At 72.2% G+C, this 57671-nt stretch carries 47 protein-coding genes and 2 tRNA genes (2 of these 49 cut by a window edge); 36 read left to right on the plus strand and 13 right to left on the minus strand.

Going from position 1 to position 57671, the window contains the following annotated elements:
- The 11 genes from O3X23_RS11980 to moeZ all read left to right on the plus strand — a co-directional run.
- On the plus strand, nucleotides 1–184 hold the final stretch of the coding sequence (locus tag O3X23_RS11980) for a DUF3152 domain-containing protein (protein WP_269271283.1). Its footprint begins 1259 nt before the window's first position; only the last 184 of its 1443 coding nucleotides appear in the window; the start codon falls outside the window, past its left edge; it ends in the stop codon at nucleotides 182–184.
- Nucleotides 185–272: 88 nt separating this feature from the next.
- Entirely contained in the window at nucleotides 273–365 is a 93-nt protein-coding gene (locus tag O3X23_RS44140; RefSeq protein WP_443047829.1) for an Ms4533A family Cys-rich leader peptide, read from the plus strand.
- Between the two features lie 175 nt (nucleotides 366–540).
- Complete coding sequence (locus tag O3X23_RS11985; RefSeq protein ID WP_269271284.1) at nucleotides 541–2256, plus strand: ABC transporter substrate-binding protein; 1716 nt, start codon at nucleotides 541–543, stop codon at nucleotides 2254–2256.
- Nucleotides 2253–3251 carry an ABC transporter permease gene (locus O3X23_RS11990; protein ID WP_443047830.1) on the plus strand — a complete coding sequence of 333 codons (999 nt, stop codon included), beginning with the start codon at nucleotides 2253–2255 and terminating at the stop codon, nucleotides 3249–3251. Before O3X23_RS11985 ends, O3X23_RS11990 begins: the two co-directional genes overlap by 4 nt.
- Complete coding sequence (locus tag O3X23_RS11995) at nucleotides 3248–4237, plus strand: ABC transporter permease (protein WP_269271285.1); 990 nt, start codon at nucleotides 3248–3250, stop codon at nucleotides 4235–4237. The genes O3X23_RS11990 and O3X23_RS11995 overlap by 4 nt, the downstream gene beginning before the upstream one ends.
- Nucleotides 4234–5958: an ABC transporter ATP-binding protein gene (locus O3X23_RS12000; RefSeq protein ID WP_269271286.1), complete on the plus strand. Its 1725-nt coding sequence runs from the start codon at nucleotides 4234–4236 to the stop codon at nucleotides 5956–5958. Before O3X23_RS11995 ends, O3X23_RS12000 begins: the two co-directional genes overlap by 4 nt.
- Nucleotides 5959–6182: 224 nt before the next feature.
- The gene (locus tag O3X23_RS12005) at nucleotides 6183–7976 is read left to right on the plus strand and encodes a DUF3492 domain-containing protein (protein ID WP_269271287.1); all 1794 of its coding nucleotides are present in this window, start codon (nucleotides 6183–6185) and stop codon (nucleotides 7974–7976) included.
- Nucleotides 7973–9625 (plus strand): hypothetical protein, encoded by a 1653-nt coding sequence (locus tag O3X23_RS12010; protein ID WP_269271288.1) that lies wholly within the window; start codon nucleotides 7973–7975, stop codon nucleotides 9623–9625. Before O3X23_RS12005 ends, O3X23_RS12010 begins: the two co-directional genes overlap by 4 nt.
- A 79-nt stretch (nucleotides 9626–9704) precedes the next feature.
- On the plus strand, nucleotides 9705–10616 hold the full coding sequence (locus O3X23_RS12015; protein ID WP_269271289.1) for an NAD-dependent epimerase/dehydratase family protein: 912 nt from the start codon (nucleotides 9705–9707) through the stop codon (nucleotides 10614–10616).
- Complete coding sequence (locus O3X23_RS12020; protein WP_269271290.1) at nucleotides 10604–11431, plus strand: spherulation-specific family 4 protein; 828 nt, start codon at nucleotides 10604–10606, stop codon at nucleotides 11429–11431. Before O3X23_RS12015 ends, O3X23_RS12020 begins: the two co-directional genes overlap by 13 nt.
- A gap of 110 nt (nucleotides 11432–11541) precedes the next feature.
- The gene (gene moeZ / locus O3X23_RS12025) at nucleotides 11542–12720 is read left to right on the plus strand and encodes an adenylyltransferase/sulfurtransferase MoeZ (RefSeq protein ID WP_269271291.1); all 1179 of its coding nucleotides are present in this window, start codon (nucleotides 11542–11544) and stop codon (nucleotides 12718–12720) included.
- A 79-nt stretch (nucleotides 12721–12799) separates the two neighbouring features.
- On the opposite strand, the gene O3X23_RS12030 is transcribed toward moeZ, so the two are convergent.
- From O3X23_RS12030 to O3X23_RS12060, 7 genes are all read right to left on the minus strand, one after another.
- Nucleotides 12800–14407 carry an alpha/beta hydrolase gene (locus O3X23_RS12030; RefSeq protein WP_269271292.1) on the minus strand — a complete coding sequence of 536 codons (1608 nt, stop codon included), beginning with the start codon at nucleotides 14405–14407 and terminating at the stop codon, nucleotides 12800–12802.
- A 127-nt stretch (nucleotides 14408–14534) separates the two neighbouring features.
- The gene (locus O3X23_RS12035) at nucleotides 14535–15599 is read right to left on the minus strand and encodes a hypothetical protein (RefSeq protein ID WP_269271293.1); all 1065 of its coding nucleotides are present in this window, start codon (nucleotides 15597–15599) and stop codon (nucleotides 14535–14537) included.
- Nucleotides 15587–16252 (minus strand): hypothetical protein, encoded by a 666-nt coding sequence (locus tag O3X23_RS12040; protein ID WP_269271294.1) that lies wholly within the window; start codon nucleotides 16250–16252, stop codon nucleotides 15587–15589. The genes O3X23_RS12035 and O3X23_RS12040 overlap by 13 nt, the downstream gene beginning before the upstream one ends.
- 242 nt (nucleotides 16253–16494) lie before the next feature.
- Nucleotides 16495–17613: a phosphotransferase family protein gene (locus O3X23_RS12045; protein ID WP_269271295.1), complete on the minus strand. Its 1119-nt coding sequence runs from the start codon at nucleotides 17611–17613 to the stop codon at nucleotides 16495–16497.
- Nucleotides 17614–17759: 146 nt separating this feature from the next.
- The gene (locus tag O3X23_RS12050; RefSeq protein ID WP_269271296.1) at nucleotides 17760–18905 is read right to left on the minus strand and encodes a hypothetical protein; all 1146 of its coding nucleotides are present in this window, start codon (nucleotides 18903–18905) and stop codon (nucleotides 17760–17762) included.
- Between the two features lie 77 nt (nucleotides 18906–18982).
- A complete protein-coding gene (locus O3X23_RS12055) occupies nucleotides 18983–19714 on the minus strand; it encodes a VC0807 family protein (RefSeq protein WP_269271297.1) in 732 nt (243 codons plus the stop codon).
- A 131-nt stretch (nucleotides 19715–19845) separates the two neighbouring features.
- A complete protein-coding gene (locus O3X23_RS12060) occupies nucleotides 19846–22695 on the minus strand; it encodes a lysylphosphatidylglycerol synthase transmembrane domain-containing protein (RefSeq protein ID WP_269271298.1) in 2850 nt (949 codons plus the stop codon).
- Nucleotides 22696–22775: 80 nt separating this feature from the next.
- Here O3X23_RS12060 and O3X23_RS12065 point away from each other — a divergent pair, with 80 nt between their 5' ends.
- The 7 genes from O3X23_RS12065 (at nucleotide 22776) to nudC (ending at nucleotide 34866) form a co-directional block, all read left to right on the plus strand.
- Entirely contained in the window at nucleotides 22776–23141 is a 366-nt protein-coding gene (locus tag O3X23_RS12065; RefSeq protein WP_331283904.1) for an MGMT family protein, read from the plus strand.
- A 339-nt stretch (nucleotides 23142–23480) separates the two neighbouring features.
- On the plus strand, nucleotides 23481–26918 hold the full coding sequence (locus tag O3X23_RS12070) for an ATP-dependent helicase (protein ID WP_443047831.1): 3438 nt from the start codon (nucleotides 23481–23483) through the stop codon (nucleotides 26916–26918).
- A 167-nt stretch (nucleotides 26919–27085) separates the two neighbouring features.
- Nucleotides 27086–27844 (plus strand): hypothetical protein, encoded by a 759-nt coding sequence (locus O3X23_RS12075; RefSeq protein WP_269271300.1) that lies wholly within the window; start codon nucleotides 27086–27088, stop codon nucleotides 27842–27844.
- Nucleotides 27845–27930: 86 nt separating this feature from the next.
- Nucleotides 27931–28737 (plus strand): hypothetical protein, encoded by an 807-nt coding sequence (locus O3X23_RS12080; RefSeq protein ID WP_269271301.1) that lies wholly within the window; start codon nucleotides 27931–27933, stop codon nucleotides 28735–28737.
- A gap of 97 nt (nucleotides 28738–28834) precedes the next feature.
- Nucleotides 28835–32299 (plus strand): UvrD-helicase domain-containing protein, encoded by a 3465-nt coding sequence (locus tag O3X23_RS12085; RefSeq protein WP_269271302.1) that lies wholly within the window; start codon nucleotides 28835–28837, stop codon nucleotides 32297–32299.
- A 133-nt stretch (nucleotides 32300–32432) separates the two neighbouring features.
- Complete coding sequence (locus tag O3X23_RS12090) at nucleotides 32433–33851, plus strand: M20/M25/M40 family metallo-hydrolase (protein WP_269271303.1); 1419 nt, start codon at nucleotides 32433–32435, stop codon at nucleotides 33849–33851.
- 76 nt (nucleotides 33852–33927) lie between these two features.
- Nucleotides 33928–34866 carry an NAD(+) diphosphatase gene (gene nudC, locus O3X23_RS12095; RefSeq protein ID WP_269271304.1) on the plus strand — a complete coding sequence of 313 codons (939 nt, stop codon included), beginning with the start codon at nucleotides 33928–33930 and terminating at the stop codon, nucleotides 34864–34866.
- A gap of 73 nt (nucleotides 34867–34939) precedes the next feature.
- Here nudC and O3X23_RS12100 read toward each other — a convergent pair whose 3' ends face one another.
- The gene (locus O3X23_RS12100) at nucleotides 34940–35182 is read right to left on the minus strand and encodes a mycoredoxin (protein ID WP_269271305.1); all 243 of its coding nucleotides are present in this window, start codon (nucleotides 35180–35182) and stop codon (nucleotides 34940–34942) included.
- A 174-nt stretch (nucleotides 35183–35356) separates the two neighbouring features.
- On the opposite strand from O3X23_RS12100, the gene O3X23_RS12105 reads away from it, so the two are divergent.
- From O3X23_RS12105 to O3X23_RS12125, 5 genes are all read left to right on the plus strand, one after another.
- Nucleotides 35357–37570, plus strand: coding sequence for an ATP-dependent DNA helicase UvrD2 (locus O3X23_RS12105; RefSeq protein WP_269271306.1), 2214 nt, complete (start codon nucleotides 35357–35359; stop codon nucleotides 37568–37570).
- Nucleotides 37571–37703: 133 nt separating this feature from the next.
- The gene (locus tag O3X23_RS12110; RefSeq protein WP_269271307.1) at nucleotides 37704–38012 is read left to right on the plus strand and encodes a hypothetical protein; all 309 of its coding nucleotides are present in this window, start codon (nucleotides 37704–37706) and stop codon (nucleotides 38010–38012) included.
- Between the two features lie 125 nt (nucleotides 38013–38137).
- Nucleotides 38138–38497, plus strand: a complete 360-nt coding sequence (locus O3X23_RS12115) for a WhiB family transcriptional regulator (RefSeq protein WP_269271308.1) — start codon at nucleotides 38138–38140, stop codon at nucleotides 38495–38497.
- Between the two features lie 62 nt (nucleotides 38498–38559).
- Nucleotides 38560–38823 carry a hypothetical protein gene (locus tag O3X23_RS12120; RefSeq protein WP_269271377.1) on the plus strand — a complete coding sequence of 88 codons (264 nt, stop codon included), beginning with the start codon at nucleotides 38560–38562 and terminating at the stop codon, nucleotides 38821–38823.
- A gap of 150 nt (nucleotides 38824–38973) precedes the next feature.
- On the plus strand, nucleotides 38974–39171 hold the full coding sequence (locus O3X23_RS12125; protein WP_138350955.1) for a hypothetical protein: 198 nt from the start codon (nucleotides 38974–38976) through the stop codon (nucleotides 39169–39171).
- A 15-nt stretch (nucleotides 39172–39186) separates the two neighbouring features.
- Here O3X23_RS12125 and O3X23_RS12130 read toward each other — a convergent pair whose 3' ends face one another.
- Together O3X23_RS12130 and O3X23_RS12135 are read right to left on the minus strand one after the other, a co-directional pair.
- Complete coding sequence (locus O3X23_RS12130) at nucleotides 39187–40536, minus strand: ABC1 kinase family protein (protein WP_269271309.1); 1350 nt, start codon at nucleotides 40534–40536, stop codon at nucleotides 39187–39189.
- A 20-nt stretch (nucleotides 40537–40556) separates the two neighbouring features.
- On the minus strand, nucleotides 40557–41732 hold the full coding sequence (locus tag O3X23_RS12135) for a TOMM precursor leader peptide-binding protein (RefSeq protein ID WP_269271310.1): 1176 nt from the start codon (nucleotides 41730–41732) through the stop codon (nucleotides 40557–40559).
- Between the two features lie 231 nt (nucleotides 41733–41963).
- Between O3X23_RS12135 and O3X23_RS12140 the strand changes: the two genes are divergently transcribed.
- The 4 genes from O3X23_RS12140 to O3X23_RS12155 all read left to right on the plus strand — a co-directional run bounded on the left by O3X23_RS12140 (nucleotide 41964) and on the right by O3X23_RS12155 (nucleotide 45696).
- Nucleotides 41964–42539 (plus strand): M48 metallopeptidase family protein, encoded by a 576-nt coding sequence (locus tag O3X23_RS12140; RefSeq protein WP_269271311.1) that lies wholly within the window; start codon nucleotides 41964–41966, stop codon nucleotides 42537–42539.
- A 70-nt stretch (nucleotides 42540–42609) separates the two neighbouring features.
- Nucleotides 42610–44220: a TerD family protein gene (locus O3X23_RS12145; RefSeq protein WP_269271312.1), complete on the plus strand. Its 1611-nt coding sequence runs from the start codon at nucleotides 42610–42612 to the stop codon at nucleotides 44218–44220.
- Nucleotides 44221–44226: 6 nt separating this feature from the next.
- Nucleotides 44227–44910 carry an AIM24 family protein gene (locus O3X23_RS12150; protein ID WP_269271313.1) on the plus strand — a complete coding sequence of 228 codons (684 nt, stop codon included), beginning with the start codon at nucleotides 44227–44229 and terminating at the stop codon, nucleotides 44908–44910.
- Nucleotides 44911–44925: 15 nt separating this feature from the next.
- The gene (locus O3X23_RS12155; protein WP_269271314.1) at nucleotides 44926–45696 is read left to right on the plus strand and encodes an AIM24 family protein; all 771 of its coding nucleotides are present in this window, start codon (nucleotides 44926–44928) and stop codon (nucleotides 45694–45696) included.
- 36 nt (nucleotides 45697–45732) lie between these two features.
- Here the strand turns inward: O3X23_RS12155 and O3X23_RS12160 are convergent, their stop codons facing one another.
- Both O3X23_RS12160 and O3X23_RS12165 read right to left on the minus strand, forming a co-directional pair.
- Nucleotides 45733–46260 carry an NUDIX hydrolase gene (locus O3X23_RS12160; protein ID WP_269271315.1) on the minus strand — a complete coding sequence of 176 codons (528 nt, stop codon included), beginning with the start codon at nucleotides 46258–46260 and terminating at the stop codon, nucleotides 45733–45735.
- Nucleotides 46257–47705 carry a zinc-dependent metalloprotease gene (locus O3X23_RS12165; protein ID WP_269271316.1) on the minus strand — a complete coding sequence of 483 codons (1449 nt, stop codon included), beginning with the start codon at nucleotides 47703–47705 and terminating at the stop codon, nucleotides 46257–46259. The genes O3X23_RS12160 and O3X23_RS12165 overlap by 4 nt, the downstream gene beginning before the upstream one ends.
- A 140-nt stretch (nucleotides 47706–47845) precedes the next feature.
- Here O3X23_RS12165 and O3X23_RS12170 point away from each other — a divergent pair, with 140 nt between their 5' ends.
- From O3X23_RS12170 to O3X23_RS12185, 4 genes are all read left to right on the plus strand, one after another.
- Complete coding sequence (locus O3X23_RS12170) at nucleotides 47846–48949, plus strand: SDR family oxidoreductase (RefSeq protein ID WP_269271317.1); 1104 nt, start codon at nucleotides 47846–47848, stop codon at nucleotides 48947–48949.
- Nucleotides 48950–49033: 84 nt separating this feature from the next.
- Nucleotides 49034–49492 carry a molybdenum cofactor biosynthesis protein MoaE gene (locus O3X23_RS12175; RefSeq protein ID WP_269271318.1) on the plus strand — a complete coding sequence of 153 codons (459 nt, stop codon included), beginning with the start codon at nucleotides 49034–49036 and terminating at the stop codon, nucleotides 49490–49492.
- 193 nt (nucleotides 49493–49685) lie between these two features.
- Entirely contained in the window at nucleotides 49686–49844 is a 159-nt protein-coding gene (locus O3X23_RS12180; protein ID WP_269271319.1) for a hypothetical protein, read from the plus strand.
- A 76-nt stretch (nucleotides 49845–49920) separates the two neighbouring features.
- Complete coding sequence (locus O3X23_RS12185; RefSeq protein ID WP_269271320.1) at nucleotides 49921–50997, plus strand: YlbL family protein; 1077 nt, start codon at nucleotides 49921–49923, stop codon at nucleotides 50995–50997.
- A gap of 60 nt (nucleotides 50998–51057) precedes the next feature.
- Here O3X23_RS12185 and O3X23_RS12190 read toward each other — a convergent pair whose 3' ends face one another.
- Nucleotides 51058–51612 carry a PPA1309 family protein gene (locus O3X23_RS12190; RefSeq protein WP_203675294.1) on the minus strand — a complete coding sequence of 185 codons (555 nt, stop codon included), beginning with the start codon at nucleotides 51610–51612 and terminating at the stop codon, nucleotides 51058–51060.
- 131 nt (nucleotides 51613–51743) lie between these two features.
- On the opposite strand from O3X23_RS12190, the gene O3X23_RS12195 reads away from it, so the two are divergent.
- The 5 genes from O3X23_RS12195 to O3X23_RS12215 form a co-directional block, all read left to right on the plus strand.
- On the plus strand, nucleotides 51744–54605 hold the full coding sequence (locus O3X23_RS12195; RefSeq protein WP_269271321.1) for a UPF0182 family membrane protein: 2862 nt from the start codon (nucleotides 51744–51746) through the stop codon (nucleotides 54603–54605).
- A gap of 41 nt (nucleotides 54606–54646) precedes the next feature.
- Nucleotides 54647–54720 (plus strand) — tRNA-Met (locus O3X23_RS12200).
- Nucleotides 54721–54896: 176 nt separating this feature from the next.
- Complete coding sequence (locus O3X23_RS12205) at nucleotides 54897–56783, plus strand: tetratricopeptide repeat protein (RefSeq protein WP_269271322.1); 1887 nt, start codon at nucleotides 54897–54899, stop codon at nucleotides 56781–56783.
- A gap of 98 nt (nucleotides 56784–56881) precedes the next feature.
- Nucleotides 56882–56955, plus strand: a tRNA-Met gene (locus O3X23_RS12210).
- Between the two features lie 178 nt (nucleotides 56956–57133).
- Nucleotides 57134–57671, plus strand: the beginning of a protein-coding gene (locus O3X23_RS12215; protein WP_269271323.1) for a hypothetical protein. 824 nt of this gene lie beyond the right edge of the window; the window shows 538 of its 1362 coding nt (coding positions 1–538); its start codon is at nucleotides 57134–57136; its stop codon lies off the right edge, out of view.

The following is a 57671-nucleotide window of genomic DNA, read 5'->3' on the forward strand; positions in this document are numbered from 1 at the left end:
CCCCGCCCGGATGCACGAGTACCGGCAGATGCTCATCAACCACGAGGTCGGCCACCGGCTCGGCCGCGGCCACGTCGGCTGCCCGAAGGCGGGCGAGCTCGCGCCGGTGATGATGCAGCAGACGAAGTTCCTGTCGCTCGACGGCGGCCCCACCTGCAAGCCGAACGCCTGGCCGTTCCCGTAGACCCGGCCGGTCCGGGGCACCCCCAGCCACTGGTGGGGGTGCCCGGGGCTTTTTGACATCGGCGGGATCTTCGTTCACTCTTCTGGACATGTCATTCCGCCACGCCTCCAAGGACGCCAGCATCAAGCTGGTGCTCATTGGCGTGGCCGAAATCTGCGTAGCCGACATCCTCTGTCGGTGACCCACGGTTCGGTCGCGTAGAGGCTCCTGCCTCCGCCCCGAGCTGTCCATCCGTGGGCAGACGCACCCCCCTGAGTTCGAGCCAATTCCCCGTTGAGGGGGAGCGGCCGCTGCTGCCCGCGGGTATTCGTTGAATCCTGCCGTCCCGTCCCGCAGCCGTGAAAGGCCGAACTCTCATGCGTCAACTGTCCCTCATATCCCGCCGCGTGGCAGCGGTAGCCGTTGGTCTGGCCCTCGCCGGAGGGGCCGCCGCCTGCGGCCCGAAGGACAGCGCCGCCAAGGACTCCTCCGACGCCAAACCCGCCAAGGGCGGCACCCTCTACGTGCTGAACAACCAGGCACAGGAGGACTTCGACCCGGCCCGCCTGTACACCTCGGGCGGCGGCAACGTCCCCTCGCTGGTCTACCGCACGCTGACCACCCGCACCCGGGCCAACGGCGCCGAGGGCTCGAAGGTCGCCGCGGACCTGGCCACCAACACCGGCGAGCCGAGCAAGGACGCCACCGTCTGGACGTACCACCTCAAGGACGGCCTGAAGTACGAGGACGGCACGGCCATCACGACCGCCGACATCAAGTACGGCATCGAGCGCTCCTTCGCGGCCGAGCTGTCCGGCGGTGCGCCCTACCTGCGCGACTGGCTGGTCGGCGGCGCCGCGTACCAGGGTCCGTACAAGGACACGAAGGGCCTGGCCTCGGTGGAGACGCCCGACGCCAAGACGATCGTGTTCCACCTGAACAAGCCCGAGGGCGAGTTCCCGTTCCTGGCCACGCAGACCTCGTTCGCCCCGGTGCCCAAGGCGAAGGACACCGGCACCAAGTACGCCGAGCACCCGGTCTCCTCGGGCCCGTACAAGGTGATCAAGAACGAGAACAACGGCGAGCACCTGGTGCTGGAGCGCAACCCGAACTGGTCCGAGGCCACCGACGACCAGCGCAAGGCGTACCCGGACAGCATCGACGTCCAGGCGGGTCTCGACCAGGCCGTGATCAACCAGCGGCTGTCCACGGGGTCCGGCAAGGACGCGGCGGCCGTCACCACCGACACCAACCTCGGCCCGGCCGAGCTGGCCAAGGTCACCGGCGACAAGGCGCTCGCGAGCCGGGTCGGCACCGGCCACTTCGGCTACACCGACTACATCGCCTTCAACCCGAAGGTGAAGCCGTTCGACAACCCGAAGGTGCGCCAGGCCATCGCGTACGCGGTCAACCGCACCACTGTGGTCAACGCGGTCGGCGGCTCCTCGCTCGCCGACCAGGCCACCACGTACCTGCCGGAGCAGGCGTCCTTCGGCTACACGCCCTACGACCCGTTCCCGGCGGGCAAGACCGGCGACCCCACCAAGGCCAAGCAGGTGCTGGCGGAGGCCGGCTACCCGAACGGGATCACCGTCTCGCTCACCCATGACGTCACCAAGGCCGACGAGCAGGGTCCCGAGGTCGCCACGGCCGTCCAGGACGCGCTGAAGGCGGCGGGCATCACCGTCAAGCTCGACGGCCAGGAGCACAAGGCGTTCGGCGACAAGATCCACAACGTCTCGGCCGAGCCGGGCTTCTTCCTCACCGGCTGGGGCGCGGACTGGCCGTCCGGCGGCCCGTTCCTCGGCCCGATCTTCGACGGCCGGCAGATCGTCAAGGACGGCTACAACTTCAACATCGCGCAGCTCGACGACCCGGCGGTCAACCAGGAGATCGACGAGATCAACAAGCTGACCGACCTCAAGGCCGCGGCGACCCGCTGGGGTGCGCTGGACAAGAAGATCGGTGAGCAGGCCGTGACCGTGCCGCTCTTCCACCCGGTCTACAAGCGGCTGTTCGGCAAGGACATCAAGAACGTCGTGATCAGCGACTGGACCGGCGTCCTGGACATCTCGCAGGTCTCGGTCAAGTGACCACCCAGGACCTGACGGCCGTCGAGGCGGGGGCGGTCGGCAACCCCGGCGCCCCCGCCCCGGGGGCCCGGCAGGTCTGGCGACGGCTGCGCGCCCAGCGCGCGGCCGTCCCCGGCTCCGCCGTCATCGCACTCCTCGTCCTGGTGGCGCTCGCCGCACCCCTGCTGAGCGCCATCGAGGGGCAGAACACCACCTCCTACCACCCCGAGCTGGTCGACTCCGCCTCCGGCGGCGTACCGATCGGCTCCTTCGGCGGGATCAGCGGCGACCACTGGCTCGGTGTCGAACCCGGCACCGGGCGCGACATGTTCTCCCGGCTCGTGCACGGCGCCCAGATATCGCTGGCCGTCGCGCTCGGCGCCACCGCCGTCCAGATCCTCGTCGGCGTCGGCACCGGCCTCGCCGCCGGGCTCGGCAACCGCTTCGTGGACAACCTGCTCAGCCGCGTCACCGACGTCATGATCACGATGCCCGCGCTGGTCTTCGCCATCGCGCTGATGGCCGTGGTCCCCGACGGCTTCCCGCGCCCGCTGCTGCTGGCGCTCATCATCGGCTTCGTCGCCTGGGGAAGCATCTCCAAACTCGTCAGGGCGCAGGTGCTCAGCCTCAAGTCGCTGGACTACGTGGCCGCCTCCCGGCTCGCCGGCTCCGGCACCTGGCGCATCGCCCGCCGTGAACTGCTGCCGTCGCTCGTCGCGCCCGTCATCACGTACGCCGCGCTCCTCATCCCGGCGAACATGGTCATCGAGTCGGGCCTGTCGTTCCTCGGCATCGGCGTGAAGCCGCCCACCCCGTCCTGGGGCCAGATGCTCTCCAGCGCCAACACCTGGTACGAGGCCGATCCCGCGTACGTGCTGCTGCCCGCCGCGATGCTCTTCATCAGCGTGCTCGCCTTCACCGTCCTCGCCGACGGCATCAGGACCGCGCTCGACCCGCGCGCCGCCAGCCGGCTCCGCGTCGGCACCGGCCGCAAGCGTGAGGGGGCCGCGTCATGATCCGCTTCCTGCTGCGCCGCACGGTCTCGGCCGTCGTGGTCCTGCTGGTGCTGGCCGTCGTGCTGTACGCCGTGTTCTACCTGGCGCCGGGCGACCCCGCGCAACTCTCCTGCGGGCCCAAGTGCTCGCCCGCCCAACTCGTGCAGATCCGTGAGCAGATGGGTCTGAACGACTCGGTGTACGTACAGTTCTGGCACTTCCTGCAGGGCATCGTCGCCGGTCACGACTACAGCACCGGTACCGGCACGGAGCACTGCTCCGCGCCCTGCTTCGGCCGGTCCTACCGCACCGGCGAACTCGTCTCCGACATCCTGGTCGCCAAGCTGCCCGCCACCGCCTCCCTCGCGCTCGGCGCGATGGTGCTGTGGCTGATCCTCGGCGTCGGCACCGGCGTGCTCTCCGCGCTGCGCCGCGGCCGGCCCACCGAACGGCTGCTCACCGGGCTCACCCTCACGGGCACCGCCACCCCGGTGTTCATCATCGGCATCCTGCTGCTGATGCTCTTCTGCTCGGTGCTGCAGTGGCTGCCCTACCCCACCTACGTGCCGTTCACCGACGACCCGCAGGAGTGGGCCTGGAACCTGCTGCTGCCCTGGCTGGCGCTCGCGCTCGTCGAGTCCGCCAAGTACGCGCGGCTGACCCGCAGTTCCATGCTGGAGACGCTCGCGGAGGACCACATCCGCACCTTCCGCGCCTACGGCGTGAGCGAGCGGGCGATCATCGGGCGGCACGCGCTGCGCGCGGCCCTCACCCCGGTGATCGCGCTGTCGGCGCTCGACCTGGGCTCGATGTTCGGCGGCGCCCTGCTGACCGAGTCGCTGTTCAACGTGCCGGGGCTCGGCCAGAAGCTCGTGCAGTCCGTCGAGCTCAAGGACCTGCCCGTCGTGGTCGGCATCGTGCTCGTCATGGGCTTCGCCGTCGTCATCGCCAACGCCGCCGCGGACGTGCTCTACGCGCTGGCCGACCGAAGGGTGGTACTGGCATGAGCGCGGCCATCGACTCCGCTGTGGACACCGCCGCCCCGGCCGGCCTCGCCGAGCCGCTGGTGGAGGTGCGGGACCTCGTCATCGACTTTCCGACCGCGTCCGGCACCGTACGGGCCGTCGACGGCCTCAGTTTCCGGCTCGAAGCGGGCGGAGCGCTGGGCATCGTCGGCGAGTCCGGCTCGGGCAAGAGCGCCACCGCGTACGCCCTGCTGGACCTGCACCGGGGAACCGGCGCGAGGACCGCCGGCACGGTGCGCGTCGCCGGGACGGACGTGCTCGCCGCCGACGACGCCGAGCTGCGGCGGCTGCGGGGCGGCCGGGCGGCGATGGTCTTCCAGGACCCGCTCTCCTCGCTCGACCCGTACTACGCGATCGGCGACCAGATCGCCGAGGTATACCGGGTCCATGTGAAGGCCACCCGGCGGGCCGCCCGCGAGCGGGCCGTCCAGGTCCTCGACCGGGTCGGCATCCCGGACGCGGCCCGGCGCTCGCGTGCCCGGCCGCACGAGTTCAGCGGCGGCATGCGGCAGCGCGCGCTCATCGCCATGGCGCTGGCCTGCGAACCGCGGCTGCTGATCGCCGACGAACCGACCACCGCGCTCGACGTCACCGTCCAGGCGCAGATCCTCGACCTGCTGCACGAACTGCGCGCCGAGACCGGCATGGGGCTGCTGCTCGTCACCCACGACCTGGGAGTGGTGGCCGGCAGCGTCGACGACATCCTCGTCATGCGGAACGGCACCGCCGTCGAACGCGGAGCGGTCGGCGCCGTACTGGACGCCCCGCGCGAGCCCTACACCCGGGCGCTGCTCGCCGCGGTGCCGCAGGTGGACGCGGCGCGGCCGGTGGCCCTGGTGAAGCAGCGGACGGCGCCGGAGGCGGAAGAAGCGCCGCCGGCGAACGAGGCACCGCTGCTCGAAGCGGTCGGCCTGCGGCGGGAGTTCGGGAAGCGCCGCGACACCGTGACCGCCGTGGACGGCGTCTCGCTGACCGTCCGGCGCGGCGAAACGCTCGGCATCGTCGGTGAGAGCGGCAGCGGGAAGACCACCCTCGGCCGGATGCTGGTGCGGCTGCTCGACCCCACGGACGGTGAACTCCGTTACGACGGACGGGACATCGGCTCACTCGGCGACAAGGCGCTGCGCCCGCTCCGCCGCGACCTGCAGATGGTCTTCCAGGATCCGGTCTCCTCGCTGAACCCGCGGCGCAGCATCGGCGAGTCGATCGCCGACCCGCTGCGGGCGACGGGCGGGATGAGCGACAAGGCGATCGTCGAGCGGGTCAGGGAGCTGCTGGAGCGGGTCGGGCTGGAACCGGACTGGTACCACCGGTACCCGCACGAGTTCAGCGGCGGCCAGCGGCAGCGGGTCGGCATCGCGCGGGCGCTCGCTCCGTCCCCGAAGCTGATCGTCTGCGACGAGCCGGTCTCGGCGCTGGACGTGACGACACAGGCCCAGGTCGTGGCGCTGCTCGGGGAGTTGCAGCGCGACCTGGGGCTCTCGCTGGTCTTCATCGCGCACGACCTGGCGGTGGTGCGGCAGGTCAGCGACCGGGTCGCGGTCATGCGCGCCGGGAAGATCGTCGAGGAGGGCCCGGCGGACGCGGTCTACGACGCGCCCCAGCACGCCTACACCAAGGGTCTGCTGGCGGCCGTGCCGGTGCTCGATCCGGTCGAGTCGGCAGCCCGGCGCGCGGGCCGCAAGGGGCTCACCGGGGTCTGAGAACGGTGGCCCGCAGCTGAGTGAAGTGTGGTGCTTCGCGCACTTTAAGCGACGCCAACGCATTGTGGTGCGAGAAGTTACGACCGTTCACCCCTTCCGGTGGCGCGGCGGACAACCGTCCGTCGCGCCACTGTCGTACCGGCATACCGTCATCGCGCCGGGCAGACGCATCCGCCCTCCCGGCCGGGACTCCTGGCGGATCGGCGAAGGAAGGGGGCGTACAGATGCGCGTCGCGTTGCTCACCGAGGGTGGTTACCCGTACGCACGTGGTGAAGGCGGCGCCTGGTGCGACCGGCTCGTGCGCGGGCTTCCGGGCCACGACTTCGAGGTGTACGCGCTCAGCAGGTCCGAGCGGACGGAGGCCGGCGGGCGGGTCGAACTGCCCGCACAGGTACGGCGGGTACGCAGCGAGCGCCTGTGGGGGGCGCCGCCGCGGGACGACGGCCGGTGCGCCCGTGCGGGCCGCCGGGCGCGCCGCCGCCGTTTCCTGCACCACTACCGGGAGCTGGCCGCCGCGCTGGCGGGCGGCGACGAATCCGCCGCGGGCGGTGCGGGCAGCGCAGCCGGCGTCGGCGTTGGTGTTGGTGTTGGCGTCCTCGGGATATCCGACGCGGGAGCCGATGGTTACGGGGGCGCTCGGGCGGACCGTTTCGCCTCCGGTCTGTACGGGCTGGCCGAACTCGCCCGCGAGGAGGGCGGACTGCCGGGGCTGCTCCGGTCCGAGCACGCCCTGCGCGTCCTGGAGGACGTCTGCCGCACGCCCGGAGCACGACCCCTGCTGACGGGCATCGGCGTGGTGGACCTGCTCACCGCCGCCGAACTCCTGGAGCGCGCCCTGCGGCCGCTCTCCGCGCCCTGGTACGAACCGGACGGGCTCGGCTCCGCCGATCTGTGCCACGCCGTCTCCGGAGGTCCCGCGACCCTTCCCGGACTGCTGGCCAAACGGTTCTTCGGAACGCCGCTCCTGGTCACCGAGTACGGCGTCCGACTGCGCGAGGCGCTCCTCGCGCACCGCGCCTCCGGTCTCTCCGCCGAGGTCCGCGTCCTGCTCACCGCGTTCCACCGGCTGCTCGCCGGCGAGTCGTACCGCGAGGCCGCCCTGATCACCCCGGGCAGCACCCACGCCCGCCGCTGGCAGGAACGGTGCGGCGCCGACCGCTCCCGGCTGCGGACCGTCTACCCGGGCATGGAGGCCGCCCGCTTCGCCCGCGCCGGCGAAGCCGCGGAAGCGGCCGGCGCGGACGCCCCCACCGGGCACTCCGACCCCACCCTCACCTGGGTCGGCCGCCCGGACCCCGCCAAGGACCTCATCGCGCTCCTGCACGCCTTCGACGCGATACGCACGGCGGAACCGGGCGCACGGCTCCGGATCCTGCATGTCCGCGGCGGCGACGACGCGTACCTGGCGGGCTGCCGCACGCTGGCCGCCCAGCTCTTCCCCGACGAGGCACGGGACGCGGTGACCGTCGGCGAGAGCCCCGTCACCTTCGAGGAGATCGGCTCGCCCGGCGCCCCGCAGCTCGCCGACGCGTACGCCTCCGGTGACGTCGTCGTGCTGTCCAGCATCGTCGAGGGCTTCCCGCTGAGCCTCGTCGAGGCGATGTTCTGCGGCCGGGCGACGGTCTCCACCGACGTGGGCGCCGTCCGCGAGGTCATCGGCGGCACGGGGCTCGTCGTACCGCCCCGCAATCCCAAGGCGCTCGCCGACGCGTGCCTCGCGCTGCTGCGCGAGCCCGAGCGTGCCGCCCGGCTCGGCGCGGCGGCGCGCGAGCGGGCGCTCGAACTCTTCACCGTCGAGCGGTGCGAGGGCGCGTTCCGCGAGATCTACCTGGAACTTGTCGCGCACTGGCCCGTGCGCCGCGAGCCGCTGCGCGACACCGACGGCGTGCCGCGCCCCTTCGCCGAACCCGCCGAGGCCCACGTCCCCGGCCGCCTCACCCCGGTGCTGCCCGCGCCCACCTGGGCCCGCCGCCCGCAACCCGCGGGCCTCCCCTTCCACGGCGGTGACCGCACATGACCACCCCCCACGGCTCCGCCCAGGCCGCCCTCCTCGCCCGCATCGTCGCCTCCGGCCTGGTGAATGAGCCGACAATGGAACGGGACACCGCCGAAGCCGAAGCCGAAGCGGCGGCCGAGGGCCTGAGCGACTGCGTCGAGCGGCCCGCCTCCGGCGGGGCCGGTGACGCAGGGCCGGAGGCGGCCGACGACGCGGCGAGGGCCGAGGCCGAGGCCGAGAACGTGAGCGACTGCGTCGAGTCCCTGGCCTCCGGCGGGGTCGGTGGCGCTGCCCCGGAGGCGGCCGACGACGCGGCGACGGCCGAGGCCGAGGCCGGGCATCCGGCCTCCCGTCGGGCCGCGGACCCGGACGCGGCCGAGAGCGTGGTCCCGGGGCCGGTCCTCCTCCCGGGGGGCGATACGGAGCCGCTCGACGGGGCTGCCACGGACGAGATCGCGGTCGTCGACCGACCCGCCCGTGACGTCGGGGGTCCGGCGGACGTGGCACTGCAGGCTGCTGGGGCGGGCGAAGCCGGGGCCGGGCATCCGGCGGCACGGCGGGTCGCGGGGTCGGCCGGGTCCGATACCCGGCTCGCCGCCACGGCGGCCCGGCGGCGGGGGCCCGCCGATCCGGTGCGGAGCATGATGCATCGGCACGAGGAGCTGTGTGCCGGGGCGGTGGACGTCCTGGAGATTGCCGCCGGGCTGGAGGCGCACGGGGTCACGGACCGGGTGGCGGGACGCTTCCGGCACCGGGACGTGTTCTCGCTCGCGGACGAGCTGTACGGGCGCGTCCCGCACAGCACCGCGGGCGGGCGCGCCGTGCCGGGCCGCGTCGGCCCGGTACGTGTCGGGGTGCTGCACGTGGTGCCCGGCGCGGGCTGCGCGGCCGCGGCCGCGTTCGTGGTGCGGTCGCCGGCCGTCGGCGCGGTGGTCGCGCTGCTCGTCGCGCTGGCCACCTGGGCGGCGCTGCGACGCGGCCCGCTGCGTACCGGGAACGCCGGCGGGGCGCCGGCGGCCGGGTGGCTGCTGGCGTTCGCGCTGTGCGGCGGCCCGCTGCTGGCGGGACTGCTCGACGCCCCGTTCGATCCGCCCGCCACCGCCCCGTTCGTGGCACTGGTCCTCACCCGGGCGCCCGCCGCCTGGTGCGCGCACCGCTTCGCGCTGCGGGCGCGGGCCGAGCTGACGCCCAGCCGCGGGCTCGGGGAGTTCGCCGCCCGGGTGCGCCCGCTGCTCGCCGGCACCCTCGCGCTGTACCTCGTGGTGCTGTGCGCGTTCCTGTGGGCGGCTGCCGCACTGGCCGGGCCGGCCGGCGTCGCCGGGGCGGGTGCCCTGGGGGCGCTGCTGTTCACGGCCCGGCTGCTCGCCGTGCACGGCTTCACCAGGGCGGCGGCCTGGGGGACCGGCGTGGCGGCCGCCGCCGAGGCGGCCGCGCTCGGCGCGGCCGCACTGCACCACGTGCCGGGCCTGGCGGCCCTCTCTGCCCCGGTCGAACGGGTCGGCCCGGCCGCGATCCCCGTTCTGGCCTGCGGCTGCGCCGCCGCGGTCCTCGTCGCGCACGCCTTCCGGGTCCTCACCCGGGCCTCGGCGCACGCCACCGCCACCCGCACCGGACCGCCCGCCCGCCCCCGTCCGACAGACCTCCGCAACCCCAACCAGGAGCAACGTTGATCACGCATCGAACCACCTCGCCGCGCCGACCGCGCGGGACAGAGCACCGGCAGGGACACCGGCTGGGAGGTGTCCAGCGATGAGGGTGCTGCTGCTCGGAGCCGATGGCTTCCTCGGACGGCACGTGGCCGAACGGCTGCTCGCCGACCCCGCCGTACAGCTGACCGCCCTGGGGCGCAGCGATGACGCCGATGTGCGGTTCGACCTGGCGAGCGGGGCGCCGGGGGCGCTGGCGCGGTTCCTGGACGCCGTGCACCCGGGCGTCGTCGTCAACTGCGCGGGTGCCACCCGCGGCGGGGCCCGGGAGCTGACCCGGCACAACACGGTGGCCGTGGCGACCGTGTGCGAGGCGATGCGGCGCAGCAGTACCGGCGCGCGCCTCGTGCAGGTGGGGTGCGCCGCCGAGTACGGGCCCTCGCCCGTCGGCGCCTCCACCGCCGAGGACGCGGTGCCGCGGCCGGGCGGCCCGTACGGGGTGAGCAAGCTCGCCGCGTCCGAGCTGGTGCTGGGCTCGGGTCTCGATGCCGTGGTGCTGCGGGTGTTCAGCCCGGTCGGCCCCGGCACGCCGACGAATTCACCGCTCGGACGGGTCGCCGAGGCGCTGCGCCGGGCGATGCAGAGCGGTGACGGCGAGTTGAAGCTCGGCGGGCTGGCCGTGCAGCGCGACTTCATCGACGTCCGTGACGTTTCGCGGGCGGTGCACGCGGCCTCGCTGTCCGCCGCGCAGGGCCTGGTGAACATCGGGTCGGGACGGGCGGTCCGCATGCGTGACATGGCCGCCGGGCTCGCGCACGTCGCGGGTTACGACGGCACGCTGCACGAACTGGACGAGCCGCAGGTGTCGCCCGGCCCGCCCCCGTACCCCGACGGCTGCGGCAGCTGGCAGCAGGCGGATGTGCGGACGGCCCGCGACCGGTTGGGCTGGCGGCCCCGCATCGGCCTCGAGGAATCGCTGGCCGACGTCTGGATGGAGGCCGCATGTCGCGTCTGACACCTCCGCACTTCTGGGGCGCGGGGCTGCGCGACCGCTCCGGCGGGCAGGACCGTTCGGACCGGCTCGGCTTCGGCGTCCCGGTGAACGCGCATCCGCTGGTGGCCCCGGCCGAGTGGGGTGAACTCGCCCGCCCGGGGACGCCGTTGCACTGGGTGGTGCTGAACGTGGCGGGCGGTCCCGGTACCCGTCCCGACCCGCTGTACACGGAGGCGGTGGCGCGGCTCCGGGAGAGGGGGGTGCCGGTCCTCGGCCATCTGGACGCCGCGCGCGGCGAGCGGCCGTTCGGCGCGCTGGTCCAGGACGCCTCCCACTACCTGGACTGGTACCGGGTGGACGGCTTCTACCTGGACCGCGCGCCGACGGAGCGGACCGCGCTGAACGAGTGCCGGCGGGTCACGACGACGCTGCGGGCGCTGCTGGCGGGGGACGACGGTGACGCCGGGAACAGCGACGCCGGTGAGGGCGGTGGTGACGGGCACATCGTGCTGGGGCACGGCACACACCCGTTCCCCGGCTACGCCGAGATCGCCGACCAGCTGGTGACGTTCTCCGGGCCCTGGACCCGTTACCGCTGGTCCGAGGCGCCGCAGTGGACGGCCGCGTACCCGCCGGAGCGCTTCGCGCACCTCGTTCACGGGGTGCCGCAGTCGCACCTGGTGACGGCGATGCGGATCGCCCGCTGGCAGGGCGCGGCCACCGTCTGCTTCACGGACCGCACGGACCGGAACGGCACCGACCCGTGGGAAGGGCTGGCCGGGTACTGGGACGAATCGGTGCGAACGTTGCGAAAGCAGCCGCCGCCCAGTATCTGAGCCCATTCGGTCTCGCTCCTCGGACCGGGTGTCTCGGAATGAAGACCGGCGTGGCAGTGTTACGGAGAGAACCACCCGTACACCCGTATGCCTACCGATCCGGAGTCCCCGTGTCGCTGCCACCCCTGGTCGAGCCGGCTGCCGAGCTCACCGTCGACGAGGTCCGCAGGTACTCGCGCCACCTGATCATCCCCGATGTGGGGATGGACGGACAGAAGCGGCTGAAGAACGCCAAGGTGCTGTGTGTCGGCGCCGGCGGCCTCGGCTCGCCGGCCCTCATGTACCTGGCCGCCGCCGGCGTCGGCACGCTCGGCATCGTGGAGTTCGACGAGGTCGACGAGTCGAACCTGCAGCGCCAGATCATCCACAGCCAGGCAGACATCGGCCGTTCCAAGGCCCAGTCCGCGCGCGATTCCGTCCTCGGCATCAACCCGTACGTGAATGTCGTTCTCCACGAGGAGCGCCTCGAGGCCGAGAACGTCATGGAGATCTTCTCCCAGTACGACCTGATCGTCGACGGCACGGACAACTTCGCGACCCGCTACCTGGTCAACGACGCGTGCGTGCTGCTGGACAAGCCCTACGTCTGGGGCTCGATCTACCGCTTCGACGGGCAGGCGTCCGTCTTCTGGAGCGAGCACGGTCCGTGCTACCGCTGCCTGTACCCGGAGCCCCCGCCCCCCGGCATGGTCCCCTCCTGCGCCGAGGGCGGCGTGCTGGGCGTGCTCTGCGCGTCCATCGGGGCGATCCAGGTCACCGAGGCGATCAAGCTGCTCGCCGGCATCGGCGACCCGCTGGTCGGCCGTCTGATGATCTACGACGCCCTGGAGATGACCTACCGCCAGGTCAAGGTCCGCAAGGACCCGGAGTGCGCGGTCTGCGGTGAGAACCCGACCGTCACCGAGCTGATCGACTACGAGGCCTTCTGCGGCGTCGTCTCGGAGGAGGCCCAGGAGGCCGCCGCGGGTTCGACGATCACGCCGAAGCAGCTCAAGGAGTGGATCGACGAGGGCGAGAACATCGAGATCATCGATGTCCGCGAGCCGAACGAGTACGAGATCGTCTCCATCCCGGGCGCCAAGCTCATCCCCAAGGGCGAGTTCCTGATGGGCACCGCCCTGCAGAACCTGCCCCAGGACAAGCGCATCGTCCTGCACTGCAAGACGGGTGTCCGTTCCGCGGAAGTCCTCGCCGTCCTGAAGTCCGCGGGCTTCGCGGACGCGGTGCACGTCGGCGGCGGCGTCATCGGCTGGGTGCACACGATCGAGCCCCACAAGCCGGTCTACTAGTCGCGCACGCGAAGGGGCCCGCACACCGTCCTCGGTGTGCGGGCCCCTTCGCGTCAACGGGATACAGGCGCTACGAGCGCTACGAGCAGACGGTGCCCTTGGCCGGCACCTTCCCGTCCAGCAGATAGGCGTTGACGGTCTTCGTCATGCAGGCGTTGCCGCTGTTGTACGCGCCGTGCCCCTCGCCCTGGTACGTGATCTCGATCCCGACGTCCGGACCGAGCCCCGTCGCCATCTTGCGGGCGCCCTCGTACGGTGTGGCGGGGTCGCCGGTGTTGCCGACGACGAGCATCGGCGCCGCGCCCGCGGCACTCACGTCCGGCGTCTGCCAGTTCCCCGGCACCGGCCATCCGGTGCACGCCGGGAGGCTCCAGGCCAGGAACTCACCGAAGACGGACGAGGCCCGACGGAACGCCGGCAGCTTCTCCCGCACCTGCGTCTGGGTGTAACGCTGCTTGGCGTCGGCGCAGTTGACCGCGGTGTTGGCCGGCATCAGGTTGTTGTAGCGGCCCTTCTGGTCCCGGCCGGCGAACGAGTCGGCGAAGGCGAGCAGCAGATTGCCCTGACCGGTCTCCTTGGCCTCGTTGAGCGCCATGGTCAGGTACTTCCAGTCGTCCTTCGAGTACAGCGTGGCGGCGATCCCGTTGGTCGCGATGGTCTGGGTGACCTCGCGGCCGTCGTTGGTCGGGAGCGGCTTTCCGTCGAGCTTCGCCAGGAACGCGGCGATCCACTGGTCACCGGCCTGCCGGCTGCGGCCGGTCGGGCAGTCGGCGGTGTTCTTCGCGCAGTCCCTCATGTAGTTGTCGAGCGCGAGCTGGAAGCCCTTCGCCTGGCCGAGGCCGGCCTGCTCCGGGTCGAGCGTCGGGTCGACCACACCGTCGAGGACCGCGCGGCCCACCTTGCCCGGGAACAGATGGGCGTAGACGCCGCCGAGCTCCGTCCCGTACGAGATGCCGAAGTAGTGCAGCTTCTCGTCACCCAGGACCTGGCGCATCAGATCCATGTCGCGGGCCGCGCTGATCGTGTCCACGTGCGGCAGCACCGCACCGGAGTTCTTCACGCACGCCGCCACGAGCTTCGCCAGATCGGCCTGCTGCGCCCGCACCTCGCCGGGCGTGTCGGGCGTCCCGTCGATCGACCGCGAGGCGTCCGTGGACCGGTCGTCCAGGCACTTCACGCCCTGGCTCTCACCGACGCCGCGCGGATCGAAGCTCACCAGGTCGTAGCGCGAACGCAGCTTCGCGTAGTCCTTGCTGAACGACGGCAGCGCGGCCACCCCGGACCCGCCGGGGCCACCGAAGTTGAAGACCAGTGACCCGATCCGGCCGCCGCCCGTCGCCTTGGCGCGGATCATGGCGAGACCGATGGTCGGGCCGTCCGGCTGCGCGTAGTCCAGCGGCGCCTTGAGCGTCGAGCACTGCCACTCGCTCCCCGGCGCCTTGCTGTCCGCCCCCTGCGCCACACTCGGCGCCGGGCACCGCCGCCAGCTCAGCTTCTGCCCGGTCAGCGAGCCGGGCAGCGCGCCCGGCCCGCCGGCCGGCGGCGTCCTGCTCCCCGTCACCGACGCCGTCGCCGAGGGCTTGTCGTCCGCGGCCCTGGAATCCCCGCCCGTACACCCCGCCGCCCCCAGCGCAATGACCAACGCGACACCGACCACCGCGTCCCGCCGCACCCATACGTTGCTCATGGCGTTGCTCATGGATCTCCCACCCGTTGTTCCCAATGCGCGGATGATCCCATACGGGCGGATAGTTCCGCGCGCGGCCGACGCGGGTCGCCGGGTGGGCACGCGTGCCTGTTCGAGCTCCGGACGATCAGCGGACCACACTCTGGATTTCGCGGACGGTGACGGGATTCGGGGCCCCGAAGACGCCGTCCGGGAGGGCGTGCGTCGCCGGGCCGTCGGAGCCGCGCCAGCTGACCTTCCACGTCACGGTCACGGTGAGCTGGTACGAGGCGCCGTTCGGGGTCGACCGGAGGTAGGTCACGCCGCACGGCGGACTGCCCGTGGACCCCTTGGTGTAGGGCGTGCCGACATGGCCGTCCGCACCGATCGGGCAGTTCCCGCCGGCGGGGAAGACGTTCGCGTCCGGCGTGCCGGGATCGATGCGCACGCTGACCGGCGTGGCCGTGGTCTCCGCCCAGATGGTGCCGCCCGCGACGGATGCCCTGACGGTGACGGGCGCGTACTCGGCACCGCTCAGCCAGACCCAGGTGGGGAGGTTGACGGTCTGGTTGGTCTGCGGACTCAGGGAGACGTTGGTGCCGGGAACGCGCATCCGCTGGTAGGCGAGCTGTGACAACAGCTCGGGAGAGATCGCGTTCTTGATGGGCGGGGTCTTGCCGTTCTCGACCCAGAAGGGGATCTCGGAGCAGGAGCCACGAGCGAGAGTGTCGGTCGATTCGGGATTCTCCACGCCTCCCCAGAACATGCCTTTCCCGTCCTCGGCCACGTTGAAGTCCTTGTAGCCGGGGTGATCGGGCCAGGAGAGGCCGTCCGTGTAGTGGTCACGCACCTGGGCCATCGCGCTGCCCGCCGTACCGTGCCATTTGCCGGAGTCCTCGGCCCAGCCCTTCTCGAACTTCTCCTTGTACTCCTTCGCGCCGTACATCGGCGCGTACCAGCAGGCCGGGGGGCTCCAGCTCACGTCGGTGGACTTGAGCGGGCCGCGGCCCGGGCCGTCGTGGCCGTTGGCGGGAGTGAAGGAGACCTTGGCGTAGATCTCGCCGTGTTTCTGGCCGCCCCCGTCCGCGGGCGGAGGCTGGGTGGTGTTGTCGTCGGGTCCGCCCGCGAAGGCGGGACCTCCCGACAGCAGCACCGCGGCCGCGGATATCGCCAGGCCGCGTCGTACCAGCCGGCCCGAAGTCACTGCTTGCATTGCGTCGCCTTCCCCTTGACGTCAATGGACTTGGCCTGCCACAGTTCCGGGCTCGTCGGCAGCTTGGTCATGATGACGGAGTAGTACGAGAGGTCCTTGTCGCTCGGCTGGGTGTAGAGGACCTTGCCGGTCTTGACCTCACGGCCGTACATCTTGGTCTGGTCATTGCAGAACGCCACCTCGGCGGTCTGTCCATCGGCGGCGACCCTGATCTGCGGACGGTAGAAGCGATTGGTCCCGGTGAGGGTCCAGCCGTGCGTCAGGTGGTTCTTGACGTGGAACTTCCCGTACGTCAGAGCGGCGTCCCGCGAATAGGTCGTGAGCCCCGGGTCGTTGGCGTTCCGCTTGACGACGCCGTGCGCGATGCTCTGCACGAAATGGGCGGCATCGGCCAGCGCGACGGCCTTGGCATGATCGGACGGGGCCGTCCACGCGAACTCCAGCTTCAGATCCGCGGGCAGCGTGAGGTCCGGGCCGGTCGCCGTGGGCGGCGCGGATGCCGATGGCGTCGCCGGCGCGGACGGTGCCGTGGTCTGGGCTCCGTCGATCGTGCCGGACTTGCCGCTCGACCCGCCGCTTCCGCCGCAGGCGGTGAGCAGAAGGGCGGACGCGGTCGCGAGGGCGGCGGCGGTGAGCGCTGTGGGGGCTCGCATAGAGGTGAGGGGCTCCCGGTCGGTGAGTGGGCACCGACGGGTCAGCTCTGTGTACGTCCCCGTGGTCCCCGTACGTAGGACCTACGACGTTACCCAAGCCACGCGGGAGGAAGCGAGGGAGGGTCGGTGCCTAACGCGTCACGTTCATGTCACCGACGGCACACGGGACTCGGGGCGCGGGGGCCGGGGAGAGGCGGTGCTCTCCCCGGCGTCGTCGCCCCGCGCCGGAGGCCGGCGCGGCGTCACCAGTAGCGGCCTTCGATCATCGCTTCCAGGGTGGCGCGGTGCATGATCAGGTCATCCGGGTCGGCGGGGAGGGCGCGTTCGCCGAAGTGGATCTGGCGGTAGCCGATGCGGAGCATCACGGTGGCGTGCCGGAGGGCCGCGTACAGGGTGTGGAAGTCCAGGTCGCCGGCGGTGTGGCCGGTCGCGTCGCGGTAGCGGCCGGCGATGGCGTCGCGGGTCATGAAGTCGGGGAGGCCCGGGTAGCCGGTCTGTTCCGTCAGGTCCTGGAAGAACCGGTGGAGGTAGATCATCCAGCCGAGGTCGAGTTCGCGGGGGCCCAGCGCGGCCATCTCCCAGTCGAGGACCGCCACGGGGTCGAAGCCCGCGTAGAGGATGTTGCCGATGCGGGCGTCGCCCCAGCTCAGGACGGTGGGGCCGGGGTCCGCCGGCCACAGTTCGCCGAGCCGCTCGAAGGCGCGCTCGATGAGCGGTGAACGGGAGCGGCCGTCGATGACCCAGTGGTAGTAGTCGCGTTGGGCCGCGACATGGTCGCGCAGGGCGTCGCCGGACGGCCCGGCCAGGAACGCGACCGACTCGACCGGGACGGTGTGCAGCTCGGCCAGGACGTCGACGGTGGAGCGCTGGAGGTGCTCGCGGTCGGCGGGGTCGGCGTCGTAGAGCCAGTTCTCGCCGTAGGTGTACGGCATGACGTCGGGCGGTACGCGCCCCTCGACGCGTTCCATGACGAAGAACGGCGCGCCGAGCGGCGCCGGGTCGGTCTCCAGACAGAGCAGGGCCGGGACGGGTGCCTTGCTGTGCTGGGCGACGGCCTCGATGGTGCGGTACTGGCGCTCCATGTCGTAGACGGGAAAGGCCGCGTAGGCGTCGGGGTCGGCGGCCAGCCGCAGGACGCAGGGGCGCAGTTGCTGGCGGGCGGTGCCCGTTCTGTGCGGCACGGCGAGGTCGAACAGGACGGTCTCGCTGGACATGCCGTTGGAGGACGGGATCTGGAAGGTGCGGGTGTGCGCGCCGGGTTCGCGGGCGTGCAGCCAGGCGTCGAGCCGCTGCCGCAGGAGTCGGGGGTCGCGGGTGCTGGTGGTCAGGAGCGGCGTGGGGGGCGGGGTCGGGCTCGACACGGTTCCTCCTTGCGGGCCTTGCCGGACAGGGGCTTCGGCTACCCCCCATTACTTGCCGGGATCGGAGGGGAGTACGCGGGTCTGCTCCAACGGGCGATGGTTCGACGAACGGAAGGTGACGGTCTGGGCGGCGCCGGTGGCACGGGTTACGGCGCCATCGAGTCGAAGCCGGTGAACCCGCTGGGGTCGTGCCGTCCGAAGCTGCCGTGTTCGAAGATTCCGTAGCCGGTCGCGCCGTCCCAGGTGAAACGGGCCGCGTGGTCGATGACGCCGTACGCCGCCAGCCCCAGACCCGCCGGGTCCGACAGGTCGTACGTACGGCGGTCCAGCCAGCCGCGGCCCTTCCACTCGCCGTGCTGCCAGTCGCCGGCCGGCGGGTAGCCCGCGCCGACCGCCAGCGGGCTGCCGCCGAGCAGCTCGGCGTGGATCTCGATCGGCTTGCGGTCGGCTCCGGTGAGGTGGATGACGGCCGACTCGGGGTGCCGGCTGCCGGAGCGGTAGGTGATGTCGACGTGTGCGCGCCCGAGTTGCTGGTCGGGGCGGCCGGCTTCGGTGGGGTGGACGAGGACGGCGCTGTCGAGGGTGCGGTAGCCGTCGGCGTCCTCCTGGAGGATCACCATGACGAAGCGGTCCTCGAAGCGGATCGGGATCCACAGCCAGTGGAAGCCCTCGGTGCGGAACTCCTCGGCGGCCCGGCCGGGCGCCTCGCCGGGGATGGGGCGGACGCCCCAGCTGCGGTCGCGGGTGGCGGTGAAGCGGCCGCGCTCCACGGTGATCTCCTGGTCGCCGGCACGGATCACGCCGTGGCAACTGCCCGCCTGGCAGAACCGGTTGGCCTCGAGGAAGAGCCGGTCGCCGGAGTACTGGATGTGGTGCGGCTCCTCGACGGCCGGGAAGTCAGCCTCCCAGACCAGGTCGAAGGAGAGGCTCGAAGCCTCGTCCTCGTCCTCGCCCGGCTCCTGCTCCTCGCACACCAGCCGCAGTCGCTTGAGCGGTTCCTGGACCTCGATGCGCAGGGGGCCGACCTGCTGCCGCATCCGGTCCTCGCCGAGCGCGTCCGAGGCCCTGACGGCGATGATCCGGTCGCCCCGCAGGAGCGTCGCGTAGGCGTCGGTGACGCCGAGGTTCGGGTAGACGCCGAGGCCGGTGATGAGCAGCGCGCCACCCTCGTGGTCGAAGACCTGGAAGATCGACCGGTCGTAGGCGTTGCGGTCGCCGCTGGCGACATGGCGCATGGATCGGGCGATCTGGTGCACGGGGTACTCGTCCAGCGGAACGGGTCGTTGTGGCACGGCCGTCTCCTCCTCGGTGTCGAGAATTCACTGACGGTACGTCAGCTAATGTCGCCGGGCCTAGATACGTGCACGGATCACTCGGATTTCGGGCCGGCGGTGTCGGCCGGTGCCCCGGCCTCGTCCGCGATCATCCGCTCGATCGGGTTGGTGGCGACGCTGCCGATCACCGAAGCGAGGACGATGGAGCCGATCAGCAGGACGGTCGACAGCCAGACCATGGTGGAGACCGGGAGGACGAAGGCCAGCACGACCCGCGCGGCGCACTCGGTCAGCAGGCAGGCGCCCCAGATCGTGCTGAACAGCAGCTCCGCGCGGCGGAAGCGGGCGTCCACGGCGGACAGCCGGTCCCAGGCGCGGACGTTGGCGGGCCTGCCCTTCGTCATGAAGGGCTTCAGTCCCGCGGACATCAGCGGCTTTCCGGTGGCCGCCGCGGCCAGTACGGAGATGCCCACGACGCTGCTGAGGACCGAGTCCTTGACGATCATCAGGCGCGCGTCGCCGGTGACGAAGCTGAGGACGATGCCCACGAGGTTGACCACCAGGATGATGCCGGCCAGCCCGTTGAACGACCGGTCGCGCGCCGCCCCGACGACGGTGCGGAGGGCGGGGACGATGCTGCTCAGGATGAGCGACGGGACCAGGCCGACGCCGAAGCCGTCGCGCAGCAGGTAGTACGAACCGAGCGGTACGGCGATGTCGAGGACGAGCGGCTTCACCATCGTGACCAGCGGGCTCGGATCAGGGTCCGGCGCGACGGCCCCCGCGCTCCTCGGCCCGGCCTGCGTGTCCTGCTGCACCTGCGTCATCCCCGGGCTCCTCCGTCAGAACTTCCTGTGGGAGAGCTTCGCGCGGAGGGGGGCTCGCCCGGCAGAGCCGGATCTCCGGGCTTCCGCAGGACAAATGTCCCGGCGGGCCCGGCCCCTTGCGGCCCGGCCCCTTACAGATCGCCCCGGCGGCTGAGGTAGTTGAAGGAGAGCCAGCCCGGCAGGACCGGGAGCCAGAAGGTGAGGAGGCGGAAGAGCAGCACCGCGGGAGTGGCGATCGTGCCCGGGAGGCCGGCCGCGATCAGGCCACCGGTGAGGGCGAACTCGACCGCGCCGACACCGCCGGGGGTCGGCGCAGCGGAGCCCAGGGCGTTGCCCGCGAGGAAGACGACCGCGATCGTCGAGTAGCTGAGGCTGCCGCCGAAGGAGCGTACGCAGGCGTCGAGACAGATGATGAAGGTGACCGTGACCATCAGCGTGCCGCCGATGCCCGTCAGCAGCTTCGCCGGACGCTGCAGCACGTCGAGCATGCGCGGGATGACCCCCGCGAACAGCGCGCGCACCCGGGTGGAGACGAACTTGCGCAGGGTGGGGACCGCCGTCCCGACCAGCACCAGCACACCCGCGGTGAGGAGTCCGGCCATGACCGTGCGGGACGGTGACAGGGACGGCGTCTTCTCGGTGCCGGTGATGTAGCCGAACGTCAGCAGCAGCAGGATGTGCGAGCCGAGACCGACCAGCTGGGACGCGCCGACGCTCGCCACCGCGAGGCCCGGCCGTACGCCGGTCTTCTGCAGGTAGCGGGTGTTGAGGGCGACGCCGCCGACCGCCGCCGGGGCGACGAGCTTCACGAAGGAGCCGGCGATCTGCGCCATGACCGTCCTGAACAGCGACAGCCGTTCCGGGACGAAGCCGGCCAGCGCGCAGGCGGCCGCCACGTAACTGAGCGCCGAGCCGAGGACGGCGATCGCCGCCCAGCCCCAGTTCGCGCGGGAGATCGTGTCGGCGATCGGCACCGAGCTGATCTGGGAGAGCAGGAAGTAAGCGGCGAAGGCACCCGCGATGACGGTGACCAGCGTGCGGGGCTTGATCCGCTCCAGGCGGACCGGCTCCACGGGGGCCTGCGGCCGGATGAGCAGCACCTGCTGGCGGATCCTGGAGAGCAGATCCTCCTCGCGGGCCTCGTCCTGGGCCACTTCGATGGCGCGTTTCTCCGCCCGCTTCTCCGCCTTGGTCGAGCCGCGCGAGGGAGCGGCCTCGGCCGCCGAGACGCGCGCCTCCTTGTCGGCCGCCGACGCGGCGAGCACGGCGTCCCGCTCGCGCTGCGCCCGCTCGCGGTTCAGCTGCTTGAGCTCCGCGCGGGTGGAGCGGCTCAGTGCGATCGGCTGGAGCAGCGGCAGGGAGTTGGCGACGGCGTCGGGGCCGAGGACGGCGACGGCCGTCTTGACCGCCCGCTCCGGGCCGACGCGCAGCGCGACAGTGGTCAGCAACTGCGCGATGTCCATCCGCAGCACGATGTCGCCGGCCGCGATCTCACCGCCGCGCAGGTCCGTCAGAAAGACCTTGCCGGAACGATCCACCAGGAGGGATTCGCCGATCAGCCGCCGGTGCGCGATACGCCGTGACTGGAGCGCCTTGACCTGCTGCCAGGCGTTGGACAGCAGCTCGTAGGTGAGCTCGTCGTCCGGCAGCGCGTCCAGCCGGCGGCCGCCGATGTGCTCGTAGACGAGCATGACGGCGTCCGGGCCCAGTTCGGAGGTGGCGATCAGCTTCGGTGCGTTGGCCCCCGCGGCGATGGCGGCGTACGCGAGCAGCGCCTCCTGCTCCAGGGCCTGGCGCAGCGACTGCAGGCTGCGGCGCTGGTTGATACCGCGCAGCGAGATCCGGCGCCACACCCGGTAGAAGAAGCCGTGCGCCTGCTGCTCGCGGTCCACGACGGTGACGTCGAGCGGCGGCCCGTCCTCCAGCGTGACGAGGTAGCCGCGGCCGCGCTCGGAGTCGGGGGTCTCCGGGACCTCGTCGTCCGCGCGGCGGGTGGTCAGCGGTGCGAAGCCGACGCGGCGCAGGCCGGCGAGCAGGTTCTGGCCGGTCGGGCGGACGTTCGGTGAGCCGACCGAGTACAGGGTGCCGTAGGCGACGGTCCAGCCGATCAGCACCGTCACGACGATGGAGAACGGCGTCGTGTAGCCGCCGACCAGCACCGCGAAGGCGTCCAGCAGCAGCACGAACCACAGCAGCACGCGCCAGCGCGGTCGCCGGGCCATGCCGACGGCCGTCATGTACGCGATGACCGGCGCCAGGTAGCCGTGCACGGGGTCGGTGATCCCGCCGCCGCCCGGCGCGATCTGGGTCATCGCGGCCCTGATCGGGTCGGGTGCGGCGTTGGTCACCCACAGGTCGGTGGCGAGCGCCACGCCGTGGGCGAGGACGGCGGCGAGCACGCCGTCGGCGATCCGCAGCCCGTCCCGTTTGATCAGCCGCTCGATCGCGAAGGCGACCGGGACGATCAGTACGGCGATGCTCGCGGTGAGGCCGGCGAAGGTGCTCAGCGCGTCGGGCGCGTTGCGCGCGCCTTTCGCGATGTCCGCCTCGACACCGTTGGTGGTGGCATGGGCGAAACCGGCGATGGCCATGACGACGGCGATGCCGAGCAGGCCGAGCAGGAACCGCATGAGGTCGGCGGGGCGGTGCACGCGGGCCGCGAGCAGCGGCTCGTCGCTGGAGACGTCTTCGCTGTGGACAACCTCTGACTCGGCGGCTCCGGCGGACGCCTTGGCGGCCGCGGATGCTCCGGCGGCTCCGGCCGCTCCGGTGGCTTCGTCGGCTTCACGAGCCTTGGCCGTTTCGGGGTCTACGGGGCCTTCGGGGTCTACGGAGTCTTCTGCGGCCTTGGTCCGTTCGGCGTCGCCGTCGACTTCCGGTGTCCCTCCGTCGGGCGACGGCACGCCGACGGCGCGTCCGGCCGAAGCGGCCGCCGCGTCCTGGTCGTGCTGTCCCGCTGCCTCGTCCTGCTCGCTTATCACCTGTCACCCCGCCGACGATGGTGGCATGAGCGGTCCGGGGATGCGCGCTGAACCCCCCGTTGTCGGTGGTCTGAGGCAGGATGGCTCGGATGAGTGAGCGGACAGACGAGGAGGCCGCGCCCTCCGAATACGCGGAGCGGGTGCTCGAAACCGCCGAGGCCATCCCGCCCGGCCGCGTGATGACGTACGGGGACGTCGCCGAGTGGCTCGACGAGGGAGGGCCGCGGCAGGTCGGCCGCATCATGGCGCTGTACGGGGGCGCCGTGCCGTGGTGGCGCGTGGTGCGTTCCGACGGCCTGCTGCTGCCCGGCCATGAGCTGCGGGCGCTGGCGCACTACCGGGAGGAGGGCACGCCGCTGCGGGAGGCGGCACGCTCCGCCGAGGGCCATGTGCCGCGCGTCGACATGCGGCGGGCCAGGTGGGACGGCGCGCCCGCCGGAAAGTGACGACCGGATGCTCACGCTTCCCAGCTTCGGCCATGGCGGCCCGGAACATGCGGTGGGGCGTCCGTACGGAGTACGTGAACATCTACGCGGATGAGGTGGGCGGGCATGCGGTCGAGTACGTGACCGACTCCACGCCCGAACACGGGTGGGACTGGCTGCGGCCCGTGTGCCGGAGGGCGTAGCGTCGACAGCCGGCCGCACCGGCCGCACCGGCGCCACCGTCCGGAGCAGCGGACAGCCGCGGCGCCCGGGCAACCCGCTCCCCTCGGAGCACGCGGAACACCCGTTCGACACGAAGCACCCGAGCCACCCACAGCACCGACGGAACCGGCGAACCACGTGACCTCCTCCTCCCTCCGACCGGCGCACCGCGCGCCGCACCGGGGGATCGACACGGGCACCGGCGCCTACCGTCTGCTGCGGACCCCGCCCGAGCGGACCGCGCCTCCTGTTCTGGACGCGTCACAGCGCGCGGTGGTTGAGCACCGGTCGGGACCGCTGCTGGTCCTCGCGGGACCGGGCACCGGCAAGACCACGACCCTCGTCGAGGCGGTCGCCGAACGGGTACGGCTCGGTACCGCCCCCGAGCGGATCCTCGTCCTGACGTTCAGCCGCAAGGCGGCCGTCGAGCTCCGGGACCGGATGGCCGCCCGCATGGGGGGCACGGCCACCGCGCAGGCGACGACGTTCCACTCCTTCTGCTACGCCCTGCTCCGCGCGCACCAGGACCCCGAACTCTTCGCCGACCCGCTGCGGCTGCTGTCCGGGCCCGAGCAGGACGTCGTCGTCCGTGAGCTGCTGACGGGACAGACCGCGCTGGAGAAGGACGGGCGCGGCCGGATCCGCTGGCCCGACGACCTGCGGGCCGCGCGCACCACCCGCGGCTTCGCGGACGAGGTGCGCGCCGTGCTCGCGCGCAGCCGGGAGCTGGGCCTGGGGCCGGCGGCGCTGCAGGACTTCGCCCGGCGGATCGGCCGCCCGGACTGGTCGGCGGCGGCGTCCTTCCTCGCCGAGTACCTGGACGTGCTCGACCTCCAGGGCGTCCTGGACTACGCGGAGCTCCTGCACCGGGCGGTGCTGCTCGCCGAGCGCCCGGAGGTCTTCGAAGCCCTGGCCGGGCAGTACGACGCGGTCTTCGTCGACGAGTACCAGGACACCGATCCGGCGCAGGTCCGGCTGCTGCGCGCGCTGGCCGGCCAGGGCCGCACCCTCGTCGCCTTCGGTGACCCGGACCAGTCGATCTACGCCTTCCGAGGTGCCGACGTGAACGGCATCCTCGAATTCCCCGACGCCTTTCCGCGCCGTGACGGACGTCCCGCCCCCGTGCACGTCCTCACCGTCTCGCGCCGCGCCGGGGCGGCCCTGCTGGACGCCACCCGCCTCGTCACCCGCCGGATGTCGCTGCCGCGGCTGCCGTCCGCGGCCGTCCGCGCCCACCGCGAGCTGGCGGCGGTCCGGGACGGCGGCACGGTCGCCGTCCGCACGTACCCGTTGGCGGGCGCCGAGCTCGAAGGCATCGCCGACACGCTGCGCCGCGCCCATCTGGAGGACGGCGTCCCGTGGCGCGACATGGCCGTCCTGGTCCGCGCGGGCGCGCGCTCCATCCCGGGGCTGCGACGGGCGCTGACCTCCGCCGGTGTCCCCGTCGAGATAGACGGTGACGACCTGCCCCTCCGGCACGAACCCGCCGTCGCCCCGCTCCTGCTCGCGCTGCGCGTCGCCGCCGCGGGCGCGCAGGAGGGCCCCGTCGTGCCCGCGCAGACCCGGTCCGGCGAACTGGAGGAGCCGACGGAGTCGGACGAACCCCCGGAGGCCGGAGACGGCGAGGCCCCGGAGCCCGACGCGCCCGACCCCGGCTCCGACCCCGACCCCGACCCCGGTTCCGTGAGCGTCGAGGACGCGATCACGCTGCTGACGTCACCTCTCGGCGGCATGGACGCCGCCGACCTGCGCCGCCTCGGGCGGGCCCTGCGGGAGGAGGAGCGGGCCGCGGGCCGCACCGTGCCACGGCCCTCCGATCTGCTGATCGCGGAGGCGCTGGGGGAGCCGGAGCGACTGGTGGCGCACGACCCGGCGTACGCGCGCGGCGCGCAGCGGCTCGGGCTGCTGCTGCGCAAGGCGCGGGAGCTCTTGGCGGGCGGCGGCACCGCGGAGCAGGCGCTGTGGGAGCTGTGGGACGGATCGACGTGGCCGCAGCGGCTGGAACGGTCGGCGACGCGCGGCGGAACGGCCGGGCGGAACGCGGACCGGGACCTGGACGCCGTGTGCGCGCTGTTCGAGACGGCGGCGCGCGCCGAGGAGCGGACCGGCGGCCGCGGCGCGCTGAACTTCCTGGAGGAGCTGGACGCGCAGGACATCGCCGCCGACACGCTGAGCCGCCGGGCCGTCCGTACCGACGCCGTACGCCTGATGACCGCGCACCGGTCCAAGGGCCTGGAGTGGCGGCTGGTGGTGGTCGCAGGGGTGCAGGAGGGCCTCTGGCCCGACCTGCGCCGCCGGGGTTCGCTGCTCGAGGCCGACCGGATCGGCCGCGACGGACTCGCGGAACCGCTCACCCCGGCCGCGCTGCTGGCCGAGGAGCGGCGGCTGTTCTACGTCGCGGCGACCCGCGCCAAGGAGCGGCTGGTCGTCACCGCGGTCAAGGCGGCGGCCGACGACGGCGACCAGCCGTCCCGCTTCCTGACCGAGCTCGGCGTCGAGCCGCAGGACGTCACCCATCGCGCGCGCCGTCCGCTGGCCGTCTCCGCGCTCGTCGCGGAGCTGCGCGCGACCACCGTCGACCCGGCCGCGTCCCCGGCGCTGCGCGAGGCCGCCGCGCTGCGGCTGGCCCGGCTCGCCTCGCTGAACGACGCCGGGCACGCGCTCGTACCGTCCGCGCACCCCGACCGCTGGTGGGGCCTGTACGAGCCGACGCGCTCGACGGTTCCGCTGCGCGACCGCGACCAGCCGGTGGCGCTGTCGGGCAGCGCGCTGGACCAGCTCGCCAACACCTGCTCGCTGCAGTGGTTCCTCGGCCGAGAGGTGAAGGCGGAGCCGCCGTCGACCGCCGCGCAGGGCTTCGGCAACGTCGTGCACGTGCTGGCCGACGAGGTCGCCTCGGGACGGACCCCCGCCGACCTGGACGTGCTGATGGCCCGGCTGGACTCGGTCTGGGACGCCCTGGCCTTCGACGCGCCCTGGAAGTCCCTCCAGGAGAAACGGAACGCGCGGGACGCGCTGGAGCGCTTCCTGCACTGGCACGTGATGGAGCGCGGCCGCACCTCCGTCGCCACGGAGCACGGCTTCGACGTCGTCCTCGAAGCCGGCGAGGTGCAGGTCCGGATCCGCGGCAGCATGGACCGGGTCGAGACCGACGCGGACGGCAACGCCTACGTCGTCGACTTCAAGACCGGCAAGTCCAAGCCGACGGCGAAGGAGGTCGAGCGCCACCCGCAGCTCGCCGTCTACCAGCTCGCGGTCCGCGAGGGCGCGGTCGACGAACTCTTCGGCGGCGAGCGCCCGCTGCCGGGCGGCGCCGAACTCGTGCAACTGCGCCTCGGCGCGGCGAAGAAGGACGGCGGCGACACCGTGCCGGCCGTCCAGCGCCAGCAACCCCTCGCGGGGAAGCGGGAGGGGAGCGGTGAAGAAGGGGAGTGGGTGGTGGAGGACCTGCTGGCCGGTGCGGCCGGCCGCGTCCTGGACGAACGCTTCACCCCCGCCACCGGCCAGCACTGCACGCACTGCGCGTTCCGCGCGGCGTGCAGCGCCCAGCCGGAGGGCCGGCACGTCGTGGAGTAGCCCGCTCCGCGAGCGGTGACGTGACCCGTGTCTCCTTCGTGCAACCCTTCCCGCCGTTCGGGCGTCAGTTCGGTACAGGGGCATCTGCGGTGGGGTGGGTGTGCGGGGACGCGGGTTGAGGGAATGTGGCCGTCGTGGCGTTGAGGCGCAGAGTTGTCGCAGTCGTAGTGGCCGGCGTCACGGCCGTGGGGGCGCTGGCCGGCTGCCAGGGGACAGCGGACCGCGGCAGAACGGTCCACGCGGCGTCGAAGTCGGCGAACGCGGCCCCGGCCGCGTCGGACGGCTCGCTGGACGGGCTGACGGCGCCGGAGATCTCCCGCCGGCTGTGGGACACGATGAACGGCGTCAACTCCATGACCATGGGGATGTCCGGGGTTCTCCAGGGCAGGCAGGTACAGGTGAAGATCGCGGCGACCCGGAGCGGCGCGTGCGCGGCCGCGGTCCGGTTGAACGGCGGGGCGATGCAGGTCATCAGAACCGCCGACAAGGTTTCCTACATCAAGGGCGATGCCGCGTACTGGACGTCCCTGGGCGCCAGGGGCAAAACCCTCGGGGGGCTCGCGGCCGACCGGTGGATCAGGTTCCCCGGCACCTCGGCCCCCGGCAAGCGGCTGTCCCGGAGCTGCGATGTGGCGAACGTGGTCAAGACCCTGCAACTGGAGCACGACTCGGCCACGGCGGGTGCCCGTGCGACGGTCGACGGCAAGTCGGTGGTCACCATCAAGAAGAAGGACCGGTCGGGGGCCATCACCTACTACGTGGCCGCGCAGGGCCCCTCGTACCTGCTGAAGCTCACGGACCAGACCGGGCTGACCATGACCTTCGGATCCTTCGACAAGCCGGTCAACGTCGCGGCCCCGCCCGCGAACCGGACGATCGACATCAGCCGGCTCGGTGGGGACGACGGGCTGGGCCTCGACGCCTGAGCGTTCCGGCCCGGGGCAAACCCGTTGCGTCCGCATGTTTATCTTGTGCTTATCAGTGTGGTGCGTGTGGGTGGAGGGGAAATCCGGTGGCAGTACAGCGGAACGTCGTGGCGGCTTCAGTGGTCTGCGCGGCCCTGGCGGGCGTACTGACCGGCTGCGGGGGTGACAAGTCCGACGACGCGGTGATCGGGTCCAAGTTGCGGCCGACCGCCTCGGCGAGCACCACGGCGGCCACGGGACTCGACGCACTGACCGCGCAGCAGGTCTCGGACAAGGCCGAAGCGGCGCTCAAAGCCCTCACCTCGGTGCGGGTGGACGCCGTGGGGATGGACGACGGCAAACCCATGCAGATCAAGACGGCCATGTCCAAGGGTGGCGAGTGCGCCGGCGCGATGAGCCAGGACAAGATGGCGATGCAGTTCATCAGCACGCACCACACCACGTACGTCAAGGCCGACGACAGCTTCTGGCGCAAGTCCGGTGGCAAGGACGGCAGCGCGATGGTCGAGCTGCTGCACGGCAAGTGGATGAAGGTGGCGGGCGACGCCTCCGCGGACGAGGACCTGCAGAGCTTCTGCGATCTGGACTCGTTCGCCGACGAGATGTCGTCGGACAACGACGACGGCCCCTTCACCAAGGGCGCGCCGACCACGGTCGACGGGCAGCCGGTCGTCACGATCATCCAGAAGAAGACCGGCAGCGCGGAGACGACGACGATCTACGTGGCGGCGCAGGGTGAGCCGTACCCGTTGAAGATCGTCGAGGCGGGTGGCGACGAGCCGGGCCACGTCACGTTCACCGACTTCAACAAGCCGGTCAGGGCGGTGGCCCCGCCGGCCTCCCAGACGGTGGACATCAGCAAGTTCACGGGCGGCGGCAACAAGAACGTCTGACGGTCGCCCGAGCACGCCCCGCCGGGTCGACCCCGGCGGCAGGCGTGCCCGCCCGGGTGGCCGTCGGTTGTCGGTGGGGCCGGATAGCCTCACTGGGGTGGCAGCACGCATCACGGATCCCGAGCAGCTCAAGGCGCTCCTCGGCATCCCTTTCACCCCGGAGCAGATGGAGTGCGTCACCGCACCCCTCGCGCCGAACGTGATCGTGGCCGGGGCCGGCTCCGGCAAGACGACGGTGATGGCCGCCCGCGTCGTCTGGCTGGTGGGGACGGGGCAGGTCGCCCCCGAGGAAGTGCTCGGCCTGACGTTCACCAACAAGGCCGCGGGGGAGCTCGCCGAGCGGGTCCGCAGGGCGCTCGTCCAGGCCGGGATCACCGATCCGGATCCGGTCGGCCCGCCCGGTGCCGGGGAGGGGGAGGGCGCGACCGGTGAGCCGCAGATCTCCACGTACCACGCGTTCGCCGGCCAGCTGCTCAAGGAACACGGGCTGCGCATCGGTCTCGAGCCCACCGCCCGGCTGCTCGCCGACGCCACCCGCTACCAGCTCGCCGCGAAGGTGCTGCGGGCCGCGCCGGGCCCGTACCCGGCACTGACCAAGAGCCTGCCCTCGCTGGTCAGCGACCTGCTGGCGCTGGAGGGCGAGCTCAACGAGCACCTCGTTCCGCCGGACCGGCTGCTCGCCCACGACGCCGGCTGGCTCGACGCCCTGGCCCCCGTCAAGCTCACCAACGCGGACCTGCGCAAGCTGCCGGAGACCGCGCGGGCCCGCCAGGACCTCACCGGGCTCGCTGCCGCCTACCGCGAGCAGAAGCAGCGCCGCGACCTGCTGGACTTCGGCGACCAGATCGCCCTGTCGGCGACGGTGGCCCGCACCCGTCCGGAGGTCGGCTCGATCCTGCGCGAGCAGTACAAGGTGGTGCTGCTCGACGAGTACCAGGACACCTCCGTCGCCCAGCGGCTGCTGCTCGCCGGGCTGTTCGGCGGCGAGGGCACCGGTCATCCGGTCACCGCCGTCGGCGACCCGTGCCAGGCGATCTACGGCTGGCGCGGCGCCTCTGTCGCCAACCTCGACGACTTCCCCGCCCACTTCCCGAACGCGGACGGATCGCCCGCCCGCCGGTTCTCGCTCAGTGAGAACCGCCGCAGCGGCGGCCGCCTCCTGGACCTCGCCAACGGCCTCGCCACCGAGCTGCGCGCCCGGCACGAAGGCGTCGAGGCGCTGCGCCCCGCCCCCGGCGCCGAGCGCGACGGGCTGGTGCGCTGCGCGCTGCTGTCCAGCCAGGCCGAGGAGATCGAGTGGCTGGCCGACTCCCTCGCCCACCTGGTGCGCACCGGCACCGAGCCCGGCGAGATCGCCGTCCTGTGCCGGACGACGGGCCACTTCGCCGACATCCACGCCGCGCTGGTCGCCCGCGACATCCCCGTCGAGGTCGTGGGCCTGTCCGGGCTGCTCCACCTGCCCGAGGTTGCCGACCTCGTCGCCGTCTGCGAGGTGCTGCACGACCCGACGGCGAACGCGTCGCTGGTCCGGCTGCTCACCGGCCCCCGCTGGCGCATCGGCGCCCGGGACCTGGCGCTGCTCGGTCGCCGGGCCCGCGTCCTCGTCCGGTTCGGAGCCGGCGGCGCGGAGGACGACCCGGAGCGGCGGCTGGCGGCGGCCGTCGAAGGGGTCGATCCCGCCGAGGTGGTCTCGCTCGCCGACGCCCTGGAGACGTTCCTGGACGGCGACCCGGGCGACGAGCTGCCGTTCTCGCCCGAGGCGCGGGTCCGGTTCGCCCGGCTGGCGGCCGAAATACGGGATCTGCGGCGCGCGCTGGCCGACCCGCTGATGGACGTCCTGCACCGGGTGCTCGCGGTCACCGGCCTGGAGGTCGAGCTGTCCGCGTCCCCGCACGCGCTGGCGGCCCGCCGCAAGGAGACGCTCAACGCCTTCCTGGACATAGCGGCCAACTTCGCCTCCCTCGACGGCGAGGCGACCCTCCTCGCCTTCCTCGGCTTCCTGCGCACCGCCGCCCAGTACGAGAAGGGCCTGGACAGTTCGCTCCCCGGCGGCGAGAACACGGTGAAGGTGCTCACCGCGCACAAGTCCAAGGGCCTGGAGTGGGACGTCGTGGCCGTCCCGGGACTGGTGAAGAAGGGCTTTCCGAACGAGCGCGGGCGCGAGCTGTGGACCGCCAACGCCAAGGTGCTGCCGCACCCGCTGCGTGGCGACGCGGCGACCCTCCCCGACGTCGACGCATGGTCGAAGGCGGGCCTCGACCGGTTCCGGGACGCGATGAAGGAGCACAACCGGATAGAGGAGCTCCGCCTCGGCTACGTCACCTTCACCCGCCCCCGCTCCCTGCTGCTCGGTTCCGGCTACTGGTGGGGGCCCACCCAGAAGACCCCGTACGGCCCGTCCGCCTTCCTGGACGCGCTGCGCGTGCACTGCGAGGCGGGCCACGGCGAGATCGAGCACTGGACCGAGCCGCCCGCGGAGGACGCCGTCAATCCGGCGCTGGAGACCTCCGTCGAGCACGCCTGGCCGCTCCCGCTCGACGCCGCCGCCCTCGACCGCCGGCGCCAGGCGGCCAGGACGGTGCTCGCGTATCTGGACGCGCCGCAGGAGCACGCGTTCGCCGACGCGCACGCCGAGGCGGATTTCCCGGAGGCCGAGGACGAGCCCGGGTGGGCGGACGGGGAGGAGTGGGAGGACGCCGACTGGGACGAGCTCTCGGCGGAGCGTCCCGAAGGCCACGGGCATCCCGCCGACCCCGAAGCGGACGTCGACGCGGACCCCGAGCGTCCCGTCGACCCCGGCCACCCGCCCGCCGAGGTCACCACCGCGGGCGCAGCCCCCGCACGGGCGCGCCTGCTCCCCGAGGAGTCCCGCCTCGTCGCCTCCTGGGACCGCGACCTCGACGCGCTCGCCGGGGAGTTGCGGCGCGCCCGCGCGACCGTCCGGGACGTGCCGGTGCCGCCCGTCCTCACCGCGTCGCAGCTGATGCGGCTGGCCGCCGACCCGGACGGGTTCGCCCGCGCGCTCGCCCGCCCCATGCCGCGCCCCCCGCAGCCCGCGGCGCGCCGGGGAACCCGCTTCCACGCCTGGGTCGAGTCCCGCTTCGACGAGCGGCCGCTCTTCGCCCCCGAGGACCTGCCCGGGGTCGAGGGCGGGGACGAGATCGACGACGAGCGGGACCTCGCCGCCCTCAAGGAGGCGTTCCTCGGCACCCCGTACGCCGACCGCACGCCCCACCGCGTCGAGGCGCCCTTCCAGTTGGCGCTGGCCGGCCGCATGATCCGCGGCCGTATCGACGCCGTCTACCGCACCGCGGGTACGGCGGGCGACGATCCCGGCGAGGGCGTCACCTACGAGATCGTCGACTGGAAGACCAGCCGCTCCCGGTCCGGCGACCCGCTCCAGCTGGCCCTCTACCGCCTCGCCTGGGCCGAGCAGCACCAGGTTCCCCTGCACCGGGTAACCGCGGCGTTCCTCTACGTCCGGACCGGTGAGGTCGTCAGGCCCGCGTCCCTGCCGGACCGCGCCGCCCTGGAGCGGCTGCTGCTCGACGAGCCCGGCTGAGCGCCCCGGGCCGCCACGTCTCCGGCCCATCCGGCGGCCGCGTCCCCCGCCGCGTCCGTCCGCCACGGGCGGCGGAACCTCCGGCCGTCACCTCCGGCCGGAGGTGTCCGGCGCGCCGGTTAGGCTCGACGTCATGAGTACCGCCCCGGACAGCGCCGTCCACGCCTACATCGACGCCCACCGCTCCGCGTTCCTCGCCGACCTCGTCGAGTGGCTGCGGATCCCGTCCGTCTCGGCGGATCCCGCCCGGGCGGACGACGTGCTGGGCAGTGCGCGCTGGCTGGCGGCGAAGCTGGCGGAGACCGGCTTCCCGACCGCCGAGGTCTGGGAGAGCGACGGTCTGCCGGCGGTCTTCGCGGAGTGGCCGTCCGGCGACCCGCAGGCGCCGACCGTGCTGGTCTACGGCCACCATGACGTGCAGCCCGCCGCCCGCGAGGACGGCTGGGCCACCGACCCGTTCGAGCCGCACACCGCCGACGGCCGGATCTACGCGAGGGGCGCGGCCGACGACAAGGGCCAGGTCCTCTTCCACACGCTGGGCCTGCGCGCCCACCTCGCCGCGACCGGCAGGACCGCGCCCGCCGTCAACCTCAAGCTGCTGATCGAGGGTGAGGAGGAGTCCGGCTCGCCGAACTTCCTCGCGCTGATCGAGCGGCGTGCCGACCGGCTGGCCTGCGACGCGGTGATCGTCTCCGACACCGGGATGTGGTCGGAGGACACCCCGACCGTCTGCACCGGCATGCGCGGCCTGGCCGACTGCCAGGTCGATCTGTACGGGCCCGACCAGGACATCCACTCGGGTTCGTTCGGCGGCGCGGTGCCCAACCCCGCCACCGAGGCCGCCCGGCTGGTCGCCGCGCTGCACGACGACGACCGGCGGGTGGCGATCCCGGGGTTCTACGACGGGGTCGTCGAGCTGACCGACCGCGAGCGGAAGCTCTTCGCGGCGCTGCCGTTCGACGAGTCGCGGTGGCTGCGGACCGCCAGGTCCCACGGAGCGCTCGGCGAAGCCGGCCACACGACCCTGGAACGCATCTGGGCCCGGCCGACCGCCGAGGTCAACGGCATCCACGGCGGCTACCAGGGCCCCGGCGGCAAGACCATCGTCCCGGCCTCCGCGCACCTGAAGCTGTCCTTCCGGCTGGTCGCGGGACAGGACGCCGGCGCCGTGCAGCAGCTCGTCACCGACTGGGTCGCCGCCCGGCTCCCGGAGGGCATCCGCCACGAGGTCACGTTCTGGGGCACCACCCGCCCCTGCCTGACCCCGCTGGACCACCCGGCGCTGCAGTCGGTCGTCCGCTCGATGGGCCGGGCCTTCCAGCAGGAGATCCTCTTCACCCGCGAGGGCGGTTCGGGACCCGCCGCCGATCTGCAGGACGTACTGGGTGTGCCGGTGCTGTTCCTGGGAATCTCCGTACCGTCCGACGGCTGGCACTCGGTGAACGAGAAGGTCGAGCTCGACCTGCTGTTCAAGGGTGTGGAGACCGCCGCCTACCTGTGGGGCGACCTCGCCGAGAACTGGCGCCCCGCCTCCGCCGAGGTCACCGGGTGACGCCGGCGCGCCCTACCGACACCAGTCACTGACAACGACAACCGCGCTACCGCGTACCTCACGTACGCACGGGGAGATGGAAGCAGCCTTGTCCGAGATCGACCTGTCCACCCAGCCGCTGGCCCTCGCCCAGGCGGGCGTGGACCGCGCCGCCCACCACCGGCTCGACGAGGCCTGGCTGGCCGCCGCCTGGAGCCATCCCACCACCCGTGTCTTCGTGGTCTCCGGCGGCCAGGTGCTGGTCGAGGAGAAGGACGGCCGCACCGAGCTGGTCATGGTCCCGGCCTTCGACGCGCCCGAGACCGAGACCCACCGCTACTTCCTCGGCATCGGCGAGGACGGCATCCGGTACTTCGCGCTGCAGAAGGACGCGCTGCCGGGCCGGATGGACGACGTGGCGCGGGCGGCCGGGCTGCGCGAGGTGGCCGGGCTGCTCTCTCCGCTGGAGGCGGGCCTGATGGTGCACGCCGTCGCGCTGGAGAACTGGCAGCGGGCGCACCGCTTCTGCTCCCGCTGCGGTGAGCGCACGGTCATCGCCGCGGCCGGCCACATCAGGCGCTGCCAGGCGTGCGGCGCCGAGCACTACCCGCGCACCGACCCGGCCGTGATCATGCTGGTGACGGACGACCAGGACCGTGCGCTGCTCGGCCGCCAGGCGCACTGGCCGGAAGGGCGCTTCTCGACGCTGGCGGGGTTCGTGGAGCCGGGTGAGTCGCTGGAGCAGGCCGTGGTGCGTGAGACGGCGGAGGAGGCGGGGGTGGCGGTCGGCGACGTGACATATGTCGCGAGCCAGCCGTGGCCGTTCCCGTCGAGCCTGATGCTCGGGTTCATGGCCCGAGCCACCTCGCCGGACATCCAGGTCGACGGCGAGGAGATCCACGAGGCCCGCTGGTTCTCCCGCGAGGACCTGCGCAAGGGCATCGAGTCCGGGGAGATCCTGCCGCCGGGCGGCATCTCGATCGCCGCCCGCCTGATGGAGCTCTGGTACGGCGGCCCGTTCCCGGCGGCCGGCTGAGAGGGCGCCGGGGCGGACAGCACTCCGCCGGGGCGCGGTCGCGCCCCGGCGGATGCGGGTGGGATCAGCCGCGTCAGACGCCGAGCTTCTGCTTGACCTGCGCCAGCGACGGGTTCGGGAGCGCGGATCCGTCCGGGAACAGGACGGTGGGGACCAGCTGGTTGCCGTTGTTGACCTTCTCGACGAACGCCGCGGACTCCGGGTCGTTCTCGATGTTGATCTCCGTGTAGCCGATGCCCTCGCGGTCCATCTGGCTCTTGAGCCGACGGCAGTAGCCGCACCAGGTGGTGCTGTACATCGTCACAGTGCCCGACATGGGTGTCCGCTCCTCACAAGCAGGTGGAATCGTCGATCGCTCAACGCCTACCCCGCTCCGGACATTCCTGCGGCCCCTGCCGCCACCGGTTTCCCACCGTCCGCGGTCGGACCATCACACCTCGGCTGTGGATAACTTTCCCGACCGCCTCCGAGGACCTGGCAGCATGGCGGGGTGACCGCACCAACGCACACCTCGCTCTTCCCGGCAGTCCCGGACTCTCCCGACGCCGTGCTCGACGGGCTCGACCCCGAACAGCGCGAGGTCGCGACCGCGCTGAACGGGCCGGTCTGCGTGCTCGCCGGGGCCGGCACGGGCAAGACCCGGGCGATCACGCACCGGATCGCCTACGGGGTGCGGGCGGGGATACTGCAGCCCGGCAGCGTGCTCGCGGTCACCTTCACCGCCCGCGCGGCGGGCGAGATGCGCGGACGGCTGCGCCAGCTCGGCGCGGGCGGCGTCCAGGCGCGTACGTTCCACTCCGCCGCGCTGCGCCAGCTCCAGTACTTCTGGCCGCGCGCCATCGGCGGCGAGATGCCGCGGCTCGTCGAGCGCAAGGTCCAGCTCGTCGCGGAGGCCGGCGCCCGCTGCCGGATCCGGCTGGACCGCAACGAGTTGCGGGACGTGACGGGCGAGATCGAGTGGTGCAAGGTCACCCAGACCGTTCCCGAGGACTACCCGGCGGCCGCCGCCAAGTCCGGCCGCGAGGTCCCCCGGGACCCGGCCGAGATCGCCAAGATCTACACGGCGTACGAGCAGCTCAAGCGGGACCGCGGCGTCATCGACTTCGAGGACGTGCTGCTGCTCACCGTGGGCGTCCTCCAGGAGCGCCCGGATGTCGCGGACACCATCCGCTCCCAGTACCAGCACTTCGTCGTCGACGAGTACCAGGACGTCAGCCCGCTCCAGCAGCGGCTGCTGGACCTGTGGCTCGGCGGCCGGGACAACATCTGCGTCGTCGGCGACGCCTCGCAGACCATCTACTCCTTCACCGGCGCCACCCCCGAGTACCTGCTCGGCTTCCGCTCCCGGCACCCGGAAGCCACCGTCGTGAAGCTCGTCCGCGACTACCGCTCCACCCCGCAGGTGGTGCAGCTGGCCAACGGACTGCTCTCCCAGGCCAAGGGCCAGGCGGCCCAGCACCGGCTGGAACTGATCTCGCAGCGCGAGCCGGGCCCCGAGCCCGGCTACACCGAGTACGTGGACGAGCCCACCGAGGCCGAGGGCGCCGCCCGCCGGATCAAGGAGCTCATCGCCGGCGGCGTGCGGCCCAGCGAGATCGCCATCCTGTACCGCATCAACGCCCAGTCCGAGGTCTACGAACAGGCCCTCGCCGACGCCGGGGTGCCGTACCAGCTGCGCGGCGCGGAGCGGTTCTTCGACCGTCCCGAGGTCCGCGAGGCCGGGCTGCTGCTGCGCGGCGCCGCCCGTGCCGGGGCCGGGTCCGATCCGGGGATGGCCGGCACGGAAGTGCCCGACCACGTCAGGGCCGTCCTCAGCTCCCGTGGCTGGACGGCCGAGGCCCCCGCGGGATCGGGCGCGGTCCGGGACCGCTGGGAGTCGCTGGCCGCGCTGGTCCGGCTCGCCGACGACTTCGCGCTGGCCCGCCCCGAGGCCACCTTGTCGGACCTCGTCGCGGAACTGGACGAGCGGGCGAGCGCCCAGCACGCCCCGACGGTCGAGGGCGTGACGCTCGCCTCCCTGCACGCCGCCAAGGGCCTGGAGTGGGACGCGGTGTTCCTCGTCGGCCTGACCGAGGGCATGATGCCGATCACCTACGCCAAGACCGACGAGCAGGTCGAGGAGGAGCGCCGGCTGCTGTACGTCGGCGTCACCCGCGCCCGGCTCCACCTCTTCCTGTCCTGGGCGCTCTCCCGCTCGCCGGGCGGGCGCGCCACCCGCAAGCCCTCCCGCTTCCTGGACGGCCTGCGGCCCGGTTCCGCGACGCGCGGCACCGGCAGCCGCTTCGCGGCCGCTGGCGGCGGCATCGAGCGCGGAGCGGCCGCGGCCGCCGCGGCCAAGCGCAAGCGCGGCCCGGTGCGCTGCCGGGTCTGCGGCCGCACCCTGTCCGAGGCCGGCGAGATCAAGCTGATGCGGTGCGAGGACTGCCCGTCGGACCTGGACGAGGGGCTGTACGAGCGGCTGCGCGACTGGCGCTCGGAGCAGGCCAGGGAGCTGGGCCAGCCCGCGTACTGCGTCTTCACCGACAAGACCCTGCTGGCCATCGCCGAGGTCCGGCCCGACGGGGCGGCCGCCCTCTCCGCGATCGCCGGGGTCGGCAGCCGAAAGCTGGACAAGTACGGCGCCGAGGTCCTGGCGCTGTGCACCGGCGGAGAACCGGCCGGTGCACCCGGTGACGAAGCTGTTGCAGAAGAACCCGAAAAATAGTTTGCGCCCGGTGAGGAAGTCCCCATAGCCTTCCGGAGCACGGTCACTGCGGCTCTTCCAAGAGCCGGGGAGATCGTGATGTACTGAGTAAGCACGACAAGCCCTACGAGACGCCGAGAGGAGGCGAAGACCCGTGACCAGCATCGTCAAGAACGTGAAACTGACCGATCGTCCGGTCGTCATCGCCACCTGCACGCTCGGCGCCCCGCTGCCCGGCACCGGTATGTCCGGAGCCCCGGCTCTGCGTCTGGCTTCCCTCGCCGAACTCTCGATCCGTGAGCGCAGCGAGCGAGCGACCAAGGCACCGGCAGTAGTGGAGACGAAGGCCCCGGCCTATGTCTTTACGCCCGGCGGTGCCGGTCACAGCACAAATGGACAGAAGCAGCAGCACCTCTCGATGTGGGCCTTCCGCGGGCTCGAACCCTGGAGCGATCCAGTCTGATCGACGATCAGACCGGCACCTTCCAGGGCCGCGGAATCCCAGACCGGGATCCGCGGCCCTTTTGTTTTCTCCAGCCGAACAACCGGCCCACCGGCCGGACAAGACAGACGAGGAACACCACGACCGTGCATGCCACCCCGCACGCCCCGTCCGTATCGCCCACAGACCAGCTCACCCCGCCCGCGGTCCACTCGGAGGTCCCGTTGCTGCCCCTGACCGAGCTCGATGACGAAATCGAGCGCCTCGGTGTACCCGTCCCCTGCCGGACCTACGACCCGGAGGTCTTCTTCGCGGAGTCCCCGGCCGATGTCGAGTACGCCAAGACGCTGTGCCAGACCTGTCCCGTCCGCGAGGCCTGCCTCGCCGGTGCGAAGGACCGCCGTGAGCCCTGGGGCGTCTGGGGTGGAGAGCTCTTCATCCAGGGCGTCGTCGTAGCCCGCAAGCGTCCCCGTGGCCGTCCGCGCAAGAACGCAGTAGCGGTGTGAACACCAGCACCGTAGGAACCGTCGACCGACCCGTGACGCACGACCCGAAGAAGCAGGTCCCCATGAACCCCTCCACAGAAGTGGCGCCGCCCGCCACCGAAGCTTCCCGCCACACTTCCGGCGCCTACAGCGCCCGCCAGAACAGGAACCTCGAAATGCAACTCATGCCAGAAGCCTTGGCACGTGCCCATATGCAACAACGCCTCTACGAGGCGGAGCACGAACGGCAGGCCCTTCGACTGGTGTCGGCACGCCGACTGCAGCGCCGGGCCGAACGCGTCTCGCTGCGCGCCCGCCGCGCGCTGGCGATGGCCGTCATGCAGTAACCAGCGGTAGCCACGCTCCAACGGCCGCGTACCAGCGGCCGGGTAACACCACTCCGTGCCACAGCGAACACCGCGGGGCCGGTCCGAAAGGACCGGCCCCGCGGTGCGTTACGGCGGATTATCGGGCACTCGGAGAGGTATCGTCGCCAAGTGGACCAGAAGACTCAGCACAACCGGGTCGGAACTGCCCAGACAACGACGTGCGCGCGCTGCGGTGCCGTCGAGGAGGGTCTGCCGATCACCTGGACCTGCTCCGTGGAGAACAGCCGGCGCGTCTATTTCTGTGACCGGTGCGGCCGGGAGAACCTCCGCAGTATCGAAGGCCGTCTCGACTCCTCGTGGTGGTAGCGGACCGCAGGACGGTTACGCCGACTCCGCCGCCCCACCGGCGTCGAAGCCCGGCAGCCACTCCAGCAGTTCGTCACGCAGCCGCACCGTCGCGCCCAGCTGGCACAGGACGCCGATGGTGCTCAACGTCACGCGGTGGATCAGCAGGTACGACGGCGGCAGGTTCAGCTGCTTGCCCAACTGATGGGCGGGCGAGCGCGGATCGGCGATCCGTGCCGCCTGGGCGCGCATCCAGCTGCGGACGAAGGTGAACTCCTCGGATCCGGCCGGCTCGATGATCGGCCGCAGATAGTCCAGCACCGCGTCCGGGTGCAGCTTGATCGTCGGCCGGACGAACCCCTCCTGGCGCAGCATCGCGTGCACCGAGTCGGCGTCGCCCTCCAGCGCCAGCCGCAGCGCGGTGCCGATCGGCAGCGGCAGCCCGTCGGGCAGCCGGTCCACCGTCCCGAAGTCCAGCACGCCCAGCCGCCAGCCCTCGGCGGGGCCGTCGTCCACCAGCAGCCGGAAGTTTCCCGGGTGCGGGTCGGCGTGCAGCAGCCCGGTACGCGCCGGGCCCGCGAACAGGAAGCGCGCCAGCAGCTGGCCGGCCCGGTCCCGCTGCTCCGGGGTGCCCTTGGCGATCACCTCGGCCATGGGCACGCCGTCCATCCACTCGGTGACCAGGACCTGGTCGGCCTGGTGCACCACCCCGGGCACCGAGACGTCGGGGTCGCCGGCGAACTCCGTGGCGTGGGCCTGCTGGGCCTGCGCCTCCAGCTCGTAGTCCAGCTCCTCCGAGACCCGGTCGCGCATCTCGGCGATGAGCGGTTTGATGTCCATCCCGGGGATCATCGGGCCGAACAGCCGGGCCACCCGGCCCAGTTGGGCCAGGTCGGAGAGGAGGGCGGCTCCGGCGCCCGGGTACTGCACCTTCACCGCCACCGTCCGGCCGTCGTGCCAGACCGCGCGGTGCACCTGGCCGATCGAGGCCGCGGCGGCCGGGCTCTCGTTGAATTCGGTGAAGAGCTCCCGCCAGTCCGCGCCGAGCCGCTGGGCGAGCACCTTGCGCACGGTGCTCGCGGGCATCGGTGGCGCGGAGTCCTGCAGTTTGGTGAGGGCGGCCCGGTACGGACCGGCCACGTCCTCGGGCAGCGCGGCCTCGAACACCGACAGCGCCTGGCCGAATTTCATGGCCCCGCCCTTGAGCTCGCCGAGCACCTTGAACAGCTGCTCGGCCGTGGCCTCCTGCAATTCGCTCGCGACGACCTCGGCGGGACGACCGCCCAGCCGCTTGCCCAGCCCGAGTGTGGCGCGGCCCGCGAACCCCAGGGGGAGCGCGGCCAGTTTCGCGGTGCGAGTCACCGCCTTACGAGGAAGATCAGACATGCGCTCCTCTTTCCCGTCGGTCACGTGGCCATTGTGCCTCTCCGCACTCGCGGCGCGGCGGGCAGCACGGCCCTTGCGTCGCTTCCCGCGCCGCAGCCGCATCTGATGTCACCAGGCACCGGTCGTACTTCCATGGACAGCCGGGCCAGCGCGATCTCCACCCGGGCCCCGGAACTCGGGGGAGTGCCGCCGTCCAGGAAGGCCAGCGCATGGGCGGCGGCAAGCCCCGCGACGACCGTCGCCAGGGCGATGTCGCAGGCCGGGACGCCCGGCGCCCGCCCGGATCTGAGCTGGGCGAGCATCCGCGGCCAGGCCGGATCCCGGTCCGCCAGCCGCAGCGCGAGGCAGCCCGCACAGCCGGTGCGGCCCGGAACGACGAGCGGACCCACCACTCCCATGCCCTCGACGACGCCCGCATAAAGGTGCGGGATGCCCGCTGTGAGCAATCGCTCACTCTCCCCGGGCTCCGGGGCGTAGGCCGCCAGCCCGTCGCGCGGGGCCACCACGACCAGCGAGAGCCGCGGATCCTCCGGCTCCCGCCCGGGTCCGTGCCCGGACACCGGCCCGCGCCCGGCCCGGGGGCCCCGCCGCCCGAGCGCCGCCGCGCGCGGATCGGGCGCGGCCCGGCGCACCGCCCCGCGGGCGGCCGCGTCCCGCCGCTCGCCGATGTGCTCGGCCGGGATCCCCGCCGGGCTCACGTCCCACGGATCCACCCGGCCGCAGTCCAGCACCTCGACCCGGCCGACGCCGGCGGCCGACAGCAGCGCGGCCACGGCCGCCCCGACCCGGCCCGCGCCGCGGACCCGCACCCGCGCCGCCCGCCGGTCCCGCATCCGGCCGGCCGCGCCGCCGGCGCCCGCGTGCACGACGGAGAGCGCCGCGAGGTCGGGCCGCAGCCGGTCGATGGCCGCCGTCCGGTGCCGGACCGCCTCGGAGAGCCGGGCATGTGCCGCCGCGTCGTCCAGCACGCCGCCCTCGGCGAGCAGCCCCAGCAGCTGCCGCACCTGCTGCGCCCCCAGTCCCAGCGCCTCGGCGTCCCGGGTCAGCAGGGCCGCGCCGCGGGTGCCGTCCAGCAGGTCCAGGAATCCTGCCGCCGCGCCGTCGACCCGGTCGAGGACGACCGCGTGGGCCGGATCAATTCCGAACTGGACGCTCTCGCGGTCGCGCCAACTGCGCCGCATCGCGGTTTTGAGCATGGGACGCATGGCCACCCCCGGTGGACGCGCGCGAATCCATTCAAGATCCGCGTCAGTTCCGCATCGTTGTAATGCCGTGGTCACAGAATGCAGGGGAACGCCGACGGTGACGAAAAGTTATCCACAGGTTGTGGGGGATAGTCGTTCAATATGCGCACGAAGCGAGGGGATTCCCACGCCAACCGGCCTGGGGACGGGACTTCCCGGACCCCCACCCGGTAACGTCGGAGCGTGTCCGCCGACCCAGCGCATGACCTCTCCAGCCAGCAGTCCCTCACCTCCCGGACGGATGAGGTCGAAGTGCGCCGCAGCGCCCGAAGGCGCCGGACGGTCTCGGCCTACCGCGAGGGAGACCGCACCGTGGTCCTCATTCCGGCCCGGATGTCGGTCGCCGAGGAGCAACGCTGGGTGACGGTGATGCTCGAGAAACTCGCGGCGCAGGAGAGCAAACGGATCCTCGGCGACGGCGAGCTGTCCACTCGCGCCGCCCAGCTCTCCGAGCAGTACCTGGGCGCCCGTGCCGAACCGGACTCCGTCCGCTGGGTCACCAACCAGAACTCCCGCTGGGGATCCTGCACCCCCTCCGAGGGCAGCATCCGCCTCTCGCACCGGCTGCAGGGCATGCCCGAGTACGTCATCGACTACGTTCTGCTCCACGAACTCGCGCACCTGCTGGTCCCGGGCCACGGCCCGAGCTTCTGGAAGCTGCTGGAGTCGTATCCGCGGACCGAACGGGCCCGCGGTTACCTGGAGGGCGTGGTGGCGGCCGGCCGGTTGCCGCAGCTTCCGACCGTCCGCGAGGAATAGCCGCTGTCGGGGTCAGGGGCTAGCCTGTCGCAACGCACATGTATTTACGGGATGGGGGACGGTCGTTCGTATGGCCAGGGAATTCCAACGTGGCCACAAGGCCAAGATCAGTGATCTCACGGCGGGGACGGATCTGTACATCGGTGTGCAGATCGCCGGGCCCGGCCTGTCGTTCGACATCAGCTGCTTCGGGCTCGACGAGAAGGAGCAGCTGTCCGACGACAGTTACTTCATCTTCTTCAACCAGCCCAAGTCGCCCGAGGAATCCATCCAGCAGCTGGGCGCGCAGGCGGGGGACAGCGAGTCCTTCCGCGTGACGCTCGACCGGATTCCCCCGAAGATCCGCAAGCTCTCCTTCACCGCGACCATCGACGGCAACGGCCAGATGTCGCAGGTGGGCCCGGGTTACCTCCGGATCGTCGCCGGTGGTGAGGAGGTCGCGCGCTACAGCTTCACCGGCGCCGAGTTCAGCACCGAGCGCGCGGTGATGCTCGCCGACGTCTACCTCAAGGACGTCTGGCGCTTCGCCGCCGTCGGCCAGGGCTTCGACGGCGGGCTGGACGCGCTGCTGCGCAACTTCGGCGGCGAGGTCGCCGACGAAGCGCCGGCCGCCGCACCGCCGCAGCAGGGCGGAGCCCCCGGCTTCGCGCCGCCGCCCGGCGGCGCCGCGCCCGCCCCGTCCTTCGGTGCGCCGCCCGGCCCGCCGCAGCCCGCGCCCGCGTTCGGCGCTCCGCAGCCGGCCGCCGCGCAGGGGTTCACACCGCCCCCGGGCAACCCGTCGATACACCAGCAGCAGACCATGATCGCGCCGCTGGCGACCCCGCCGCAGGCTCCCGGCCAGCCGCAGTTCGGCCAGGTACCGCCGCCCGGACCACCCCCGGGCCAGCAGTTCGGCCAGCCCCCCGGCCCGCCGCAGTACGGGCAGCCGCAGTTCGGCCAGCCGCCGGGCCAGCCGCAGTTCGGCCAGGTGCCCGGCCAGCCCGCCGGGTACGGCCAGCCGCAGGCGGGCGCGCCGGCGGGCGGGATCTCCGGTGCCCTGCAGAAGTTCCGCGAGATGCCCACCGGCCAGCGGTGGACGCAGCAGAACAACAAGATGATGCGGGCCGACCTCTCGCAGGCCGGCGGCCAGCCGGTGCTCGCCCGCCAGGGCAGCATGGTGCTCTACCAGGGCAAGGTCGAATACAGCTACAAGGGCGCCGGGTTCGCCGGCCGCATCGTCGGCGGCGCCACCGGCCAGGAGATGCAGCTGATGCGCTGCTCCGGCCAGGGCCAGGTCTTCTTCGCGGAGAACGGCGCCCACCTGCACCCGATCGAACTCCAGGGCGACGCCATCTGCGTCTCCTCGGAGAACGTGCTCGCCTTCGACGAGAGCCTGCAGTACGAGGTGCGCAGGATCGAGGGCCACGGCATCCCCGGCGGCGCGCTCTTCACGATGCAGTTCCAGGGCACCGGAACGATCATCGTCAAGACCCACGGCACCCCCGTGGTGCTGCCGGTCACCCCGACCACGTACGCGGACTGCAACGCGATCGTCGCCTGGTCGGCGGCGTCCCAGGTGATCATCTCCAGCCAGGTCCGGCTGCGCAGGAACGCCTACCCCGGCCACAGCGGAGAGACCGTGAACCTCCAGTTCCGCGGCGCTCCCGGCAACTTCATCGTCGTCCAGCCCTACGAGGTGTGACCCGCAATGGACCAGCAGATGATCGCGGGCTACGCACCGACCCCGGTGACCGCCCGGATGGACACCCACGGCTCGGCGATGCTCAAGGTCGCCATGCAGACCGGCCAGGACCTGTTCGCCCGCACCGGCTCGATGGTCGCCTACGAGGGCTTCGTCCAGTACGAGCCCAACCCGCCCGCCGTCCGGCAGATGGCCTCGCAGTGGCTCACCGGTGAGGGCGCGCCGCTGATGAAGTGCACCGGCGACGGCCTGCTCTACCTGGCCGACTACGGCGCCGACGTGGTGTGCGTCAACCTCAACAACGAGTCCCTGTCGGTCAACGGCACCAACCTGCTCGCCTTCGACGCGCACCTCCAGTGGGGCGTCGAGCGGGTCAAGGGGCTCGCCAAGTTCGCCGGCCAGGGCCTGTTCAACGTGGGGGTGAAGGGCACCGGCTGGGTCGCCATCACCTCCCGCGGCACACCGATCGTCGTCGACTGCGGAAGCGGCGCCGACGAGACCTACGTCGACCCGGACGCACTCGTGGCCTGGTCGTCGGGACTCAAGATGAAGGCCAAGCGCAGCTTCAAGGCGTCCTCCCTGATCGGGCGGGGCAGCGGCGAGGCGTTCCAGATCGCGTTCTCCGGCCAGGGCTTCGTCGTCGTACAGCCCAGCGAGGACAGCACAGACCGCCTCCGGGCACGGGGCTGAGGGGGAGCGACCGATATGCAGAGCCCACTTTTCGCGAACACCGAGGTCCAGTCGAACGACCTCTACGCACTCCAGAACCCGTACCTGTTGCGGGTGAAGCTGGAGGGCAACTCCGGCCGTGACTGCCTCGCCCGCAAGGGCGCGATGGTCGCCTACCAGGGCATGATCGAATTCGACGGCGAGTTCCAGTCGCGCAACCAGCGCGGTGCGCGCATGGCCACCGGCGAGGGCCTGGACCTGATGCGCTGCTCCGGGCAGGGCACGGTGTACCTCGCCAACCTGGCCCAGCACATCCACGTCGTGGACGTCGACCATGACGGCCTCACCGTGGACAGCGCCTACGTGCTCGCCCTCGACTCCGGGCTGCACTGGGACGTGATCGCCGTGGACAGCCAGTTCGGCCTGTCCGGCACCGGCGCCTACAACCTGAACATCTCGGGCCAGGGCAAGGTCGCGCTGATGACCTCGGGCAAGCCGCTGCTGATGCCGGTCACCCCGGACAAGTACGTCTCCTGCGACGCCGACGCGGTGGTCGCCTGGTCGTCCTCGCTGCGGGTCCAGATGCAGGCGCAGACCAGCAGCTCCTCGGTCTACCGCCGGCGCGGCAACACCGGAGAGGGCTGGGAGCTCAACTTCGTGGGCCAGGGATACGTCCTGGTGCAGCCCAGCGAGCTGATGCCGCCGCAGAACGCGCAGATCGGCCAGGGCGTGCGCGCTCAGTTCGGGGTGGGCCAGCAGGGCGCCCACGCCCAGAACCAGGGCAACATCTGGACCAACAACCGCTGAGCCGGTCACCGGTACGGGCCGTGCCCGCGCGTCGCCTCAGAGCAGCGCGCGGGTACGGGCCAGCAGCGTCCCCACCGAACCGTCGGCGACCGAGCCGACCTCGTCGTACCCGTACCAGCGCAGGTCCAGCGACTCCTCGCTGATCGCTTCGACCGCGCCGGCCGGCGCGATCGCCGCGTACTGCACATCCAGGTGCCAGGCGCAGGGCGTCGGATGCCGGTCCAGGTTCACCGGCTCAGGACGCAGCAGCGTCAGCCCGGCGATGCCGGACTCCTCGGTGGCCTCACGCAGCGCGGCGGCCGCCAGCGTGGCGTCCTCCGGCTCGCAGTGGCCGCCCATCTGCAGCCACATCCGCAGCTTCTTGTGCAGGGTCAGCAGCACCCGCCCGGTTTCCGGGTCCACCACCAGCGCGCTGGCGGTGATGTGCCCCGGCTGCGACGCCTTCCACATGCCGTCGGGAGCGCTGTCGAGGTGGTCGAGGTACTCCAGCCGCAGCTTCTCCTGGCCGGGGTCGGGCGCGTCCCACTCCTTCAGGACGCGCACCGCGTCCGCGTGCAGACTCACTTGCCTTCGTCGTCCTTCGTCTCGTCCGTCGTGTCTGTCGTGTCTGTGGTGTTCGTCTTGCCCGTATCGCCCTTGGACAGGCGCTTCTCGGCGGCCTCGCCGAGCATCTTGTCGAGCTCGGAGAAGTCGGCGGTCTCGCGGTGCACGAAGCCGTCCGGGTCGTCCAGGTCCTCCGCGGTGGGCAGCATGTCGGGGTGCTCCCACAGGCCGTCCCGGCCGTCGACACCGCGGGCGTCGGTGAGCGAGGCCCACAGCCGGGAGGCGTCGCGCAGCCGGCGCGGGCGCAGCTCCAGGCCGATGAGCGTCGCGAACGTCTGCTCGGCGGGGCCACCGGTCGCCCGGCGGCGGCGCAGCGTCTCGCGCAGCGCGGCGGCGGACGGCAGGTGCGGGGCCGCGGCGGCGTGCACGACCGCGTCCACCCAGCCCTCGACGAGCGCGAGCGCCGTCTCCAGCCGGGCCAGCGCCACCTTCTGCTCGGGGGTGTCCTCGGGCTGGAACATGCCCTGCGCCAGCGCTTCCTGCATGGCCTCGGGGTTCGACGGGTCGAGCTGGCCGACCGCGTCCTCCAGCTTGGTCGTGTCGACCTTGATGCCCCGCGCGTAGCCCTCGACCGCGCCGAACAGGTGCCCCCGCAGCCACGGCACGTGGGCGAAGAGCCGCTGGTGGGCGGCCTCGCGCAGCGCCAGGTACAGCCGCACCTCCTCCTGCGGGACGCCCAGGCCCTCGCCGAAGGCCGCGACGTTCGCGGGGAGCAGCGCGGCCTTGCCGGCCGGGCCGAGCGGGAGGCTCACGTCGGTGGAGCCGACGACTTCGCCCGCCAGGGTGCCCAGCGCCTGGCCGATCTGGCTGCCGAACATCGCCCCGCCCATGGAGCGCATCATTCCGAGCAGGGGCCCGGACATGGCCTGCATCTCCTCGGGCAGCACGTCGCCCATGGCGGCGCCGACCCGCTCCGCGACCGGGTCCACCAGCTCCTTCCACGCCGGCAGGGTCGCCTCGACCCACTCGGCGCGGCTCCATGCCACGGCGCTGCCCGAGCCGGAGGGCAGCGACGTAGCCCCGTCCAGCCACAGGTCGGCGAGCCGGACGGCCTCGGAGACCCAGGAACGCTCGGCCGGGCCGACGCTGGCGTCCTTGACGCCGTCCGCGGTGCCCTGCGCGACGGTCTGGCGCGCGATGTCCTTGGCCATGTCCCAGTTCACCGGGCCGCCCTCGTACGAGAGCATCTGGCCGAGCTGCTGGAAGGCGGCACCGAGGTCATTGGGGTTCAGGGAGCCGAACATCGCGGCGAAGGGGTTGTCCCCGCCGGCGCCGCCGAACGGATTCACGCCACCGAAGCCGAAGGGGTTGTCGGCACCCTGTCCGCCGGGGCCCTGCTTCTTGCCCTCGTCCCCGTCCTCGGGCTCCTCGGGAGGGACGCCGAATCCGAATGGGTGGTCGCTCACGGGTTTCCTCGGCTCTGTGTTGGGGGCTGTGTCTGGGGCGGTGTGTTGTGGGCTGTACCTCCAGCCTAGACACCAGTCAGGCAGGATGGCTGCGTACCAAGTGCGCACCTCGTACCAGAAACAACCGTGGGAGACACCCGGTGAGTTCCCCAGAAGCACACGTTCGCCCAGAGCGGAGCCCGTCCAAGGCCCCCACGGGCCCTGTGGTGGCGATCACCGGTGCGGCGTCCGGCCTCGGCCATCTGCTCGCGCTGCGGCTCGTCGACTCCGACGAAGTCAAGAAGGTCGTCGCGATCGACGAACGCCGCGGGGACGTGCCGGGAGCGACCTGGCGGGTCCTCGACGTGCGCGACCCCGCCATCGCGGAGAAACTGCGCGGCGTCGACGTCGTCGTCCACCTGGGACTCGACCTCGATCTGGAGTCCGACCCCAAGGCGCGTACCGCCTTCAACGTGCGCGGCACCCAGACGGTGCTCACCGCGGCGGCCGCCGCGGGGGTGCGCCGTGCGGTGCTGTGCACCTCGGCGATGGTCTACGGCGCCCAGGCCGACAACGACGTGCCGCTCGCGGAGGACGCCCCGCTGCGGGCCACCGCCGAGGCCAGCTTCGTCGACGACCTGCTGGAGATCGAGCGGCTGGGCCGCCGCGCCCCGCGCGCCCACCCCGGGCTGAACGTGACGATCCTGCGCCCCGCCGTCCTCGTCGGCGGCACGGACACCGCGCTGACCAGGTACTTCGAGTCGCCACGGCTCCTCGTGGTGGCGGGCAGCCGGCCCTGCTGGCAGTTCTGCCACGTCGAGGACCTGGTGTCGGCGCTGGAGTACGCGGTCCTGGAGAAGGTCGACGGGGAGATGGCGGTCGGCTGCGACGGCTGGCTGGAGCAGGAGGAGGTCGAGGAGCTGTCGGGCATCCGCCGGATGGAGCTGCCGCCGGCCATCGCCTTCGGCGCCGCCTCGCGCCTGCACCGCCTCGGCCTCACCCCGTCCCCGGCCGGTGACCTGGCGTACACGATGCACCCGTGGGTGGTCAGCGGCAGCCGGCTGCACGAGGCGGGCTGGCGGCCCCAGTGGACCAACGAGGAGGTGCTGGCCCAGCTCCTGGAGGAGGTCGCGGGCCGCAACTCCGTCGCCGGCCGCCGGCTCGGCCGCAAGGACGCCACCACCCTGGGCGCGGCCGGCGCGACGGTCGCCCTGGTGGGCACGGCGGCCCTGGTGCGCAGGGCGCGGAAGCGGCGCGGAATCTAGGGGGGAGGACGCCGGGCGGTGCCGGAACCGCCGGTCGGGCGACCGGCGGAATCGAACTTCCGCATCGCGGGCGGATAAGGCAGCATGAGCCGCATGGCACCGACGCACGCTGACGCGCAGAACCCGATCCGGCTCCTGGAGATCCGCGACACCCCCCTCTCCGTGGACGAGGTCTTCGCGGCCGTCGGCCACGAGGCCGCGGGCGGCACGGCGCTGTTCGTGGGGACCGTACGGGACCACGACGGCGGTTCCGGCGCGGAGGTGACGGGCCTCGGCTACTCCTCGCACCCCACCGCGGAAGCGGAGATGCGGCGGATCGCGGAGAAGGTCGCGGCGGATTTCCCGGTGCGGGCACTGGCGGCCCTACACCGTGTGGGTGACCTCCGGGTGGGCGATCTGGCGGTGGTCGTGGCAGTCTCGTGCCCGCACCGCGGCGAGGCGTTCGCGGCCTGCCGCCAGCTGATCGACGAGCTCAAGGCCGAGGTCCCGATCTGGAAGCACCAGACCTTCGCGGATGGCCAAGAGGAGTGGGTCGGCGCGTAGCGCTGTCCGGCAGGGGTGGTGGCCGGGCGACGGGAGGGCGGGTCGGCGCGTAGCGCCGTGTGCGCTGGGCCGTTCGGCCCAGCGCCGGATGCCCTCCGGTTGCGTAACTCCCGACCCGCCCCGACCGTTGTCCTACTGGGTGGTTAATCTGCTCATAGGTCCATAATCGGCGTTCGCGGGTCGGGAGTACTTCATGGCAGCGCTGGCTTGGTTGCTCATTCCGCTTGTCGCCGTGCTCGTTGCCACGGTCTGGGGCAGTTGGGCGGCGCGCACCCGTGTCACCGGGGACGGATCCTCGCTCGCGGACTACGAGCGGTTCCGCGAGGCGATGCAGAAGTCCCATTCCGGATAGTCGGGCCGCCGACGTCCCGGCCCCCGCGGACCGGCCCAGCGGGCCGTTTGTCGGACCGGTCCCGTACATTCGTGGAATGCCACGCCGCACCGCGACGCTGATCGCCGCGACCCTGACGCTGATAGCGCTGCTGTGCGCCGCCCTGCTGACACCGGCTCCGTACGCCGAGATGTCGCCCGGGCCGACCGTCAACACCCTGGGTGACCACGGGGGTGAACCGGTCCTGCAGATTTCCGGGCACGCGACCTATCCGACGTCGGGTCATCTCAACATGACCACCGTGCGGGTGACGGGCGCGGACTACCGGATGAACCTGGTGGAGGCCGTGGTCGGCTGGATCGGCCATGACGAGAAGGTCGTCGAGCACGACACCCTCTACCCGCAGGGCCAGACCGCCGAGCAGGCCGATCAGCAGAACGCCGAGGAGTTCACCCAGTCCCAGGACAGTGCCAAGGTCTCGGCGCTCAAGAAGCTGAACATCCCGGTCTCCTCCCGGATCATCGTCGGCGCGGTCGTCAAGGACAGTGCCTCCGAGGGCAAGCTGCACGCCGGCGACGTGATCAAGGCGGTGGACGGCACCGAGGTGAAGAAGCCCGGGGACGTCGCCGAGCTCGTCACCAAGCACCAGCCGGGGCAGAACGTCGTCTTCACCGTCATCCCGGAGGCGGCGGCCAAGAAGAAGGACGGCGAGACGCAGGAGGTCGCCGTCACCACCCGGAAGTCGACCGACGAGGGCAAGGCGCGCGCGGTCGTCGGCATCCAGGCGGGCGTCGAGCACCTCTTCCCCTTCACCATCGACATCAAGCTCGCCGACGTCGGCGGCCCGAGCGCGGGTCTGATGTTCGCCCTCGGCATCGTCGACAAGCTCACCCCGGGCGACATGACCGGCGGGAAGTTCGTGGCCGGCACCGGCACGATCGACGACAGCGGCAAGGTGGGCCCCATCGGCGGCATCGGGCTCAAGACGATCGGGGCGCGCGGCCAGGGCGCGCAGTACTTCCTCACCCCGGCCGACAACTGCGCCGAGGCCGCCAAGGACGTCCCCTCCGGCCTCACCCTCGTCAAGGTGGGCACGATGGACGAGGCCGTGACGGCCCTGGAGAACATCAAGGCGGGCCGGACGGCCGCCCTGCCGAGCTGCTCGAAGGACTGATCGGCGGCGGGCGGACCCTCGCGGGACCCGCCCGCCGCGCCGGCGCTCAGCCGTCGGTGCTCAGCTCTCGAAGGTGGCGGCCAGCGCCTCGGCCAGGCCGGGCACGAGGTCGGAGCCGGTCAGGACCTCGGTGGCGGTGTCCTTGGACCGCAGCCTGATGGCGGATTCGCGGGCCCCGTTGCGCAGTACGGCGACCGTCATCCGCACCTCCTGGCGCTCGGGGTGCTCGGCGACCCACTTCGCGAGCTTGGCGTCGTTCAGCCCCTCCGGGATCGCCGCCTCCGCGGACGGCGGGAGCATCAGCCGCTCCACCGTCATGGCGCAGCCGGCGATCACATCCGGCCAGGCGATCGTGGCGAGAAACTCGTCCAGGGCCTTGCCTTCGGGCAGTTCGTCCTGCTCGACGGGGGTCAGCGCCCCGGCGTTCTTCTCCGCGAGCCCCAGCTGGTCGGCCAGGCCCGGTTCCTGTGTGCGCAGGCGTGCGGTGTCGACCAGGGCGAACAGCCGCGCGGGCCGGTCCCAGCCGAGACCGGACGCATATTCGTCGATCTCCAGTACGGCACGGGTCAGCGGGCTCGCCGCGAGAGGTGCTCCATCGGTCGCAATGTTGGACATGGTCAATATCCTGCCTGTTCCCAGGCCAAAATCGGGAACCGAGTAAAGCGTGAATAAGTTGCACCAGTGGGGGTCCGACCCGGGACACCCATAGACACCGACACTTCGAGGTGCGCACCTTGGTATTCCAGATGCCGGATCGCGGCGGAGGTCCGACCGGGCCCCGGATCAGACTCGGCCGTCCGTCCCGGCGCACGCGGACGCTCCTGATGACGCTGGGCGCGCTGATCGTGCTCGCCATCGCGTTCGTCATGTTCGCGGGCTTCTGGACGGACTGGCTCTGGTACCGCTCGGTCCACTACTCATCCGTCTTCACCACCACCCTGTGGACGAAGATCGGCCTGTTCTTCACCTTCGGCCTGCTGATGGCGGCCGCCGTGGGTGTCAACATCTTCCTGGCCCACCGGCTCCGGCCGCCGCTCAGCGCGATGTCGCTGGAGCAGCAGAGCCTCGACCGGTACCGCATGGGCATCGCGCCGTACAAGAAGTGGGTGCTGCTCGCGGTCTGCGCGATGGTCGGCCTCATCGCCGGCGGCTCGGCGTCCGGCCAGTGGCGCACGTGGCTGCTGTACACGAACGCCACGCAGTTCGGCACGAAGGATCCGCAGTTCCACAAGGACGTGGCGTTCTACGCCTTCGACCTGCCCTGGTACCGCTTCCTGCTGAGCTTCGGCTTCGCGGCCGTGGTGCTCGGCCTGGTGGCGGCCGCGCTCGTGCACTACCTGTACGGCGGCTTGCGGATCACCTCGCCCGGCGGCCGCGCCACGGCGGCGGCCACCGGACACCTGTCGGTGCTGCTGGGCATCTTCGTTTCGCTCAAGGCCGTCGCGTACTGGCTGGACCGGTACGGCCTGGCGGTGAAGTCGAGCGACTTCAAGGCCACCAGCAGCTGGACCGGCCTGCGCTACGTGGACGCGAACGCGTACCTGCCGGCGAAGAACATCCTCTTCGCCATCGCGATCATCTGCGCGCTGCTGTTCTTCGCGACGCTGTGGCGGCGCACCTGGTCGCTGCCGATGATCGGCTTCGGCCTGATGGTGCTCTCCGCGATCCTGATCGGCGGGCTGTACCCGGCGATCGTGCAGAAGTTCCAGGTGCAGCCGAACGAGGCCGCCAAGGAAGCGCCGTACATCCAGAAGAACATCGATGCCACGCGCGAGGCGTACGGGATCGAGGACAGCAAGGTGACCCCGTACCCGGGGGCGCCCACGACTCCGAACAAGGACATCCTGCGGGCCGACGCCAACACCACGGCGAGCGTGCGCCTGCTGGACCCGAACGTGGTCTCGCCGACCTTCCAGCAGCTGCAGCAGACCCGCGGCTACTACGCCTTCCCGTCCACGCTCGACGTCGACCGGTACACGACCGACAAGAAGGAGCAGGACACGGTCGTCGGCCTGCGCGAGCTGAACGTCGACGGCATCCCCGAGAACAACTGGATCAACGACCACTTCAAGTACACCCACGGCTACGGCATGGTCGCGGCCAAGGGGACGAACGCGCTGGCGGACGGCTCGCCGGACTTCACCGAGAAGGACCTGCCGGCCACCGGGAGCCTCCCCGAGTACCAGCAGCGGATCTACTACGGCGAGCAGACCAAGCAGTACTCGATCGTCGGCGGGCCGACGAAGGAGATCGACTACACCGACGGCAGCGGTGAGAAGGCGTTCACCTACACCGGCAAGAGCGGGGTCGGGCTCGACAACCCGCTCACCCGCGCCGCGTACGCGGTGAGCTTCGGCGAGCCGCAGATCCTGTACTCGGGGGCGATCGGCAAGGGCTCCAAGGTGCTCTACAACCGGACGCCCAAGGAGCGGGTCGAGGCCGTCGCGCCGTGGCTCACCATCGACGGCGACCCGTACCCGTCGGTCGTCGACGGCCGTGTGCAGTGGATCGTGGACGCGTACACGACCACGAACGGCTATCCGTACGCCTCCCGCACCACGCTGGGGGACACCACGGCCGACTCGCTGACCGACGGCCAGCGCACGGTGCTCGCACAGCAGAACCAGGTCAACTACATCCGCAACTCGGTCAAGGCGACCGTGGACGCGTACACCGGTGACGTCTCCCTGTACCAGTGGGACGCGAAGGACCCGGTGCTGAAGACCTGGATGAAGGCGTTCCCCGGCACGGTCAAGGCCAAGAGCGCGATCAGCCCGGACCTGATGGCGCACCTGCGGTACCCGCAGGACCTGTTCAAGGTGCAGCGACAGCTGCTGACCCGCTACCACGTGACCCTCGCGTCGACGTTCTACAGCGGCAGTGAGGTGTGGCAGGTCCCGGACGACCCGGCGGCGAAGACCGGCAAGGCGGTTCCGCCGTACTACCTGAGCCTGAAGATGCCGGACCAGAGCGCGCAGTCGTTCTCGCTGACGACCACGTTCACCCCCAACGGGCGTGACAACCTCAGCGCGTTCATGGCGGTCGACGCCGATGCGACGAGCAAGGACTACGGCTCGATCCGCATGCTCCAGCTGCCACCGAACACCACGGTGGACGGGCCCAAACAGGTGCAGAGCAAGCTGAACTCCGACAACAAGGTCGCGCCACAGATCAACCTGCTCAAACGCGGGGGCGACTCGACGGTCGAGTACGGCAACCTGCTCACGGTCCCGTTGAACGGCGGCCTGTTGTACGTGGAGCCGGTCTACGTCAGGGGCGCGGGCACCAACTACCCGCTGCTCAGGAAGGTTCTGGTGACCTATGGGAACCAGATCGGCTTCCAGGACACCCTCGAGGCGGCGTTGAACGAGGTGTTCAGCAGCCAGGGGAGCACCACCCAGCCGCCACCGAGTACCGGGCAGCCCACGCAGCCGACGACCGATCCGACGGTCGCCGCGGCGCTGGCGGAGGCGCAGAAGGCGCTCGACGCGAGCCAGGCGGCGATGAAGGCCGGCGACTGGGCCAAGTACGGCGAGGCGCAGAAGCAGCTCGCCACGGCACTCCAGAAGGCAGTGGAAGCGGAGCAGAAGACGGCAAAGAAGGGCTGATCAGACACACCTCGCGTCGTGGTACTGTTGCGACACAACGGCGCGGGGTGGAGCAGCTCGGTAGCTCGCTGGGCTCATAACCCAGAGGTCGCAGGTTCAAATCCTGTCCCCGCTACTGCAGAAGAGGCTCGGAGTCAACAGACTCCGGGCCTCTTCACTTATTTGGGGGACGCGCGAGGCTGTGCGTTTGGTAAGGCGTCAAGTCGGGAAGTCGACAAAACGCTGAAGTGACCAATTGGGTTGCGGTATACCAGGTGTACGGCGGTAACGGGTGGTGCAACGATGGACCTTATGGGGGATGGTGCAAGGCTGCTGAATACTCGTCAGATCCATGATCACGGGTCGACGGGTGATACGTCGACGTCCGCTTCCAGGCTCGTGCCCGCTGTATCCGGTCTCCTGCCGGCCCCGCGCGCCGAGTCCCTTCCCGTTGCCAGGACCGACGCCCGTACCGAACTGTCCGATCTGCCCGAGGCCTCGGAGGCCGCCGAACTCGCCGACGAGGAGGGCCTCGCCGTCCGCGAGGAGGCCGAGATCGAGGTGCGGCACCGCCGCGCCGCCGACCACGGCGACCCCGCCGCCATGAGCGCGCTGGGCACCCTGCTGCTGCGCCGCGGCGACCTGGACGGTGCCGAGCCGTACCTGCGCGCCGCGACCGCGAACGGCGACCGCGCCGCCGCCAACAACCTCGCCCTGCTGCTGCACCAGCGCGGTTACCCGGAGGAGGCGGCCAACTGGTGGCGGATCGCCGCCGTCGCGGGTTCCGCGCCCGCCGCGCACGCCCTGGGCCGCCACTACCGCGAGCGCGGCGACGAGCCCGGTGCCGAGTACTGGCTGCGCCAGGCCGCGGAGTCGGGCCACACGCTGGGCGCGTACGCCCTGGCCGACCTGCTGGACCACCGGCGTGACGTCGGCGCCGAGCGCTGGTTCCGGGTCGCCGCCGAGCACGGCCACCGCGAGGCCTCGTACCGCATCGCACGGATCTGCGCCGAGCGCGGCGAGGAGCGCGAGGCCGAGCAGTGGTACCGGCAGGCCGCCGCGCGCCGGCACCGCCGCGCCGCGCTGCGCCTCGGCACGCTCCTGGAGGAGCGCGGCGAGACCAAGGAAGCGGGCCACTGGTACCTGACCGCGGCCCGTGACGGCGAGGCGCGCGCCGCCTGCGCGCTCGCCTTCCTGCTGCGCGACGCCGGCGACGTGGACTCCGCCGCCACATGGTGGCGCCGCGCCGCCCAGGCGGGCGACGGCAACGCCGCCAACGCGCTCGGGGCGCTGCACGCCGAGGAGGGCGAGACGCAGACCGCCGAGCGCTGGTACCGCAGCGCGCTGGCCGCGGGCGACATCAACGGGGCGTTCAACCTCGGCCTGCTCTGCGCCGGCCAGGGCCGCACCGCGCAGGCCGAGCAGTGGTACCGCAAGGCCGCGTACGCCGGACACCGCGAGGCCTCCAACGCGCTCGCCGTACTGCTGCTGCAGCGCGGTGACGCGGCGGGCGCCGAGCCGTGGTTCTCCAAGGCGGCCGAGGCCGGCAGCGTCGACGCCGCCTTCAACCTCGGGATCCTGCACACCAACCGGGGCGACGAGGCCGCCGCCCGCCGCTGGTACGAGCGCGCCGCCGCGGCCGGCCACACCGAGGCCGCGCTGCAGGTCGCCATCGTGCTGCTGCGCGAGGGCGACCACCACGGCGCCGAGCGCCACCTGCGGTGCGCCGCGGGCGGCGGCAGCCCCGAGGCGGCCTTCCGGCTCGGCGCGCTGCTGGACCGCGCGGACACCGACGAGGCCGAGGAGGAGGCCGAGGAGTGGTACGGCCGCGCCGCCCGGCAGGGACACCGACGCGCCCAGGTGCGGCTCGGCATGTGCGCCGCCAAGCGCGGTGACGTGGTGGACGCGGCGCACTGGTACCGCGAGGCCGCCGAGGCGGGCAGCCGCAACGGCGCGTTCAACCTCGGGCTGCTGCTGGCCCGCGAGGGCAGCGAGCCCGAGGCCGCCCTGTGGTGGACCCGCGCCGCCGACGCCGGCCACGGCCGCGCCGCGCTGCGGATGGCGCTGCTGGCCGCCCGGCACGGCGAGCTGGCCGAGGCCCAGGGCTGGTGCGCGCGCGCCATCGAGTGCGGCCCGGCCGAGGTCGCCGAGCGCGCCGCGCGGCTCACCGACGCCGTGAAGCACGAGCTCACGGCGTAGGGCGTCGGCTCCGGCCCCGGCGCCCTCGTGCCGCCCCTGTCCGGCCGGAACTGATTTGCACTGCTCAGCGCGGCTGGTCTACAGTGAGGACACAACGGCGCGGGGTGGAGCAGCTCGGTAGCTCGCTGGGCTCATAACCCAGAGGTCGCAGGTTCAAATCCTGTCCCCGCTACTTCAGTACGGAGGCCCGGTTCCTGAGAAATCAGGGACCGGGCCTTCGTCGTTCTCCCCTGGGCGCGCGGCCCCGGAGTAGTGCCTCGGACATCGTTCGGGCAAAAGCGCGCAAACAGCCTTGGAAGCCGTCCCCGCCGGCGCGATCCTGGTCCTCTACGCGGTGCGAGGAGGCGGGGTTGCTGCGCGGACGGTGGGGGCGGACCGTGCTGCGCCGGCGTGACGGGCCGGCACCGGCCGCGATGCTGCACGCGGAGCGCTGGGGCGGGCTGTGCGGGGCTGCCGCGACCGGGCGCCCGGAGGCCGTGGAAGCACTGCTGGACGCCCTGCGGGCCACGGTCGCCACCGGCCTGCCGCCCGACCGCGCTGCGGCCCTCGACGCGCTCCTGCGGTCGCCTCCCGAGCTGCTGCCCCACCTGGACCGCGGTGCGCGGACCGGGGCCGGTACGACGCCGCTGCCGCGTCCGGGCGGCGCCGACCCGCTGCGCCTGCTGCTCGCCTCGCTGGACCGCGACGGCCACGTGCGGCAGGCCGCGGTGGAGGCGCTGGCCGGGGTCGGCGGGCCGCTGGCCGCCGCGGCGCTCGCCCTGCGCACGGTCGACTGGGTGCCCGCCGTACGGGAGCGCGCCGTGGCGGCGCTGCCCGCGCGGACCGCGCCCGACGAAGCCGCGGCCGTCCTGCGGCTGTTGCTGCGGCTGGCCGGCAGGTGCCGGGCGG

The organism is Streptomyces sp. H39-S7 (assembly GCF_027158205.1).
Lineage (GTDB): Bacteria > Actinomycetota > Actinomycetes > Streptomycetales > Streptomycetaceae > Actinacidiphila.

Excerpts from the sequence above, each read along its gene's own strand:
- O3X23_RS12100 (WP_269271305.1), bottom strand. The coding sequence starts at position 35,182 with ATGTCGGGCACTGTGACGATGTACAGCACCACCTGGTGCGGCTACTGC.
- O3X23_RS12180 (WP_269271319.1), top strand. The coding sequence starts at position 49,686 with ATGGCAGCGCTGGCTTGGTTGCTCATTCCGCTTGTCGCCGTGCTCGTT.
- O3X23_RS12150 (WP_269271313.1), top strand. The coding sequence starts at position 44,227 with ATGGACCAGCAGATGATCGCGGGCTACGCACCGACCCCGGTGACCGCC.
- O3X23_RS12015 (WP_269271289.1), top strand. The coding sequence starts at position 9,705 with ATGAGGGTGCTGCTGCTCGGAGCCGATGGCTTCCTCGGACGGCACGTG.
- O3X23_RS12185 (WP_269271320.1), top strand. The coding sequence starts at position 49,921 with ATGCCACGCCGCACCGCGACGCTGATCGCCGCGACCCTGACGCTGATA.
- O3X23_RS12130 (WP_269271309.1), bottom strand. The coding sequence starts at position 40,536 with ATGTCTGATCTTCCTCGTAAGGCGGTGACTCGCACCGCGAAACTGGCC.
- O3X23_RS12135 (WP_269271310.1), bottom strand. The coding sequence starts at position 41,732 with ATGCTCAAAACCGCGATGCGGCGCAGTTGGCGCGACCGCGAGAGCGTC.
- O3X23_RS12190 (WP_203675294.1), bottom strand. The coding sequence starts at position 51,612 with ATGTCCAACATTGCGACCGATGGAGCACCTCTCGCGGCGAGCCCGCTG.
- nudC (WP_269271304.1), top strand. The coding sequence starts at position 33,928 with ATGGAAGCAGCCTTGTCCGAGATCGACCTGTCCACCCAGCCGCTGGCC.
- O3X23_RS12040 (WP_269271294.1), bottom strand. The coding sequence starts at position 16,252 with ATGCGAGCCCCCACAGCGCTCACCGCCGCCGCCCTCGCGACCGCGTCC.
- O3X23_RS12030 (WP_269271292.1), bottom strand. The coding sequence starts at position 14,407 with ATGAGCAACGTATGGGTGCGGCGGGACGCGGTGGTCGGTGTCGCGTTG.
- O3X23_RS11995 (WP_269271285.1), top strand. The coding sequence starts at position 3,248 with ATGATCCGCTTCCTGCTGCGCCGCACGGTCTCGGCCGTCGTGGTCCTG.
- O3X23_RS12175 (WP_269271318.1), top strand. The coding sequence starts at position 49,034 with ATGAGCCGCATGGCACCGACGCACGCTGACGCGCAGAACCCGATCCGG.
- O3X23_RS12195 (WP_269271321.1), top strand. The coding sequence starts at position 51,744 with ATGCCGGATCGCGGCGGAGGTCCGACCGGGCCCCGGATCAGACTCGGC.
- O3X23_RS12155 (WP_269271314.1), top strand. The coding sequence starts at position 44,926 with ATGCAGAGCCCACTTTTCGCGAACACCGAGGTCCAGTCGAACGACCTC.
- O3X23_RS12035 (WP_269271293.1), bottom strand. The coding sequence starts at position 15,599 with ATGCAAGCAGTGACTTCGGGCCGGCTGGTACGACGCGGCCTGGCGATA.
- O3X23_RS11985 (WP_269271284.1), top strand. The coding sequence starts at position 541 with ATGCGTCAACTGTCCCTCATATCCCGCCGCGTGGCAGCGGTAGCCGTT.
- O3X23_RS44140 (WP_443047829.1), top strand. The coding sequence starts at position 273 with ATGTCATTCCGCCACGCCTCCAAGGACGCCAGCATCAAGCTGGTGCTC.
- O3X23_RS12090 (WP_269271303.1), top strand. The coding sequence starts at position 32,433 with ATGAGTACCGCCCCGGACAGCGCCGTCCACGCCTACATCGACGCCCAC.
- O3X23_RS12145 (WP_269271312.1), top strand. The coding sequence starts at position 42,610 with ATGGCCAGGGAATTCCAACGTGGCCACAAGGCCAAGATCAGTGATCTC.
- O3X23_RS12005 (WP_269271287.1), top strand. The coding sequence starts at position 6,183 with ATGCGCGTCGCGTTGCTCACCGAGGGTGGTTACCCGTACGCACGTGGT.
- O3X23_RS12205 (WP_269271322.1), top strand. The coding sequence starts at position 54,897 with ATGGGGGATGGTGCAAGGCTGCTGAATACTCGTCAGATCCATGATCAC.
- O3X23_RS12020 (WP_269271290.1), top strand. The coding sequence starts at position 10,604 with ATGTCGCGTCTGACACCTCCGCACTTCTGGGGCGCGGGGCTGCGCGAC.
- O3X23_RS12010 (WP_269271288.1), top strand. The coding sequence starts at position 7,973 with ATGACCACCCCCCACGGCTCCGCCCAGGCCGCCCTCCTCGCCCGCATC.
- O3X23_RS12055 (WP_269271297.1), bottom strand. The coding sequence starts at position 19,714 with ATGACGCAGGTGCAGCAGGACACGCAGGCCGGGCCGAGGAGCGCGGGG.
- O3X23_RS12120 (WP_269271377.1), top strand. The coding sequence starts at position 38,560 with ATGAACCCCTCCACAGAAGTGGCGCCGCCCGCCACCGAAGCTTCCCGC.
- O3X23_RS12065 (WP_331283904.1), top strand. The coding sequence starts at position 22,776 with ATGGCTCGGATGAGTGAGCGGACAGACGAGGAGGCCGCGCCCTCCGAA.
- O3X23_RS12000 (WP_269271286.1), top strand. The coding sequence starts at position 4,234 with ATGAGCGCGGCCATCGACTCCGCTGTGGACACCGCCGCCCCGGCCGGC.